Below are 57,671 nucleotides of genomic sequence, written 5' to 3'. Positions count from 1 at the left end.
CGTACAGCAGGCCCGCCGGAGCGCATCCGCGGGCCGGCCCACCAGGGCGGACGCCGACGGCTTTGCGGCCCTGCGCAGCGGCGAGCTCGTCGTGCCCCTGTGTGGCAGTGGCCTGAAGACACCGGGATCGCCCCCCGGAGCCGCGCGGTGACACCGACCTCCGGGCCTCCGGTCGAGGTCGACGTGACCTTGCCTGACGCCTCGCACACGTCGACCGTGCTCGCGCTGACGACAGGGGGCACCCTCGACAAGATCTATACCGCTCAGGGCCAGCTGGAAGTCGGCGAGCCATGCCTGCCGGCCATCCTGAGGGAGGCCCATGCCTGCGTCGACCTGCTGGCCGTGGAGGTTCTGCGCAAAGACAGTCTCGACCTAGACGCCGACGACCAGCGCATGATCCAACAGCAGGTACGCCAAGCGCCACAGCGTCACGTGCTGGTCACTCACGGGACGGACACGATGGTCGAGACCGCCCTGCTCCTGCGAGACCTGTGTCTCGACAAGACCATCGTGTTGACCGGAGCCATCCAGCCCCACAGCATGCGTTGCTCCGACGCCGCGTTCAACATCGGGTTCGCTCTCGGTGCCCTGCCGCTGTTGCCGTCCGGGGTCTACATCGCCATGAACGGGCAGGTCTTCGCCGCAGACCGCGTGTCGAAGGACCGGACCCTGGGACGTTTCGTCCCGCTCGAGTGAACCCCCGAAGCGCTGGCCCCGTACCCGCCTGACACCACAGAGCGGCCAGGACTCCCGTCAGCCGCTCTGCCCGGCAGCGTGCTCACCGTGTGCGGTCACCGAGAGAAAGCGCACCGGGAGCTCCAGCAGCTGCTGCGGGCCGTGCGCACCCTCGCCGTCCAGCTGCAAGGCGTCTCCGGGGCGCATCGTGTAACTGGCCTCGCCGTGCCCGTAGACCATCGCGCCGTCCAGCACGTACAGCAGCTCGGTGCCCGGATGCTGGAAGAGCGGGAAGACCTCACTCGCCTCGGTCAGCGTGACCACGACGGCCTCCATCCGCTGGTGCGGACCCCGCAACGGTCCGAGCAGCTCGTACCGGTGCCCGTGGCGTGACCCGCGGCGCACGATCTGCGCACCGTGGCCACTAGGGATGAAGACCGCCTCCCGCTCGACGTCGACACCGCGGAAGAGCGCCGTCACCGGCACGCCCAGACCGGCGGCCAGCCGGCTCAGCGTGGTGAGGCTGCAGGAGGTCTGGGCGTTCTCGATCTTGGACAGCATCGCCTTGGAGATCCCGACCCGGACCGCCATCTCCCCCACCGACGCCCCTGCGTCCACCCGGTAGGCGCGGACCTGCGCAGCGATCGCCCGCTCAAGGCCGCCCTCCAGGGGACCGACGGTGGCCGGGTCCACCTCGCGCTCCCCGACCCCGGCGCCCACCTGCTCCGGGGTCACGCTCACCGCCCTTCCACGCCAGCCGTCGACGCCGTGACCCGGGTGCCGGCTCGGTGGCCGCCGAGGGTGAACCGCGGCTGCGCGAGCAGCCGGGCACGTGCTGGGTCCAGCGTTCCGTCGGGGGTCGTGCTGACTCCCGAGGCGAGGTCGACGGTGAGCTCGCCGATGAGCGGGGCGAACTTCGCGCCGTGGCCCGAGCAGGGCGAACAGACCACGACGGGGCCGACCCGGTCGAGGACGAAGTCCTCGTCCGGAGTGGTCGTGTACAGGCAGGTGGCCTCGGCGAACGGCTCGGGCACCAGCCCGGGCAGCCACCGCTCCACGTACTCGACGATGCGCGTACGCGCCCGGTCGTCCACGACGCCGCTGCGGGTCGACGGGGTGACAGGGTGGCTGCTCGTGACGTCCGCCAGGTGCTCGGCGACCTTGCGCGCCCCGGCGGGACCACCGTCAGCGCCGCCGGGCAGGCTGTAGATGTCCAGCACGTCCTTCTGGATCGCGATGGGCCATTCGGGCACGCCAGCGCGACGGGCGAAGTGGAAGATCTGCTGCTGGGTCACCGCCAGCGGCGGGAGCGCGACGGACGCCGAGGCCAGGACGTCGCGCAGCAGGTCGACCACCCACGCTCCTGCGGCCACGATGACGCGGCTGGCGCGGACGTCACCGCGGTCGGTCTGCACGGTCACCTCCCCGCCACCTTCGACGCGCAGGCGCAGCAGCCGGGTGTGCGGCGCCAGCACCGCCCCGAGCTCGCGGGCCCGCGAGCTGGCCGCGGCGACCGTGGCCGCGGCGTCGACGGTGCCCGCCTGCGCGTGGAAGATCACGTCGCCGCTGAACCTCATCCCGGGCCAGCGTCGCTCCGCCTCCTCGGCCGGCAGCAGCTCGTACGGCACGCCGACCTCGGACAGGGCGGCGGCGATCTGAGGCACCGCGCGTCCGCGACCGTGGTCGAGTCCGCCGGTCAGCCGCAGCAGCGACGCACCCGTGTCGAGCTCCAGCTCGCGCCAGCTCTCGAACGCCAGACCCGTCATCCCCGCGTACAGAGGGTCCGCGTAGGCGCGGCGCACGATCCGGGCGCTGCCGTGCGAGCTGCCGTGGGCGTGCCCGATGTCGAACTGCTCGAGGAGCACCACCGACAGCCCCCGCCGCGCGGCCGCCCAGGCCGCGGACGCGCCCATCAGACCAGCACCGACGACAACGACGTCGACCTCCGCCGGTAGCACGGGCTCGGTGGGCAGCACGCGGGCGGGCTCGTCGTGGGCGGTGGTCACGCCAGACCCTGACCGGGGACCCAGTCGGTGCCCACCAACGGGATGCGGGTCATCGCGGCGGCCTCGATCGTGAGGGCCACCATGTCCTCCGGCTCCAGGTGCAGGACGTGGGACTTGCCACAGGCCCGCGCGATCGCCTGGGCCTCCATCGTCATCACCCGCAGGTAGTTGGCGAGGCGGTGCCCGGCGGCGACGGGATCCAGCCGCGCGGCGAGCTCCTCGTCCTGGGTGGTGATGCCGGCGGGGTCACGGCCGTCCTGCCAGTCGTCGTAGTAGCCGGCGGCCGAACCCAGAGCCCGGTACTCCACGTCCAGCGCCGGGTCGTTGTCCCCGAGAGCGATCAGAGCCGCCGTGCCGACGGAGACGGCGTCCGCGCCCAGCGCGAGGCACTTGGCGACGTCCCCGCCGTGGCGGATACCGCCGGAGACGACGAGCTGGACGTTCCGGTGCTCACCCATCTCCTTCAACGCCCGCACCGCCTGCGGGACGGCGGCCAGGGTGGGGATGCCGACGTGCTCGATGAACACCTCCTGGGTCGCCGCGGTCCCGCCCTGCATGCCGTCGACCACGACGACGTCGGCGCCGGCCTTCACCGCGAGCTGCACGTCGTAGTAGGTGCGCGTCGCTCCCACCTTCACGAAGATCGGCTTGGTCCAGTCCGTGATCTCCCGCAGCTCGGCGATCTTGATCGCGAGGTCGTCCGGACCGGTCCAGTCCGGGTGCCGGCACGCGCTGCGCTGGTCGATCCCGCGCGGCAGGGTGCGCATGCCGGCCACCCGCTCGGAGATCTTCTGTCCGAGCAGCATGCCTCCCCCACCGGGCTTGGCCCCCTGGCCGAGCACCACCTCGATGGCGTCGGCAGACCGCAGGTCGTCGGGGTTCATGCCGTAGCGGCTCGGCAGGTACTGGTACACCAGCTGCGTGGACTGTCCGCGCTCCTCCGGCGTCATCCCGCCGTCCCCGGTGGTCGTCGCCGTGCCCGCCTCGCTCGCCCCGCGGCCCAGTGCCTCCTTGGCCGGCCCCGACAGTGCGCCGAAGCTCATGCCGGCGATGGTGACCGGGATCGCGAGGTGCAGCGGGCGGATGGCGTGCTTGGCGCCCAGGACGACGTCGGTGCCGCAGCGCTCGCGGTAGCCCTCCAGCGGGTACCGCGACATGCTGGCCCCGAGGAAGAGCAGGTCGTCCAGGTGCGGCAGCCGCCGCTTGGAACCACCACCGCGGATGTCGTAGATGCCGGTCCGCGCCGCCCGCTGGATGGCGGCGACGGTCGCCCGGTCGAAGGTGGCGGACTCACGCAGACCTCGTGCCGCCGGGTCGTCGCTGCCCGCCGTGTCCGGAGCCGGAACGGGGTGGTCGGTGAGCGTGGTCATCGTGGCTCCTCAGTACTCGGCGGCGTGGTCGACGGAAAAGCTGTACAGCCGCCGGGCGGAGCCGAACCGGCGGAAGGTCGTCGGGTCCTCGTCCCGGCCGGCCGCGGCCAGCAGCCCCGCCAGCTCGGCCAGGTGCTCCTCGCGCACCGGCTTCTCGACGCAGTCCGCGCCGAGAGAGCGGACGCGGCCGGCGACGTAGATCCTCGCCTCGTACAGCGAGTCACCGAGCGCGTCCCCGGCGTTCCCGCAGACCACGAGGCGCCCCGCCTGACCCATGAAGGCGCTCATGTGCCCGACGCTCCCGCCGACCACGATGTCCACTCCCTTCATCGAGATGCCGCAGCGGGCGGCGGCGTCGCCGTCGATGACGAGCAGACCGCCGTGGGCGGTCGCGCCCGCGGACTGCGAGGCGCTGCCGGTCACGTGCACCGACCCGGACATCATGTTCTCGGCCACCCCGACCCCGGCGTTCCCGTGCAGCCGGACGGTGGCGCTTTGGTTCATGCCCGCGCAGTAGTAGCCGGCGTGACCCTCGATGTCGACGACGACCTCGCGGCTCAGCCCGACGGCCAGGTTGTGCCGCCCATCGGGGTGCAGGACCCGCCACCGGCTGCCGTCTGGCGCCCGCTCAGGATCGTGCAGCGCGGCGTTCAGGTCACGGACCGGGGTGCTCGTCAGGTCGACCTCCGTCGCCGCCGGCAACGCGGTCGGGGTCAACGCTGCCACAGGTGGACCTCCTCGGGCTCGGGTTCGAACAGGCGGGCGTGCTCGATGCCGGGCAGGCCCGCCAGGTACCGGTACTCCGAGGCCATCGCCACCCAGCGGTCGGTCTCGGCGATGATCGCCGGTTTGCAGGCGATGGCGTCGCGGACGACGGCGAAGCTGTCGCCGGTGGTCACCAGCAGGGTGTAGAAACCGTCGAAGCGCTCGCACAGCAGGTGCAGCGCCTTCTCCAGGTCGGCCCCCTGGGCGAGGTGGTGGGCGAGGAACCGGGCGCCGACCTCGGAGTCGTTCTCGGAGTCGAACACGACGCCCTCGGCGCGCAGCTCGCGGCGGATCGTCGCGTGGTTGGCGAACGAGCCGTTGTGCACCAGGCACTGGTCAGGTCCCACCGAGTACGGGTGGCTACCGCTGGGGGTCACCGCAGACTCGGTGGCCATCCGCGTGTGGGCCACGCCCTGCCAGCCGCCGGCGCCAGCCAGACCGAAGGACGAGGCGAGCGCATCGGGGTGACCGGTGCCCTTGAGGACGACCAGCTGCCGACCGAGGCCGCTGACGACGACGTCGGGCACCGCGCTGCGCACGGCGGCCTCCAGCTCGGTCACGCCGCAGGAGGCGGTGACGGTCGACGTGGCGCCGGCGGCACGGACGGTCACCCCGCCGCCCGCGCCCTCGTCGCCGAGGACGGCGCCGACACGGGCGGCCAGCTGGGCGGGCGTCAGGCTCGCGTCGAGGACCGAGATGGTCGTCGTACCCGGCGGGGTGAGCCGCGGGTCGCCGTACAGGCCCACGCCGGCGGCGTCGGTCCCCCGTTCCGCGGCCTGGCACAGCATGCCCCCCAGCAGCCTTCCCAGCTGCGGGTACAGCTCCTCGTCACGCAGGTGCAGCCCGGAGATCCCACACACGCTCGGCCCTCCTCTCTCTTGCCGCAGCAGCGGACTCGTGGTGGACAGTGTCTCATAGCAGGAGACATCCATGGGTGCGTCAGCCCGAGAGCTTCGGCGCGACGCCTTCAGACGCCGAGGAGGTATCGGTCGACCTCCCAGCCGCTGACCTGCGCGTGCCAGGTGTAGAACTCCTCGCGCTTGAGCTCGGCGTAGTAGTCGGCCACCCCTGCGGTCGGGTCACCACCATCGAGCACTCCCCGCAGGACCGGGTCGGCCTCCAGGGCGGCGACGGCGTCCAGCAGGGTGCGCGGCAGCGGCGACGGTCCGGCGGCGCCCGGGGAACCCGGGTCGAGCCGACGGCGGACCCCGTCGGCGCCAGCGCCCAGCGCGGCGGCGATCGCCAGATGAGAGCTGGCCGATGCGTCGCCGGAACGCAGCTCGACGCGCTGGCTGTCGGGAACCCTGACCATGTGGGTGCGGTCGTTGCCGCCGTAGCTCGCCGTCCGCGGCGCCCAGGTCGCCCCCGACGCGGTCGTGATGGCCCCGGTGCGCTTGTAGGAGTTGACGGTCGGGGCGAGCAGGGCCGAGAGGGCCGGGGCGTGATCGAGCAGCCCGCCCACGAAGGCGTACGCCACCGGGGAGAGCCCGAGACCGTGGACGTCGGGCACGGCGTCGGCCGACGCCGCGGTGGGCATCAGCGAGCGGTCACCGTCCCACAGGGACAGGTGCAGGTGCAGGCCGCTGCCGGTGCGGTCGGCGAACGGCTTGGGCATGAAGGTCGCCACCATTCCGCGCTGCTCGGCGAGCACCTGCAGCAGGTAGCGCATCGTCACCACCCGGTCGGCGGTCACCAGAGCGTCGTCGTAGGCGAAGTTCTGCTCGAACTGGCCGTTGCCGTCCTCGTGGTCGCTGGCGTACGGAGCCCACCCCAGCTCCTCCATCGCGTCGCTGACCGCGGTGAGGTGGTCATACATCCGGGTCACCCCGCGAGCGTCGTAGCAGGGCTGGTCGGCGTCATCGGCCGCGTCGGCCGTGCGCAGCGCGCCGTCTGGTCCGCGCTGGAGCAAGAAGTACTCGACCTCCGCGCCGACCTTCAGCCCCAGGCCCTGTTCCGCGGCGGCGGCCACCGCCCGCCGGAGCACCACGCGAGGGGCGAAGGGGTGGGGGCTGCCCTCGACGTGAGGGTCGCAGTGGACCATGCCCAGACCGGGGCGCACGAAGGTGAGCGGGGTATAGGTCGAGACGTCAGGCACCGCGACGATGTCGGGATCACGCGGCAGCTGCCCCATCCCACCGGCCGCGTAACCGGCGAACCCGCAGCCCTCGGCCTCGAGGGCATCGGCGGCCGACACCGGCACGAGCTTGGAGCACGGCTTGCCGGTCAGCGTGGTGAACGTCGCCAGCAGGAACCGCACCCCGTCCGCGCGGGCCTGGCTGGCCAACGACTGAGTGCTGCCCGGCGCGACCGCGAGGGAGAGCCCCGACTCCACGGTCGTGGGGACGGTAGCGACGTCCGGCGCCGCGGGCTCGGTCATCGTCATGGTCCCCTTGCGTCTACTACGAGGTGATGGTGTCTCTCTGCAGTAGATCAGTCGGTCGAGGAGCGTGGGTTTCGAACGTGTGACACTTGCGCGACCTGGTCGGGCTGAGGAGCACCTCAGCCGACCATCAGACCTGCCGCGTCGTGGGTGGCGCGGCAGGCGAGGACCGTCAGCGCCACCGGCATCTGCCGCAGCTGGTCGGGACTGGCCGACCACGGATCGACGTCGACCGCGACCAGGTCGGCGCGCGCGCCGCAGCGCACGTGGCGCTGCCCGCGGGCTGAGGCCGCGAGGGCGTCGGCGACCGAGATCGCCTGCTCGGGATGCCAGGGAGCCAGGCCGTCGCGCGCGCGGCCTACCGCTGCGGCTAAGCCCCGCCACGGGTCGAGCGGGCTGACCGGGGCGTCCGAGCCGAGGGCGAGCCGGGCCCCGGCGTCCAGCAGGGACCGCAGCGGGAACGCACGGCCCGTCCGGCCGGCCCAGTGGACGTCGGCGACCCCGCGGTCGTCCATCGCGTGCTCGGGCTGGACGCTGGCCGTGACGCCGAGCGCGGCGAAGCGCGGCAGGTCCGTGTCGGTGACCAGCTGCGCGTGCTCGATGCGTCCCCCGCTGCCCAGAGCCTCGAAGACGTCCAGCGCAGCCGTGACGGCTCGGTCCCCGATGGCGTGCACCGCCGGTACGAGCCCGCCGGCGGTGGCGCGGAGCAGCAGCGCCAGCAGCTCCTCGGGCGGCACGGTCAGCTCGGCCACCGAGCCGTCGGGGTAGGGCTCGACGCAGCAGGCCGTACGGGTGTTCAGCGACCCGTCGATCAGCACCTTCAGCGGTCCGGCGCTGATCAGCCCCTCACCGCCGGCCACCGCGTCTCCGGTACGCAGCCGATCGGCCAGCGCCCGGTCGAGGTGGCCGGGATAGATGCCGACGTCCACGCGCAGCGACCGGGTGCCGGCGCCCACCCGGCGCACCCAGGAGCTCGCGTTCCACGCCATCTCGAGGTCGACGACGCCGACGACCCCGCGAGCGGCCGCCGCCTGGGCCGCCTGGTCGACCCAGACGTCCACCAGGGCGTCCGGCACCTCGTCGAGGCGGCGGCTGACGGCAAAGGCGGCCTCCTCTCGCAACAGGCCGTCCGTGGCGACGTCGAACAGCAGGGCGGCCGAGGTGCTCAGCCAGAGGCAGTGCAGGTCGGCGGAGACCAGGACGACGGGGGCGCCCCGTCCGGCCTCGTCCAGCAGGTCCGCGGCGGGCCGGTCGGGCCACAGCCCGTCCCGGAACCCGTAGCCGACCAACGGCTGGTCCGCCGAGGACGGCTCGACGTCCACCCGGGCCCGCACGAGCGCGGCGGCCTGCCGGGCGGTGGTGGCAGCGGAGACGTCCAGGCGCTGCCGCACCAGCGCCGCCTGGGTGAAGTGCACGTGCTCGTCCCACAGACCGGGCAGCAGCCAGCGGCCACCCAGGTCGACCACCCGGACCCCCGGGCCGCCCCCGACTCCGCCACCGACGCCGGTGACGAGACCGCCGTCCAGCAAGACGTCGCAGGGCTCCCCGGCTGGGCCGAGCCGGACCGCGCGGAGCAGCAGCGGCTCACCCACGAGGGTCCTCGGCACGCACGCGCCGCATCTCGGCGGCCAGCGCCGGGGCGGCGTACGGGCCACTGCCGCCGAGCTCGGCGATGACCCGCTGCACCACCTCCGGTGGCTTGTCCTGGCTGAGCTTGGCCTTGGTCGTGACCCGGGTCGGGGTGAGCCGGAGACCTACGGTGCCCGCGCTGATCCTCCTGGCGTAGGCGGCGTCGACGGGATCGGCCAGCAGGGGCCGCGGCGAGACGACGGGGAGCTCGAGGTGGTCGACCATCGCCGCCAGCGCCACCAGGTTCTGCTCCGCGCTCAGCACCTCGGGGACGCCGGCGAGGTGGGCGACGACGAAGTTCCACGTCGGGACGGCCGGCGAGGTGCCGTACCAGCTGGGCGAGACGTAGCCGTGCGGTCCGGCGACGATCACGAGCAGCTCACCGCTCCCCAGCCCGAGGACCTCCTCGTCGGGCCGGCCGACGTGGGTGAGCAACGACAGCTCCTCCCGGGTCTCGTCGAGCATCACCGGGTAGTGGGACGCGACCAGGCCGGCGGAGGTCGCCGCCACCAGCGTCGCCCACGGGTTCTCCCGGACCAGGCGTTTGAGGTCGGCCGGGTCCATCGCGTAGTCGGGGTTGGTGCGCACCTCAGGCCTGGCCGGCGGCGGCGAGAGCAGGAGCCGTGAGCGCCGGCCGGTCCGCGCGGAACAGCGACAGGTCCTCATCGCTCACGCCCGTGGTCGCCAGGTCGGCCAGCACCCGGCCGAACGTCGGCGTGAACTTGAACGCGTGGGCCGCGCCCAGGCCCAGCAGCAGGTCCGGGTGGCCGGGGACCGCGTCGATCACGAAGTCGCGGTCGGGGGTCAGCGTGTACTGGCACGTGACGGTACGCAGCGCCGGGCCGCTGCCGGGCACGGTCGCGGCCATGAACGCCCGCAGCTGCTCCAGCCGCTCGGGGTGCGGGACGAAGGTGCGCGCGTCGGGGTCGGTGAGCACCTCGGAGACGTCACGCGCGGCCTTGATCGTCGGCTCGCCGTAGGTCGGGAAGCCGTAGAAGCAGAAGTCCCCCTGCCAGATCCAGATAGGGAACTCACCCGGCGCGAAGTCGGCCGGTGAGTCCGGGGCGAAGTAGGTGACCTGCTCCTGCATCACCCGCAGCGGCACGGTGACGCCCAGCGGGGCCAGCAGCTTCGGGGTCCAGGCGTCGGTGCACAGGACGACGGTGCTGGCGTGCACGGGACCGGCAGCCGTGCTCAGCACCACCCCGTCACCGGCGGAGTCGTCCACCGCGCTGACCGGGCAGCGCGGACGCAGCTGAGCGCCGGCGACGCGAGCGTGCAGCTGCAGGGTCGCCACGGTGCGGTTGGCGTGCACGATGCCCGAGGACGGGTCGTAGACCGCGGTCACGTCCTCGGGGACGCGGAAGGCCGGGAAGCGGCGGGCGAGCGCCGCCTGGTCCAGCTCCTCGACGTCGCAGCCGACCGCGCGGAGACTGCCGAGGTAGTCACTCGCCGGCACCGGGCCGTCGGCGGGGCAGAACGTCAGACCGCCGGTGGGAGTGAGCAGGTGTTCGCCGGTGACGGTCTGCAGGTCGGCCCAGTCGCGGTAGGCGGCGTCGGCGAGCCGCACGTACTCGGGGCGCTCGTAGGCGCGGCGCACGATCCGCGAGGTGTCGTGCGAGGCGCCACGCACGTGGCCGAGCTCGAACTGCTCAAGACCCATCACGTCGACGCCTCGTCGCGCCAGCTGGTAGGTGGTGGCGCTGCCCAGGGCTCCCAGGCCCACCACGGCGACGTCGACGTGCTCCATGCGGTGTTCTCCTCGTGCTCGGTCTCGGGTGGAACAGGTCAGGGGGCGGGAACCGGTCACAGGACCCGGGCCAGGAACGAGCGGGTGCGCTCGTGCCGCGGATCGGTGAAGACCTGGTCGGGTGGGCCCGTCTCCACGACGACGCCGCCGTCCAGGAAGGCCACCGTGTCGGCGGCCTCGCGGGCGAAGCCGATCTCGTGCGTGACCACGACCATGGTCATGCCGTCGGCGGCCAGGCCGCGCATGACGTCCAGGACCTCACCGACCAGCTCGGGGTCCAGCGCGGAGGTCGGTTCGTCGAAGAGCATCAGCTTGGGCTTCATCGCGAGCGCCCGGGCGATGGCCACCCGCTGCTGCTGGCCCCCGGACAGCTGCCGTGGGTAGGCCTTCGCCTTGTCGGCCAGCCCCACCCGCTCGAGCAGGGCCAGCGAGCGCTCGCGCACCGGCCCGCTCTGCTCGCGACGCACCCGCAGCGGTGCCTCCATCAGGTTCTCCAGCACCGACAGGTGGGGGAAGAGGTTGAACTGCTGGAAGACCATGCCGATCTCGCTGCGCCGGTGGGCGATCTCGGAGTCGCGCAGCTCGTGCAGCTTGCCGCGGTGCTCGCGGTAGCCGACCAGCTCCCCGTCCACGCTGATCCAGCCCGCGTCGATCTGCTCGAGGTGGTTGATGCAGCGCAGGAAGGTCGACTTGCCCGACCCGGAGGGCCCGAGCAGGCACAGCACCTCACCCGGTGCGACGTCGAGGTCGACGCCCTTGATCACCTCGTGCGCGCCGTAGGACTTGTGCACCCCGCGGGCGACGACCATCTGCTGAGCGTCGGTCTGCGGCCGCGACCCGGCCGGCTGCGTGCGCTCGACGCCGCTCATCCGGCCCTCCCACGGCGGGTGGCGTCCCCGCGGCCGAGGCGGCGCTCCAAGAACCCCTGCCCGATGGTCAGCACGGTGGTCAAGGCCAGGTACCACAGGCTCGCCGCGATCAGCAGCGGGATGACCTCGTAGGTGCGGGAGTAGATGATCTGGGCCGCGTACAGCAGCTCCGGCAGCGAGATGACGCTGACCAGTGACGTCGTCTTCAGCATCGAGATCGTCTCGTTCCCGGTCGGCGGGATGATCACCCGCAGCGACTGGGGCAGCACGATCCGGGAGAACACCTGACGTCCGGTCATCCCGAGCGCCTGCGCGGCCTGGGTCTGGCCCGCGTCGACCGACTGCAGGCCGGCCCGCACGATCTCGGCCATGTACGCGGCCTCGTTGAGCCCCAGGCCGAGGATCGCCGCGACGAGCGGGGTGATCAAGGTGTTGACACTGCCCGAGGCCAGCACCGGACCGAACGGGACCTTCAGCGTCAGCACCGGGTAGAGCGCCGACAGGTTGAACCAGAAGATCAGCTGGACGAGCAGCGGCGTCCCGCGGAAGAGGCCGATGTAGAGGGCGGAGGCGCCGGAGACGACCGGGTTCTTCGAGTCGCGGCCGACCGCCAGCAGCACCCCCAGCACCAGCCCCACGACCATCGCGATGACGGTCAGGATCAGCGTGTTGCCCAGCCCGTTCAGGATGGAGTCGGTGAACAGGTAGCCGAAGACCACGTCCCACTGGTAGCGCTCGTTGGTGATGAGCGTCCGGACGAGCAGGAACAGCAGCAGCACGACGACACCCACGGCCACCCAGCGGCTGGGGTGGCGCAGCCGGACGACCTGCAGCGGCAGCGCGTTCGACGGCGCCGGCGCGGCCCGGACCTCAGCCACGGGAGACGGCCGGTTCCTTGATCGCCCCCGCGCTGACGCCCCACTCCTTCAAGATGTTGGCGTACGTGCCGTCGGCGATCAGCGCCGCCAGCGCCTTCTGCACCGCGGGGGCCAGCTCGGAGCCGTGGTCCATCGCGATGCCGTACGGGGCGGGTGAGTAGTTGGCGTCGAGCACCTCGAACTTGCCGTTCGACTGCTTGGCCACGTAGGCCAGCGGGCCGAAGTCGTCCATGGTGGCGTCGGCGCGGCCGCTGCTCACCGCGAGCGCGGCGGAGGGCTGGTCGGGATAGATGGCGACCTTGATCGCCGGCTGACCCGCGTCGGTGCACTTCTGGGAGAAGGTCGGCAGGTAGTCGGTGGCGTAGATGGTGCCCTTCTGCGCCGCGATGGTGTGCCCGCACATCGTGTCGAGCGTGAGGTCGAGGGGGTTGCCGCTGCCGAACATGATGGACGTGCCGCCCTGGAAGTAGCTGACGAAGTCGACCACCTTGTTGCGGGTGGGCGTGATCCCCATCGCCGCCGCGGCGACGTCGTAGCGGCCACCCTGCATGCCCGGGATGATCGCGTCGAACTTCAGCACCTTGAGGTCGGGCTTCAGCCCGAGGGTCTCCGCCACCGCGCTGACCAGCTCGGGATCGACGCCCTGGAGGGTCTTGTTGTCGGCGGCGTAGAACTCGAACGGCGGGTAGCCCTCGCCGGTGGCCACCGTCAGCGATCCCTTGGCCTTGACGTCGGCCGGCAGCAGCGCCGCCGCCTCGGGCACGACTGCGTGAGCGGTGTGCGCGGAGGCCGCAGCCGCTCCGCCGGAGCCGGCGGGTGCGCCCGGGGTGGCGCCGCTCGTGCCGTTGACGTCACCGCAGGCTCCCAGGAGCAGTGTGGCGGCGACGAGGGAGGTGGCGAGCAGCGTGGTGCGTCGGGTCGCGGTGGGCTTCGGCTGGGGCGTCATCCGGTTCACAGGTCCTCTTCCGTGGGGCGTGGGTTGACTACCGGGAGGCGGGCTCCCGGACGATTCGGCGGTGCAGGGGCGAACGTCGCTCTGGGTTGCTGCTCGGAAACGCTTGGCGTGGGCTGTCATCTCAGGGCTTCGGGTCCTGACGGGCGGTCAGGCGGCCGCCGGGACGAGGGCGGCTCGGCTGGTCTCGTGCAGCGCGCGACCGGTGGTCTCGGGAGCCATCACCTGGGACACGACCCCGCCGACCACGCAGACCGCGGCAGCGATCAGCATGCACGGACCCGTCCCGAGCGAGGTGATGCCAAGGGGCAGCAGGAAGGTCCCCGCAGCGGCGGCCACGCGGCTGAACGCCGCCGAGACGCCCACGCCGCTGCTGCGGACCTCGGTCGGCAGGATCTCGATCGGGTAGACGGCCGTGAGGTTTCCTTGCAGCGCGTTGAAGAAGGAGAACACGCCGAAGGCCAGCACGATCAGCACCGACGGAGCGCCGCTCCACAACCCGATCAGCGCCAAGGCGACCGCCATCACCCAGAAGGACGGGATCAGCTGGACGCGGCGGCCCACGCGCTCGATCGTCAACATCCCCACCAGAGCGCCGAGGGCGGCGGTCGCGTTCAGCGCGATGGTGCCGGCCGCCGGGTTCGACAGCCGCAGCGACTCCAGGACGGTGGGAGCGAAGGTGAAGATCGCGAAGTAGGGCGCGACGTTGCAGGCCCAGAACACGCAGATGAAGATCAGCCGACGCCGGTTACTGCCCCGGAGCAGAGCCCGCAGGCCGCCGTCGGCCCGGCTCTCGGCGCCGAACTGCTCCCGCGCGTAGTAGCCGGCCCCCAGTCGGTCGTCGACGATCTGCTCGGCCAGGTCGGCACGACCGCGGCTGATCAGCCAGCGCGGCGACTCCGGCATACCGACGCGGAGGACCATCGTCACCAGGGCGGGCACCGCACTGGTGACCAGCACCCAGCGCCACGACAGGCCGGCGGCGCTGATCAGCAGGTAGGACAGCACGACCGCGGCGAGGTAGCCCACGTACCAGCTCACGAGCAGGGCCGAGAGCCGTCGACCACGACCGCGGGCCGGGGCGAACTCGGCCAGCATCGCGGCCCCGATCGCGTACTCGGCGCCGATGGTCACCCCGAGCAGGATCCGTACCGCCAACAGCTGCCAGGGCTCGGTGACGACCGCCTGCAGGGCGCCGAGGACGACGAACAGCACCAGGTCGATGCTGAACATCAGCCGTCGACCGTACCGGTCGGTCAGGAAGCCCGCGAGCGGGCTGCCGAAGAAGATGCCGATCAGGGACGACGCGCCGATCAGACCCGTCTGGACCGGGGTGGTGTGCAGCGCGGCGGCGATGAACGGCAGGGTCACGCTCACCACCCCGAGGTCGAAGCCGTCGACCCCCTCACCCCACGCACAGGCCAAGGTCATCCGCCGCAGGAAACCCGACTTGGCTCGATCAGGAGTGGTGGTGGCGCTCACGTGAGGTCCCTTCGGCTAGAGGAGGCAGTGCTCGAGGGCCAACACGGCGAGCGCGCGGGCCGTGGTGAGGACGTCGTCGATCGGGACCCGTTCGCGAGGGCCGTGAGCCAGTCCTGCGTCTCCCGGGCCGTAGTGCACCGTCGGTACCCCGCCGAGCCCGCTCATCAGTCGTAGGTCGCTGCCGTAGGGAGCGCCCCACTCCTCCTGGGGACGCGCCGACACCGACCGATGAGCTCGACGGACTGCCCCGGCGATGGTGGCGTCCACCTGGGTCTCACCCGGCGCGAACTGACCACCCCACCACTCGACCTCCACGGGGTGCTCTCGCAGCCACGGGTCGGCCGCGTTCACCTCGGCAACGGTCGCCAGGAACGCAGCCCGTGCCTCATCCATCTCCTCGCCGAGGGCGACGCCGTAACGACCCTCGGCGACCAGGACGTCGGGCACCGACGAGGACCAGTTCCCGGCCCGGACGCGTCCGACCTCCAGCGGGTAGGCGATGTCCCACCGTTGCAGCCGCGGGTCGACGTCGGCATTCCGGCGCCGCTCCAGCGTGCGCAACGCGGGCAGCACCAGCTGGAACTTCTCGACAGCGCTGACCCCGCTGGTACGTCGGGACGCGTGCGAGGCCAGGCCCGTGATGGTCAGCCGGAACGTGAGAGACCCGGCGTTCGCCGTCACCAGGTCGAGCGAGGTGGGTTCGGGGATGACGCAGGCGTCCGCGGTCCAGCCCCGGCGCAGCGTGGCGAACGTGCCCAACCCGCCGTCCTCCTCGCCCTGCACGCAGGCGACCAGCAGGTCACCTTGCAGTGGTACCCGGAGCTCCGCCAGGGCCCGGGCGGCCCACAGGGCGGCCACGAGCCCACCCTTCATGTCGCACGCACCGCGACCCCAGACGTGCCGGGCGTCGACGTGACCGCCGAACGGGTCGTGCCCGGCCCAGGTACTGGGGTGCCCCGCGGGGACCACGTCCACGTGGGCGTTCAGCATCAGCGAGGGTGCGGCGCCCGGACGTCGCCCCGGTAGCCGGCCCACCAGTCCCCACGCCTCCGAGCGCACGGTCTCCACCCCGGGGAAGGACGGCGCCGCCAGCGTCTCGGGCAGCGGCACCGACCAGTGGTCGACCTCGAGGGCGGCCCGCTCGAGGTGCCCGGCGAGGTGGGCCTGGATGTCGTTCTCCGCATCCGACCCCGACACGCTGGGGATCCGGACCAGCTCCGCGAGGAGCTGGACGACGTCAGCCGCGTGCAGGTCCAGGTGGTCCAGCACCCGGCTCCGCCACATCTCCGCGTTCGCCGAGCGCGTGTCGGGCTCGAGCCGGGCTGGCGTGGTCATGAGAAGACCGACTCACTGCTCTCGGCGCCACCGCGGTGGCGCGGGATCGTGTCGGCCCAGACGCTGACACACTGCTCGTCCCCGACGACCTCGAAGGTGTGGGGCTGCTCGCTGTCGAACCACAGCGCGTCGCCGGGCCCGAGCCGGTACGTCGACCCAGCCACGTGCACCACCAGCTCACCCTCGATCACGAGACCGCACTCCTCGCCCGCATGTCCGACCGCTTCGCGGACCACGCCCTCGCCGGGCTGGAGGTACAGCAGGAACAGGTCCATGTTGCGCGTGTTGCTCCGCGCCAGGGCCTCGTACCGGGCCCGGTCGTAGGTGACGACCGTCCGATCCTCCACCCGCGTGAGATCAACCGACTCCTTCGGCTCCGAGGCGAAGAAGTCGAAGAGCGACGCGTCGAGTGCTCGGCCGAGCTGCCACAGCGTGCCGAGCGACGGCTCGGCCCGACCCGTCTCGAACTGGCTCAACGCCGACGCGGACACCCCCACCCGTCGGCTCAGCTCCGCCAACGACAGCCCCTGTTGGCGACGCAGGTCGCGGAGCAGCTGGCCCAACGCCCGGCGTACGCCAGCATCGAGAGCAGCCACGACACCTCCGTTTTCGACCCGCCCGACGACGACCAGCCCTACTTCACAGGTAAAGTAGCACTTAACACCGCTGATCTTGGCCGCCAAAGCAGCCGGGGTGTTACGTCGGCGTAAAACCCACGCTTCAGGTGGCACGCACGCAGCCAGGACTGGTTCGCGTACCACCGTGCGCGGCCGGCGAGACGCGGCGAGATGAGCGCGGCACCGTGCCTCGCCTGCACGGGCCGACCACAGCCGTCGGCGCCCAGCCGGTAGGCACCACCGCTCGTAGGAGCTCGCTCCGACAGCGAACGACTCATCTGGCACCTGCTCGACGATGCGGTGACGTCCTCACCCAAGACCAGCCGGTGGCCGTCGCCGCGCCGCTCCTCACGTCCTGAGACGAACAATGGCGACGGGGTTCTTGACGCACCCGGGAGCCTGATGGACACGGGCAGCCGCGGGGTGCTCGGCGCTCGAGGCTAGAGAGCGCTCGACTCGTCGAGCCGGTGGTAGGCGCGGTCGAGGTAGACCAACGGATCCGATCCCTCGGCGCCGCCGGTTGCGTCCACGCGCACCGCGACCAGGTAGGACGCGCCGATCCGGACGCGTTCCACTACCGTGGCGCGTAACCAGGAGGCGGCGTCGGTGATCACCGGCTCACCGGTCGGCAGCCGGTGCCAGCCGCCTGCGGCGAAGCGGTCGATACCGCGCGTCGCGAACCGGGCCGACAGATCAGCCTGAGCGGCCGACAGCAGGCTGATCACCACGGTGTCCGCGGCGGCCAGCCCCGGCCACGACGAGGAGCTCTCCTGTACCGAGAAGGCCACGATCGGGGGCGCAGCCGACACCGAGATGACCGAGGTGGCTGAGAACCCGAACGGACGCTCGCCCACCCACCCCGCGATCACCGCCACACCAGCCGGGTGGCGTCGGAAGACCGCCGTGAACTCCGCGGGCGTGACCGACTGCTCCGCGGCACCGCAGGCCGCCAGCTCCGACCTCACGGTCGAGGTCATGCGAACGCCTCCTCCCTTTCCTCCGCCTGGTCCGCCGGGCTCGCGGACGCTTTCCTTCGCGTCGCGGTGTAGCGGTTCTCCGGGACGGTCAGACCCAGGTTGCCGCGCAGCGTGGTGGCCTCGTACGTCGTCCTGAAGACCCCCTTCGCCCGCAGCCGCGGCACCACGTGCTCGACGAACTCCTCCAGCTGCTCGGTCAGCCGGAACGACACGTTCAGACCGTCGAGGGCACCGGCGGTGAACCACTCCTCGATCGTGTCCGCGACGGTGTCGGCGGTGCCGGCAAAGGGGTTGCCGCGGTACTGGCTGAACCGCTCGACGGTCTGACGGAGCGTGAGCCGCTCCTCCCGGGCCACCCGCTTGATCTCCTTCACCCGGTCCCCTCGGCTGTTGTCGCCGGTCGTGCCGAGGTCGGGGAACGGGGCGTCGGGGTCCAGCACCGCGAAGTCGATGCCGAACGGACGGGCGAACCCTTCCAGCTTGCGCTCGAAGTCGTTGTCGGACTCCCACTGCTCCCGGTCCAGCGCCCGCGCGGCGTCGTCGGTCGCCCCGAGCACCGGGTGGCCACCGGGAAAAATCCGCAGCTGCTCCGGGTCGCGGCCCTTCTCGGCGATCCGCCGACGGATGTCGCGGCCGAACGCGACGCCCTCGGCGATCGACCCGGCGTGGGTGTAGATGCCCTCAGCCACCTCACCGGCGAAGTTGCGTCCCTGCTCGGAGACGCCGGCCTGGAAGATCACCGGCTGACCCTGAGGTGACCGGGACACGTTGAGCGGACCGGCGACCTTGAAGAACTCACCGTCATGGTCGAGGGCGTGCAGCTTGTCGGGGTCGAGGAAGCGGCCGGCCGACACGTCGGCGACGAACGCGTCGTCCTCGTAGGAGTCCCACAGCCCCTGCGCCACCCGGACGAACTCCAGGGCTCGGGCGTAGCGGGTGTCGTAGTCGTAGTGCTCGTCGAGTCCGAAGTTCCCGGCGACGCCGGGGTCGAACGAGGTGACCACGTTCCAACCGGCCCGGCCGTGGCTGATGTGGTCCAGGGAGGCGAGCCGCCGGGCGAGGTTGAACGGCGAGTTGTACGACGAGGTCGCGGTGGCGACCAGCCCGATGTTGGTGGTCGCCACCGCCAGCGCTGAGAGCAGGGTGAGCGGCTCGAGGCGGTTGAGGTAGTGCGGCGGGTAGGTGGCGTTGATGTACTGGCTGTCGACCACGAAGATCAGGTCGAACGTGCCCGCTTCGGCAATCCGCGCGTTGGCGATGTACCAGTCGATGTCGGTGCTGGCGTCCTTCGGGACGCGCGGGTCCTTCCACAGGTTGCGCTGCCCGGGTCCGCCGACGCCGTACAGGGCCAAGGCGAGGTGGAGCTTACGGTCGGTCATGAGATCAGCCGCCTTCTCGATGGGGGTGGAGTTCGGGGTGAGGTCTGAGGGGTTGGCTCGAGGTCGCCACGGGCAGCGAGGTGCCGGTTCACCGGGACCGCCAGCTCGAGGTGGTCACGCAGCGTGGCGCCGAGGTAGCCGTCGCGGACGACGCCGCGGGCCACGAGCTCAGGGACGACCTCGGCGGTGAACCGGTCGAAGTCCCCCGGGTGGTGGACGAAGACGTTGAACCCGTCGGCGGCTCCGGCGACGTACCACCCCTCGAGCTCGTCGGCGATGGTGCGTGGCGAGCCGACGAAGGTGGCCCAGTGCGGGTCGGTCAGGCTCAGCAGCAGCTCGCGCAGGGTGAGACCCCGCTCGACGGCGTCCTGCGCCACGGCGGCGGCGCCGCTGAGCGCCCCGCCCGCGGTCGACGCGTCCACCAGCGGGAACGGGGCGTCGAGGTCGTAGCGCGCGAAGTCGTGGCCGCCGAAGGTCCGGCGCAGCTGGAACAGCGGCACGGCGAGGTCGATCCCGGCTCGCCGTTCGGCGGCGATCTGCTGCGCCTGCTCGTCGGTGTCGGCGATCACGATCGAGGCCGCCGGCAGGATGATCACCTCCTCCGGGCTCCGGCCGTACGCCGCGAGTAGGCCGCGGACGTCGTCGGCGAAGTCCTTGCCCTCGGCGGCGTCGCGGCAGAAGTTGAAGATCACCTCACCGACCCGCGCGCTCAGCTCGCGTCCGGGCTCCGACGCCCCGGCCTGCACCAGCACCGGACGGCCCTGCCGGGAGGCGACCAGGTTCAGCGGGCCGCCGACGGTGTAGAACTCCCCGACGTGGTCGAGCCGGTGCTGCTTGGCCGGGTCCAGGAAGCGGGGTGCTGTCCTGTCGGTGCTGAACGCGTCCGGCTCGTAGGACTCCCACAGCCCGGTCACCACCTCGACGTTCTCCTGGGCGCGGCGGTAGCGGGTCGGGTAGTCCTCGTGCGCGGCGCGGCCGAAGTTGCCGGCGGTGCCGGGGTCGATGCTGGTGACGATGTTCCAGCCGGCGCGGCCACGGCTGATCAGGTCCAGCGAGCCGACCTTGCGGGCGATGTCCCACGGCTCCGCGTAGGTCGTGCTGACCGTGGCCACCAGCCCGATCCGGTCCGTCCGGGCCGCCAGGGCCGAGAGCAGGGTGAGCGGCTCCAGCCGGTTCAGGTGGTGGTGCGGATAGTCGGGCTCGACGTACTGGCTGTCGACCAGGAAGACGAAGTCGAAGCCCGCCGCCTCCGCCTGCCGGGCCTGCCGGGTGTACCAGTCCAGGTCCACGCTGGCGTCGGTCGGGACCGCGGGGTCGCGCCAGAGGTTGGGCACACCGCCGTCCCCGACCCCGACCAGGACGGCGCCGAGCTTCAGGCTCCGACGGGTCATCGGTCCGCCGACCCGACCCCGGCCAGCTCGCGCTGAACCGGAGCGAGGTCGTCCGCCGCAGCCGGGACGCGGCCGTAGACCAGGTCGAGCAGCGCGCCGGCCTCGCTCTCGGAGCCGGCTACGGTCCCCTCACCCCGCCACGCCACGTGCAGGTCGGGCCGGACGAGCGCGTAGTCGCGGCCGTACACGGCTCGGGCGTCCGCGTCGGCGAGGTGGATCACCTCCAGCTCGATCCCCCGCTCGCGCGCCGCCGTCAGGAAGGGCGCCACCGCCGCCTGGTCCTGGCCGAGCACCAGCAGGGCCAGGTGCGAGCCCAACCGGTCGTAGAGCGTGCCGCCGTACGGGTCGATGTAGCCGTTCGGGGCCCGGTGTCCCGGGGCGCCGGTCGGTGCGTAGGCGAACGGACTCCACGGCGGGTCTGCCTGGTGCTGCCCCGGCTCGTAGGCGACCACCGGCGAGGCGTCGTACCGCTCGTCGAAGGTGACCCCCGGGGTCGGACCCTCGCCGTCGAGCAGTCGGCCGATCTCCACCCGCCGTGCGTCGGCGGCCTCGCTGGTGTCGTCATCAGCCGGCACCCCGCCGGCGCGGATCCGCCGGACCGCCTGCTCGGCGGCCTCCGCCCGCTGCAGCGCGTGGTCGGCGACCCGCCAGTTGTGCGGGCGCCGCTCGGCGTCGTAGGAGTCGAGCAGCGCCTCGCCCGCGTCGCCGCGGAGCGTCGCCGCCAGCTTCCAGCCGAGGTTGGCGATGTCCCCGAAGCCTTCGCCGAGGTTCCCGCCCGGCGTGCGGACGTGCGCGGCGTCGCCGACCAGCAGCACACGACCGCGACGGAAAGCCTGGGCGATCCGGGTGCTCTTGAAGTACGGCGTCGCGCTGACCACGTCGAGGTCGACGTCGAACCCGAACGCCGAGCGGCCGAGCGCCCGCAGCTCCTCCTCGGTCGGCTGCTCCCCCAGCGCGTACGGTCCGGCGTACGCCCGCCAGTGGGTCTCGTCCAGCGCCGCCAGGAAGCCGGCGTACGTCTCGTTGACGATCACGTTGGTGCCACTGGGCTGGGGGCCGAGCACGGCTGAGGTGTCGGACCGGGTGCGGACCACGAACCGGAAGTGCCGCTCGGTCGCGTACGCCCCGTCCCGCTCGATCCCGGCGGCCCGACGCACGAAGCTGCGACCGCCGTCGGCGCCGACCAGGTAGCGGGAGTGGATCTTCCGGGTGCGCCCGGTCTGGGTGTGCTCCACGGTGAGGACGACCCGGTCGGCGTCCTCGGCCAGACCGGTCGCGCGCCACCCGCCGGCGACCGCGACCCCGCGCTCGGCGAGCCGCTCCAGGAAGACCTTCTGCAGCACGGTCTGGGGCCGGCGGATACCGGTCTCGGTGCCGCCACGGACGCCCCGGGGGTCGGAGGTGAACGAGCGGTGCCGCGTCCCGGCGAGCTCGTGACCGGCCAGCGAGGTGAGCACCAGGTGTCCCCGGTCCCACTCCGGCGGGATCGTCCACTCGTCACGGATGCGCTGCAGGAGCCCCCAGCGGCGGAACAGCTCGACCACGCGGGCCGAGTGCCCCATGGCCCCGGCCCGGACCAGGGAGGCCTGGGTCGCGCCGTCGACCACGGCGACGGACACGCCGTGCCGTTCCAGCTCGACGGCGGTTCCCAGTCCGGCCGGACCGGCCCCGACGACCAGCACGTCGACGATCTCGGGCGGTTCGTCGGTGGGGAACCGGACCACGTCGACGACACGGCGGCCGGTGGGCACGGCGGGTGGGTCAGAGGCGGCAGGCACGGCGATTCTCTTTCGCAGGAGGTCAGGCAGGGACGGGGACGGCGCTGGACCGGGTCCAGCCGAGCTCGGGGGCGATCTGGGTGGCGATCAGCTCGAGCGCGTGGATCGACGCGTCGAGGGTGGGGCGGCCGGGGTTGAACTGGGCGAGCAGGTCGGTGGCCACCGGGAGGACGCGCTCGGTCTGCAGCCGGGCGGTGATCTCGTCCGGGTGGCCGTAGTAGGCGTTGAAGCGGAACAGCGCGTTCTCCAGGTCGGCCGGGCCGAGGTTCCGCGTGCCGCTCATCCGCCGGACGCCGTCGAGGACCCCGTCGGCCAGGTGCCGCAGCGAGGTCGCCCGGTCCGCGGCCGGGAAGATCAGCCGGGACAGGCCGATCCGTGGGGCTCGACGCTGCCGCCAGCCGGCCAGGTAGGCCTCAGCCCACGGCCGTTGGACGACGTCGGTCGGCTCCTCGTAGCCGTACGCGGCCCGGTTCAACAGCAGGTTGCTGCCCTCGTCGGCGACGTGGGCCGCGCCGCCGGCGGAGAACACCGCGTGCCAGGAGCGCGACCGGACCAGGTCCGGTGAGGGTGCCTTGATGACCGTGCCGACGTCGTCGATCGGCTCGCCGAGCAGCGCCGCCCGGGTGCGCGCGAAGTTTTCGGTCGTCAGCTCGCGTCGCCGTTCATGGTCGCGGCCGAAGGCGCGGAACGTCGACTCGCCGAAGCCGCTGCCGACCCCGAGCTCCACCCGGCCACCGGAGAGGGTCTCGACCACGGCGACGTCTTCGGCGAGCCGGATCGGGTCCTCGATCGAGGCCAGCGTGATGCCGGTGCCGAGGTGGATGCGCGAGGTGCGCGCCGCCGCGTGAGCCAGGAACACCCACGGTGCGGCCAGCCCACCGGTCGGGTCGTCGGAGAAGTGGTGCTGCGCGACCCAGCCGGAGTCGAAGCCGAGCTCGTCGGCCGCGACGAACAGCTCCGTCGCGTTGAGGTAGCTCTCGGCGATGTCGGCGCCCCCCTCGACGTGGGTCAGGAAGCCCAGCCGCAGTCGACGCCCGGCCGCCCGCTGAGCCTGGTGACGGGCCGCGCCCGGAGCCTGGGGAAGGGTCATGACCCCGCTCCGACCGGCTCGAGCGCCTGCAGCTCCGCGCGCAGCTCGTCGCGCCGCACCCGGTCGACGGCGCCGGAGGCCAAGGTCGGAGCCGACCCGATGAGCAGCCGGGTGTAGGGGTGGCGCGGCCGGAGGACGATCTGCTCGGTCGGGCCGGCCTCCACGATCTGGCCGCGGTAGAGCACCACCACCTGGTCGGCGATGCCCGCCACCGAGCCCAGGTCGTGGGAGATGAAGATCAGGCTCGTCGACTCGCTGGCGCGCAGCCGGACGAGCAGCTCCAGCACCTGGACCCGGTTGGCGGCGTCGAGCGCGCTGACCGGCTCGTCCAGGATCAGCAGCTGGGGGCTGGTGATCAACGCTCGGGCGACCACGACGCGCTGTCGCTGTCCACCGGACAGCTCACCGGGAAGTCGGCGGAGCAGGTCCGGGTCGAGGTTGACCTGATGGGCGAGTGCCTCGACCTTGGCGGCCACCGTCCGCCGGTCGGAACCGCCGATGAGCAACGGTTCGGCGATCGAGGTGCCGACCGGCAGGTCGGGGTCGAGGCTGCGCAGCGAGTCCTGGAAGACGTACTGGGCGACGCCGCGGCGGCGCAGGTCACGCCACTGCCCGCCGTTGAACCGGGTGAGGTCCTCCCCCGCCAGCCGGATGGTGCCGGCGGCCGGGCGGACCAGGCCGAGGACCGCTCGGGCCAAGGTCGACTTGCCCGACCCGGTCTCGCCGATCACCCCGAGCGACTGGCCGGGTTGGAGGGCGAACGAGGCGCCCCGCAACGCGTGGGTCCGGCGCAGGCCGCGGCCGTAGGTCACCTCGAGCCCTTCGACGGTGAGCAAGGATCTGGGGACAACCGACTCAGACACGGTCGAGCACCTCCGTTCGTGGGGTCGCGCCGGCCCGGAACCGGTCCAGGCCGTACTGGTGGTGCTCAGAGATCAGCAACCGGGTGTAGGCGTGTTGCGGTGAGCGCAGGACCTGGTCGCAGCTGCCGTGCTCGACGACCTCGCCGTCCCGCATCACCAGCACCTCGTCACACAGCTGGGCGACCACGGTGAGGTCGTGGGCCACGACGACCAGCGCCAGGCCGATCCGCTCCTTGAGCTCGACCAGCAGGTCGAGGATCTCTGCTTGCACCGTGACGTCGAGCGCGGTCGTGGCCTCGTCGGCGATCAGGATCTCGGGCTCGAGGGCGATCGCCGCCGCGATCAACACCCGCTGCAGCATCCCGCCGGACAGCTCGTGGGGGTACTGCTGGTACACGAAGTCCGGGTCGGCCAGTCGCACCTCCCCGAACAGCTCCACAGCCCGGCGGCGCGCCTGCCGGCGGTTCAGCCCGGCCTTCACCCGCAGCACCTCGGCCACCTGGGGGCCGACCCGGATCGACGGGTTGAGGTAGGAGCCGGGGTCCTGGAACACGGCGCCGATCCGGCTGCCCCGCAGTGCCGTCCACTCCTTCGCGGTCAGCGTCGCGGCGTCGGCACCGAAGATCTCGATGCTTCCGGCGCTGACCTGGAGCCGGTCCGGCAGGATGCCCAGGGCGGCCCGGCAGGTGAGGGTCTTGCCACTGCCGGACTCCCCCACGATGCCGAGCACGGCACCCCGTCGCAGCGTGAAGCTGATCGACTGGACGAGCTCGGTGCTGTCCAGGGGGTCGGTGATCGCGACCCGGTCGAGCCGCAGCAGGACGTCGGTCGCCTCAGCCACGAGCCACCTCCTCGACTCTCGGGAGGGACGGCCGGGCCGGTCGGGCACCCGAGCTGCCGGCCACGTCGCGGATCGCGTCCGCGAGCAGGTTGAAGGCCCAGACCGTGATCATGATCAGCACGGTCGGGAACAGCGGCGCGTACGGCCGGTAGCCGAGGTAGCCCAGGTCGGAGGCGAGCACGCCGCCCCAGGTCGGCTCCGGCGGCTGCACGCCGATACCGAGGAAGGTCAGGCTGGCCACCACGACGAGGCCGACGCCCATGGTGTTGGCCAGCGCGATCGCGATCGGCGGCAGCACCTTGGCGGCGACGTGTCGCCGGACGATCCAGCCGGTCGAGGCGCCGGCCAGGACCGCCGCCTCGACGTAGGGCGACTGGGACACCGACAACGTGGCCGCCCGCGCGACCCGGTAGAAGACCGGCGCCACCAGGATCCCGACGGCGAGCATCGCCTGGCTGATGCCGTTGCCCATCAGGGCGGTCATGGCGACCGCGAAGACGAAGAACGGCAGGGCGATCAGGGTGTCGGCGAACCGGAGCGTGAACCACTCGAAGACCCGGCCCAGGTAGACCGAGACGATGCCCGGGATCGCGCCGAGTCCCAGGCCGATCAGGGCCACCTGGACGGCACTGAGCACGCTGACCGGCGCACCCCAGAGGATCCGGCTGAGCACGTCGCGGCCGAGGTAGTCAGTGCCGAGCGGGTGGGCCCAGGCCGGACCGGCCAGGGTCAGGTCGGTCTGCGCGATCGGGTCGTACGGCGCCAGGACGCGGCCGAAGACCGACAGCAGCACGATGGCACCGAGGAGCACCACCGCGAGTCGTCCGGAGCGGAGCCGGAGCACGTTGCGGATCATGGGTCACACCCCTCCGGAGGCGGTCGGGATCAGTCGGTGGAGCAGCACGTTGACGCCGACGTTGAAGGCCACGACCATGACGACCGCGACCACGAGCACGCCCTGGACCGCCGGGACGTCGCCGATCAGCGCGGACTTCGCGGCGAACATGCCGTAGCCCGAGAGCCCGAACACCTGCTCGAGGACGACCGCGCCGCCGAGCAGGTTGGCGAACTTCAGCCCGAGGACGGCCAGGGTCGGCCCGAGGCCGTTGCGCAGCGCGTGCACCCAGAAGATGCGTCGACCGCTGAGCCCGCGCACCACGGCACCGAGGACGTAGTTCTCCCGGTACGCCTGGATCAGCCCGACCCGCAGCTGTCGGGCCACCTCGGCCACGGTGTCGAGGCTGAGCGCGACGGCCGGCAGGACGAGGTGGACGATCCACTTGTCGAAGCCCCGGTCGAGCGGGACGTACCCGGCTGAGGGGAGCAGGCCGAGACCGACGGCGAACACCGCGACCAGCACGATGCCGACCACGAAGGCCGGCATCACCGAGATGGCGGTCGCGAAGGCGGTGATGCCCCGGTCGAGCAGGGTCCCCTGCTTGGCCACCGCGAGGACGCCGAGGGCCAGCCCGCCGACGATGCCGATCACGAGCCCCAGGCCGGCCACCGACAGGCTCACCGAGGCGCGCTGCAGGATCTGCTCGGCGACCGACTGGTTGTTGGCCCAGCTGCGGCCGAAGTCCCCGGTCAGCATGTGCCCGAACCAGTCGGCGTAGCGGAGCCAGAACGGCCGGTCCAGCCCCCAGTTGTGCTCGAGCTGGGCGATCGCCTCGGGCGTGGCCGACTCCCCCAGCTGCAGAGCGGCCGGGCTGAGCCCGCTCAGCTCGCCGAGCAGGAAGGTGACGAAGGTACCGAACAGGAAGACCGGCACGAACACACCCAGCGGCCGCAGGACCGCCAGGACGAGCCGCCGTCCGGCCAGGCCGCTCGACCGCCGCCGATGTCGCGGTTCGCGTACGCTCGGGCGCTCCGCCGCCGGCGCCGGCGCCCGGGGCGGTGCCGGCGCCACAGGGGTCTGGGTCGCCATGATGGTCCTCTCTGCTCCGCTACCCGACATTGGCGGGGAGCGCTGGTCGCCGACGGGTCAGTCGGCCTGGATCTTCACGCCGGTCCAGTGGATCTGACCCGGGATCGGCGGGATGGCGGCGAGCCGCGTGGTCTTGGCGAACAGCGTGGGTCCACCGATGGTGAAGACGGTCGGGGTGTCCCGGACCCCCGCCCGGGTCGCGGCCTGCAGGTTCTTCGCGTAGTCGGGGTCCTCGAGCGGGGTCTCCCGCGCGACCGCGACCCGCTGCTGGAACTCCTTGGAGGTGAACGGTCCGCTGAGGTTCAGCGGTCCCTTGGGGCCGAAGTGCGCCGTCAGGGTCTGCACCGGGGACTCCCGGCCGGTGGTCCCGTAGGTGGACAGCACCAGGTCCTTGGCGAAGAAAGGAGTCTGCCAGTTCGTGTCGACCTTGATCGTGGCCTTGATGCCGATGGCGGCCAGCTGGGCCTGGATGATCTCGTTGGCCGCCGCGGGGGCCGACACCACGAACGGAACCTCCAGCCGGGGGTCGTTCTCGGTGTAACCGGCGTCGGCGAGGATCTGCTTGGCCTTGGCCGGGTCGTAGGGCCACGGGTCGGCGGACTCGGGGTCGTAGGCGATGTGTCCGGGCGGGAACGGCTGCGAGGTCGTCCAGCCGCGGCCGAAGTTGACCTTCGTCAGCAGCTCGTCGCGGTTGATCGCGTACCGGACCGCCTCGACCACCGCCGGATCGGTGAACGGCGCCTTGTTCGCGTTGATACTGAGGTTCTGAGCCGAGTTGACCGGATGCTCGATCACGTCGAGCTTGGCCGCCTCGGCCGCCTGCACCTGGCTGGCCACCACATCGGCGAAGTCGTACACCCCGGTCTGGACCGAGGACACGACCGACGCGGCGTCGATCCCCCAGGAGAGCTCGAGACGGTCGATGAAGATGTTGGCTGCGTCGTAGTAGTCGGGGTTCTTCTCGAAGTAGGCGTGGGCGCCCGGCACGATCTCCAACGCCCGGAACGGGCCGTGACCGACCGGTTTGGTGGTGAGCCCGTCCGGGGTCTTGCCCGCCTCCTCGCTGGTGATCGCCGCGATGCGTTGGCCCAGCAGCAGCGGGATCTGGTAGTCGACCTGGGCCAGCCGGAAGGTGACGTCGGTGTCGCTCTCGGCCACCACCTCCTTGATCGAGGTCAGGTCACCGGCGATCGCGGAGTTCGCCTGCTTCTGCGCCCGGCTGATGTAGGCCTTGACGGCGCTCGCGTTGACCGGGCTGCCGTCGGTGAACGTCAGGCCCTTGCGCAGCGAGAAGGTGATCTCGTCGCCCTTGCTGTTGTACTTCCAGGTCTCGGCCAGGCCGGGTTGCGCCTCGCCCTTCTCGTTGATCGTGGTGAGCGAGGTGTAGACGAGCGCCAGCTGGTTGTACTGGAATCCGCTGCCCTGGACCACGAGGTCCCAGCTGTACGGTTCGGAGCTGCTCACCCAGCGCACGGTCGCGGTGCTGCTGCCGGCCGGGCTACCGGAGGCGCCGCAGGCGGCGAGACCGGCCAGGACGGGTACGGACAGGGAGGCGCCGAGCAGCGTCCGGCGGGAGATGGGGTTCATGGGAAATCGGCCTTGTCTTTCTCCGGTGCCCGGCAGGCACCTCGTGGGTCGGTGGTGGGTGGTGAGGAAGCGCCAGGTCAGACCGACACCAGATCGGCGGCGCGGCGGGCGCGGGTGTGACGGTTCTCGACGAAGTCCAGGCCGAGGTTCTCCCGCAGGGTCGTACCGGTGTACGCGGTGCGGGCCAGGCCGCGCTCGCGCAGGATCGGCAGCACCTGCTCGTTGAAGCGGCGGGTCTGGTCGGGGTGGCCGAGGTGGATGTTGTAGCCGTCGACGCCGCCGGCCTCGAACCAGCGGGCGAGCTCGTTGGCGACGGTCACCGGGGAGCCCGTGAACGGGCTTGGCTTGGGGCTGGACACCACCTCGACGGTCTGCCGCAGGGTGAGCCCCCGCTCCGCCGCGAGGTCGGTGATCCGCTTCGCCTGGGTGTAGAAGGACCGTTCCGCCGACTTCAGCGCCTCGACCGGGAAGGGCGCGTCCAGGTCGTAGGACCGGAAGTCGTGCCAGCCGAAGGGACGGCCGAACTCCGCCAACGCCCGCTCGAAGCTGGTGTCGGCCCGCTGCCACTCCCGCTCGAGCTCTCGTGCCTCGGCGTCGGTGTCACCGACGTAGACCGACACGCCCGGCATCACCAGCAGCTGGTCGGGGTCGCGGCCCTTCGCGGCCGCACGGCCCCGGAGGTCGGTACGGAAGGCGACCGCCTGCTCGAGGGAGGCGGCGTGGGTGAAGATGCCCTCGCCGATCTCAGCCCCCAGGTCGCGGCCGGGCTCGGAGTCGCCGGCCTGGAAGATCACCGGCTGGCCCTGCGCCGACCGGGACAGGTTGAGCGGGCCCGCGACCGAGAAGAAGCGGCCCCGGTGGTCGAGGGCATGCTGCCTGGTCGGGTCCAGGAAGGTGGCGGTGGCCCGGTCGCGCGGGAACGCGTCGTCCTCGTAGGAGTCCCACAGGCCCTGCGCGACCCGGACGAACTCCCGCGCCCGGGCGTACCGGGTCTCGTAGTCGTAGTGCTCGTCCAGGCTGAAGTTGGCCGCGGTGCCCGCGTCGCCCGTGGTGACCACGTTCCAGCCGGCCCGGCCGCCGCTGATCAGGTCCAGCGAGGCCAGCCGCCGAGCCGTGTGGAAGGGGTCGTTGTAGGAGGTCGACAGCGTGCCGACCAGCCCGATGTGCCGGGTGGTGACGGCGAGCGCGGACAGCAGGGTCAGCGGTTCCAGCCGGTTGAGGTAGTGCGGCGGCGAGTCGGGGGTGATGAACTGGCTGTCCACGATGAACACCAGGTCGTAGCCGGCCGCTTCGGCAAGCTGTGCCTGGGCGATGTACCAGCCGACGTCGATGCTCGCGTCGCCCGGGATCTCGGGGTCGAGCCAGGTGTTGACCCGGCCGGGACCGCCGACACCGGTCAGCACGGCGCCGAAAGCGATCTGACGTCGCGCTCTGGAGGAGGGTGTGGAGGGCATCAAGTTCCCCTGAGGTGATGGTGCGGACGGTGGACACGGCGTGGCCGACCAGCTGCAGTGCTGTGGCCCCTGGGGTCGCAGGCGCTCGGTCGCGACGGCCTCGGCCGGCCAGCTCGCAGTCCGGCATCAGCGGCAGCCGCCGACCCGAAGTCGCTACCTCTGGACGGGTGCGAACGCGACGGGCGGACAGCCCGGCATACACAGGCCGCTTGCCGTGCTCGCGAGATCGATCGCACGACGCACGGTCAGGGTTGCGGACATGAAGAGAACTATATTTCCTAGTATGTCCATAGGAAAACCTTGTCCGAAATGTGGACAACTGTCCGTCATGCGGACAGGGTTCGCCACTATCGAGAACGTCCCCTCGCGCCAAGCCCGACAGGAGCACTCATGCCGACCGAACACCCTCACCCGGGCTCGGACCCTGATCACGGGGACCCGGGCGATCGGGTCTACGACCGTCGGCTGCACCAGGTCGCCGGCCCCGACCTGACCGAGGACACCACCCAGACGACCGGGATGCGTCGGCGCGAAGCGATCTCGGGCAAGACGGTCGGGTCGTCGCGGATCTGGATGGGCGAGACGATCGTGCCGCCCGTCACCGGCTCGGGCAACCACCACCACGGTGAGTCCGAGACCGGGATCTACGTCGTCCAGGGCCATCCGGAGTTCGTCTTCCTCGACGGCGAGACCGAGACCCGGCTGCGGACCGAGCCCGGGGACTACGTCTACGTGCCGCCGTTCGTGCCTCACCGGGAAGAGAATCCTGACCCGGCCGAGCAGGCGGTCGTGGTGATCGCCCGCTCGACCCAGGAAGCGATCGTGGTCAACCTGGACGACCTGGTGTGGGTGGGACCCGTTGCGGTCGGGAAGGCCTCGCCGGACCAGCGCACCTGGCACGACCACGAAGTCGAGCAGCAGCCGCGCTGACGAGACCGAGGTCGAGGTCGAGCCGGTCGGGACAACCCGGTGGTCCCCGGGCTGGGCGCAACCCAGGCAGGACTGAGGCATCTGCAGGTCGACCGCTGACGCGGCCAAGGTTCCCCCGGGACCCCCCGCAACCTGACGTCATCGACGGTCTGGCGCCAACCTGACGTGTCGGCCGGTGCGTTGCTGACGGGAGTCCTTCACTGCTTGGGGACGGATCGGCCGGTGAGCGAGGTCGTACACGTGATGAGGTCGTCGAGGAGTCGCTGCTGGTCGGCCACGGGAAGACCGGAGAGCATCTGCCGCTCGACCGCGTGCACGGCGGCGCTGGCAGCGCGAAGCCGCTGCCGGCCTAGGACCGTGAGCTCGGTAGGCAGCGCCCGGCCGTGTGACGCGACGGCTGGACGGGTGACCAGCCCTCGCTCCTGAAGGCCGCGCAGTACACCGCCCATCGCCTGCCGGGTGACAAACGTCGCCCGGGCCAGCTCGGCGTTGGACAAGCCGGGTCGTTGGCCGAGCACCTCCAGGCACGAGTACTGCGGCACGGTCAGCTCGAGCGGGCGCAGCACCGTGTCCATGGCCGAGCGCAGTGCGGTCGCAGCCTGCTTGAGGCTGTAGCCCACCGATTGCTGCAGATCTCCGACCGAAGCCTCTTGAACCATGTCAACATCCTGACATAGAGTGCGGATGTCAACCTCTTGACATAAGGAGAGAACCCATGACGGTAACCGGCCCCGACTTCATCGCTCTGCAGGTCCGTGACCTCGATCGCGCGGCTGAGTTCTACCAGACCCGGCTGGGGCTGCGACGGGCGTCGGTCAGCCCGCCACACGCTGTCGTCTTCGAGACCACCCCGGCCTCGCTCGCCGTCCGGGAACCGTTGCCTGGCGTCGACCTCGACACCACTCCCCACCCCGGGACCGGCGTCGCACTCTGGCTCGCGGCTGACGGCGTCCAAGAACTGCACGACTCCCTGGCCGCCGCCGGCGTCGAGATCACGGGCGCTCCCTTTGACGGGCCTTTCGGCCGGACGTTCACCTTCAACGACCTCGACGGCTACGCCATCACCATCCACGACCTGGTCTGAGTCCTGGTGGCGACCCAGCCGCCAGTACGAGCGGCCCGCCGCCGAGCCCAGCTGGGGCCGCTGGACGATGCGCTCCTGGAGAGACGCATCGCCCAACGGTGATCTCCTCGGGTCGGTTCTCGTCGGTGGTGGTCCTCACACGGTGGCGAAATCCGTGACGGGGGCGCTGTCCCTGGTCTGGTCGAGGTTGTCTCGCAGGGCATCGACCTTGGCGGTGGCGTAGGCGTGGGCATCCGTACCGAGCAGCTGCCGCAGCGGTGCCGAGACGCTGTCGCGGACCCGGGCGATGATCTGTGCGGCGCCTTGGACCGGGTCACCCGGCTGGCTGCCCTGCAGATCCAGATGGTTCTGGGTCATCTCCCGCAGGGCCGGATAGGCCGCCACCGTCGTGGCCGGCAGCCGCAAGGAGTCGGGGGTGAGGAACGACGTACGGAAGTAGCCCGGCTCGACGATGGTGACGTCGATGCCGAGATCGGCGACCTCAGCGGCCAGGGCCTCGCTCAGACCCTCGAGAGCGAACTTCCCTGCGCAGTAGAGCCCCCACCCGGGCACGGCGGTGAGACCGAGGACGGAGGAGACGTTCACGATATGTCCGCTCCGCTGGTCCCGAAGCACGGGCAGTACTGCGCGAAGCACGTTCCAGACGCCCACCACCTGGACGTCGAGCATGGCGCGCACATCGCTCTCGCTGGTCTCCTCGACCGCGCCCAGGTAGCCGTAGCCGGCGTTGTTGACCACGGCATCCAGTGAGCCGAAGCGGTCGGCGGTCGCCTGGACGGCAGCCCTGACCGACTCCTCGTCACGCAGGTCGACCTGGATCGGCAGCAACGCGGTGGTATCCACACCACGGCCGAGCGCTTCGAGCAGACGGTCGGTCGAGCGGGTGGCGGCGGCCACGTTCTCGCCCTGGGTGAGGAGCTGGGAGACCAGCTCGAGGCCCAGGCCACGGGATGCGCCGGTGACGAACCAGGTTGCCGGTCGGTCGGTCGGGTAGCTCATGATTGTTCACCTTCGAGGTTGTCGATGCCGTCGCTCGTTGGTGGCGACTGCTCACCACTCTTGCGGTCGAGCTGCCGGTCGCGAGCGCCCGAGGAGGCCCGGTCGAACCTGGGTCCGACGGACCTAGGACTCTCCGGACCACCCACGGGCGAGGCCGCTGGCAGGCCGGCGGGCAGACTTGGACGGCATGACGCAGAACTCTGATCAGAACCGTGAGCTGGCGGACTTCCTGCGCCGGGCCCGCAGTCAATGCGACCCGACCCGTGCTGGGCTGCCCGCGGATGGCCGGGTGCGTCGCGTTCCCGGGCTGCGGCGGGAGGAGGTCGCTGTTCTCGCCGGCGTCTCGACCGACTACTACGCCCGGTTGGAGCAGGGACGTCGCATCGTGCCGTCTCCGTCCGTGGTCGAGGCCGTCGGCCGGGCGCTCGGACTGGATGCGGCTGGCCAGATGCACCTCAGCGATCTCGTCGGGCTCACCACGGGTCGCCGATCCCGGCCGCGGGCTCCAGCGGTGCAACGGCTCCGGCCGGGGTTGTACCAGCTCCTCGACTCACTCGACGGCGAGCCCGCGCTCATCCTGGGACGGCACGCCACGGTGCTCGGGCAGAACCGGATGGCCCGAGCGCTCTTCACCGACTTCGAGCGGCTGCCCGCGCCCCTGCGGAACTACGCGCGCTGGATGTTTCTCGACCCCGAAGCGCGGTCGTTGTTCGTCGACTGGGAGGTCCAGGCGCGCGCGGCCGTGGAAAGCCTGCGGTTGGAGGCCGGCAACGCCCCGGACGACCGGGCCACAGCCGAGCTGATCGCCGAGCTGGAGGAGAAGAGCCCCGAGTTCACGAGGTGGTGGTCCGAGCACCGCGTCTATCAGCGGACGCACGGTTCGAAGCGCCTGCGTCACCCGATCGTGGGTGACCTGACGGTCGACTACGAGACACTGATGGTCCCCGACGATCCGGGGACCACGATCTTCGTCTACACCACCGAGGCGAACTCGCCGTCGCGTCGGGCCATGGACATGTTGGCCAGCTGGTCACTGTCGCCGGACACCACCGGACGTGCGTGGTAGCCGGGGGTAGCCGACGGTCCGGAGCCGAGCTGGTCGTCGACCCCTGAGCCGGTGCGTCACCTCCGCGATCACCGGTGCGCCAGTGGGTGGAAACCCGCCGATGGTGAGATCCCGAGCCCTGTCACGAGTGGCGGCAACGGGTGAACGTCGGCGGCGAGTCGTTGCTGTCTGCCGCCACTTGTCGAAGAAGCTGGGCGGCGAGCCGTCCGTCGCTCACACCAGGCGCCATCCAGGTTCGGGTCGGTGCACCCCCCGGGGTCGGTAGCCGACCAGCTCGGACAGGCCCGTCAGGTCCGCCAACAGCCACAGGATGGCCAGCCACATCTCGGTCCCCTGCAGCCCGGGAGCGGTGCTCGGCAGGGCCCGGGTCCTCGGGTGCGGGGCCTGGAAACCGCAACCCTGGCCGTCGGTCCAGTGGCCGAGCAGGTCACCCAGCAGCCGGGTGGCGAGGTCCTGCACCTCGCCGGCCCGGTGGTCGCTCTGGCGACGCGCCAGCCACAGGGGGTGCGCCACGTCCAGGACATTGCACGCGGTCTGCCGCGCGGGGGCGAAGAGGGTGGCGTCGCGGGCGTGCGCCAGGACGGTGTCCACCACCCGTTCGGGGTAGGGAAGCGGCAGGCCGAACTGGGCGAACGTCCCGCGGGAGGCGCGGTAGAAGCCGTTGACCACCTGCAGCGGTCCGGCTTCCCCGGCGACCGAGCCCCACATACCCGTACGAGGGTCGGCCCGGGTGAGAAGCCACCCGAACAGGGTCTCGGCCGCCCCCCGCGAGCCCGGCACCTGCTGGGGGAGGTTCCAGCGCAGCGCCGTCCCCACCATGTCCACCCAGTGGCCGGAGGTCCAGGCCTGGTGCTCCCAGGGGAGGCCGTCGAGCCGCTCCACGAGCTCGGCGGGACTGGTCTGGGCGAGGAGGCGTACGGGCTGGTCGAAGCGGCTGCCCAGGACGTCCAGGGCGTAACCGACGCACAGGACGTGGTAGTTCGCCTCATCGTCGGACAGGTCGGTCACGGGCGGACCTGAGCGACCTGCCCCGTCAAGCGACGCGACCATACCGGTGCCGGGGTCTTGCAGCGACCGCAGGCGACGAGCCTGCTCGGCGGCCGGGAGCTGGTCCGGTGCCCGGCCCAGCAGCAGGTCGGCGATCTCGACGGCGTCACACTGCGCCCGTACGGTCGGCGGCTGACCCGGCCGGTCGACGAAGAGGCCGTCGTGCAGGTCGGCCCGCCAGGAGCGGTCCAGGATCTCCTCGGCCTGACCTCGCGCCCGGCTGACGAAGGCGCTCACGCGTTCACCCAGGTCGACCTCGCGCGGTGGGGCCGCCGCCTGCGGCGGGGCGACCCGCCAGCGCAGCAGCCGCGCCGGGTTGCCACCGACCACCGCGCCCGGCTCGACGTTCTTGGTGACCACCGCTCCGGCGGCCACCACTGCCCGGTCGCCGATCTGCACCCCGTCCAGGAGCACCACGTGCGAGCCGATCCAGACGTCGTCGCCGATGGTGATGCCGCGGGACGAGATCGGCTGCCGGAAGACCTCGACGTCGGGGTCGGACATCGTGTGGTTGAAAGCGAGGATCGAGGTGTGGGCGCCGATCCGGACGGCGTCGCCGAGCCTGACGTCACCGCGGACCACCGAAAAGGCGTTGATCGTGCAGTCGCGCCCGGTGCGTACCGAACCGGTGACGTAGGCGTGAGCCGCGATCCAGCTGTCCGGTCCCAGCTCGAGGTGCTCGGTCTGCACGGCGGCCAGGGCGCTGAGAAAGCACCGCTCCCCGAGGACGGCGTCACCGGTGCTGGTCAGCCCCCGCTGCAGGTCACGCTGACGCTGCTGCTCGGCCGGGCTGGCGCGCGACCAGAACTGCCAGGGCGAGTAGTCGTAGGCGTGCTGGTCGAACGGGGACTTTGCTGCTTCGCTCATCGTGCCTCTGGTGTCTGGTGTCGGGTGTCTTGGTGTCGGGGGGGTCCTGGGCCGGGGTGTCGTCAGGCCATCCGCGCCAGGTCCGTCGCCCGGACGGGGTGGCGCAGCGGGCGTGCGGCGGCATAGTTCTCCACCTCGTCCAGGGCGAGGGCGGTCATCCGGTGCAGCTCGTTGCCCGTCGAGCCGGCGATGTGCGGGGTGAGCTGGACGTTCGGCAGCGCGAAGAGCGGGTCGTCCGGCTCCAACGGCTCGGGGTCGCTCACGTCCAGGATCGCGCTGATCCGGCCGGTGGCCAGCTCGCGGCGCAGCGCCTGGTGGTCGACCAGCCGACCGCGCGCGGTGTTGATGAAGGTGGCCCCGTCCTTGAGTGCCGCGAGCTGGCGGGACCCGATCATGCCCACGGTCGCGGGCAGCATCGGGGCGTGGAGTGAGACGACGTCGGCGCGACCCATCAGCTCGTCCAGCCCGACCCGCTCGGCTCCGAGCTGGCGGGCCTGCGCCGCCGTGACCGTCGGGTCGGCGAGCAGCCGCTCGAGGTCGAAGACCCGGAGCCGCTCCAGCACCCCGCGACCGATCGTGGAGGCACCGATGATCCCGACCGTACGCCCGTAGTTGCCCACCGGGACCACGGCCTCAGCCGGTCGCGGCAGTCCTGCGGCGTAGCGGTGGGTCGCCCCCAGCACATCCTTGCCCGCCAGGATGATCTGCGCGAGGGTGAACTCGACCACGGGGACGGCGTTCGCCGCCGCAGCCGTCGTCACCTGGACGCCCCGCTCCCAGCAGACCGGGTCGACGTGGGCCTTCACCGAGCCCGCCGCGTGGGCCACGAGCCGCAGCGCCGGCATCAGCTCCAGGGCGGCCGCGTCGATCCGCGGGCACCCCCAACCGGTGAGCAGCACGTCGGCCGTGGCCAGGGCTTCGCGGCGGGCGGCGGTGAAGTCGGTGACCACGAGCCCCGGGTCGCAGGCGGCGATGTCGAGCAGCCGTCCGGTGAGCCGTGGCGGGAACAGGGCGTCTCGCATGGCCGGACCTTGCATGGCGAGCACCACCTGCGGACGGCTCACCGGATCTCGTCTCGAGCCGGCCAGTGACGGTCGGCCCAGCGGCGCAGGGAGTGGCACGCCTCCTCCAGCGGGGCGGCCTCGGGATGCCAGGCCCGCTCCCACTCCAGGGTCACCGTCCCGGCGTAACCGACCTCGACCAGCAGGGCCGCGAACGGGTCCGTCGGCAGCCGGCCCTGGCCGACGGGCAGGGGTGTGGCACAGTCCGGCAGGTCGGCGTCCTTGACCTGTACGCTGCCCCGCCCCCCGGTCACCCACGGGCCGAGCGCGGCCCAGGTGTCCGCCAGCGGCTCGCCGACCCGCCACGGGTGCACCAGGTCCCAGATGGCTCCGACCGGGGACTGCACCCGGCCCAGGATCTCGGCGATCAGGGCTCCGGTGGGATGGGAGTCGTGGGTCTCCAGCGCCGGCACCACCCCGCACTCGGCGGCGTACGGCGCGACGGCGTCGAGCCGGCGGGCGGCCCGGTCGGCCACCTGCGCACCCGACTCCAGCAGCACCGGCACCACGTCATCGGCCGCCGGCCGGGTGGGGGCGCCGGGGAACACCCGCACCACCGGAGCCCCGAGGTCGGCGGCCACGCTGAGCGCGGCGACCAGAGCCCCGAGCACCAGGTCGTCGGGCAGGTCGCTCGCCACCCGGACGTAGCTGGCCACCCCGGTGACGACCACCCCGGCCTCCTCGATGGTGGCCCGGACCTCCCGCCGCCGGCGCCGGGTCATGGCGGGGTCGGCGATCTCGCCGGCGCTCAGGCGCAGCTCCACGCCGCCGATACCGGTCCGGCGGAGAGCCTCCAGCACTTGGGTGAGGTCCTCACCGGGGGCTCCCAGTGTTGATGCGGACAGGACGACCACGTGCGGCCTCTTTCTTGATGTCGGTGGCTGACGAGCGCCGAGCAACGACCGCCGGACCATGAGAGTGTGCCTCATCCCAGCGCGCTTCCCCGCTGACGCATCACGGCCTGGATCTTGTCGACCGGCAGGTCGCGTACGGCGGTGTCGGTGTCGATGGACAGTGCCACGGCGACCCCGGCTGCGTGACCGTACTCGAAGCACTGGGCGGTCACCCGGGCCGAAGCGAGTGCCTCGTGGTCGGCGCTGAGGCTGCGCCCGGCCATGATCAGGTTCTCGGCGGTCTCGGGGACCAGGGTCGCGAACGGGACGTCGTAGTAGTCCTCGAGCAGCCACTCCAGCTTCGGCCGGGAGCCGGCGTGGAGCTCGATCGGCCAGGGTGAGCGGCAGATGGTGTCGGGGGACTTGCGGGCGGCGACGACGTCGGCGGCGGTGAGGGTGGCGACCCCGTACGCCGTTCTCGTCTGACGTATTCCTGCCTCGACCCCGGTGTCGACCACGAAGCTGTGCGCCAGCCCCGGAATGTGGTCGGCGAGAAAACGTGCGTAGTGGCGGACCTGGCGACGGCCGTTCAGCTCGGCCTCGGTGAAGTCGGCCGGGTCTATGACGTTCAGCATCCGGCCGTCGGTCGCGGTGAGCCGGGTGGCGTTGACGAGCAGCTCACCGGGTCTCGGGCTGGGGAAGATCCAGATCTTTCGCCGCGGGAGGTCGTAGGACCCGCTCTCGGCGGCGGTGTCGATGAGCTCGGAGACCTTGGCCGGGCAGATCGTGTCGTCGCCCCAGTAGTCGAGGAACCGGTCGCGGTCGACCTGGCCGAGGCGGAAGAACATGGTGGGGTTCTGAATCTGGCCGGTGTCCCCGAAGCGGTACCGGAAGCCGCCCCGGGCAAGGACGGCGGCATCGCCCGACGCATCCACCACCCTGCTGGCCAGGACGACCCCTCGGCCGGCGTTCGAGTCCAGGACGACGCCTCGTACGACGTTGCCCTCGACGACCACCCCGGTCAGGCTGGTGTGGAAGAGGACGCGGACCCCGGCCGCGGTCAGGAGGTCGTCGGCCGTCTCGCGCCAGACCAGTGGGTCGTGGGTGACGGTGAAGGTCTTCCCGTAGCGCTGGGGGGCGGTCAGGCCGCCGCGTCGTTCCAAGCCTTCCCGGAAGCGTTGGGCAAACCCGAAGACCACCTGCTGGGGGACGGTCGGAGTGTCGTGGGCGAGGTAGAGCCCGCAGATCGTGCCGGACATCCCGGCCACGGCCGCGCCCCCGCAGAACCCGTACTTCTCGACCAGCAGGGTGGTGTGGCCGAGCTCGGCCGACGTGGTCGCGGCGGCCACCCCGGACGCTCCCCCACCGACGACGAGGACGTCGACCGAGGCCAACAACGGCAGCTCGGGCGGGCGACGGTTCACTCTTCCGGCCAGGAGCGCCCAGCCGGGGAAGGGTTCGGGATCGGTGTTCACACGCTGCTGGGCTGCCGGCACGGGCTGGTCCTCGGTGGTCGGTGGTCGGTGGGCGGTGGTCGGATGCGGACGGAGGTCGGATCCGGCTCAGGGGGCCGGTCCGAACTGGGGTGGTCGTTTCTCGCGGAACGCCAGGACCCCTTCGATCCCGTCGGGTGAGGTGAACAGCTCCATCAGGGCCTGCCGTTCGGCCTCGAGGGAGAGCTGCCCCTGCCCGAGGTTCGTCATGGCCTTGGCGGCGGCCAGAGCGGACGCGGAGCCGGCAGACAGCCGGTGCGCCCAGTCCAGAGCCTGGGCCTGGGCCTGCCCTGCGGGGCAGACCGCGTTCACGAGCCCCAGGTCGAAGGCCGACCGGGCGTCGATCCGTTCGGCCAGCATGATCAGCTGCTTCGCCCGGCGGATGCCGACCTGCGCGGTCAGGCGCTGCGTCCCACCCCAACCCGGGATCAGACCGAGCTGGGTCTCGGGCAGCCCGAAGGAGGCGGTCTGAGCGGCGATCACCAGGTCCGCGGCGAGCGCGAGCTCGAACCCGCCACCCAGCGCGACCCCTTCGACGGCGGCCAGCACGGGCAGTGGGCTGTCGGTGAGGGCCTGCAGCAGCGCGCCCGCCCCGGAGGTGAAGGCCGCGATCTCCTCGGCCCGACCGTCCGCGTAGACGGCGATGTCGGCCCCGGCACAGAAGTGGGGTGCACCGGTGATGACGAGAGCGCGGGTCCCAGCGGGTGGGTTCTCGACCACTCGGGTGAGGGTGCTGATCATGGCGGCGGTGAGGGCGTTGCGCTTTCGGTCGTTCCCCAGCACGAGCTCGGTGACGGGGCCGTGCTGCGCCACCCTGACCAGCAAGTCGGGTGCCACCGGTGACGTCATCGGCTGGCCCGTCGGGACAGGATGCTCGACTGCAGCAGCTCGACCTGGTCGGAGTCGTAGCCGAGGGTACGCAGCACGTCCTCGTTCGCCGCCCCCAGGTCCGGCGGGATGTGACGTACCCCAGGCCGGACACCGTCGTAGGTCACGGGGTGAGCCAGGACGGTCACGGTGCCGGCCTCCGGGTGCTCGAACGTGGTGAAGCTCTTGTTGTGCCTGACCTGCGGGTCAGCGACGACGTCGCCGTAGGTGTTCACCGGGGCAAACCAGACCCGGTGCCGGGCGAAGAGCTGCTCCCAGTGGTCGGTGGGCTGCTGGGACAGGTGCTGGGCGACCCTTTCGTTGACCTCCTCGCGCCGTTCGTAGCTGCGATGCTCCCCGACCTCGGCGAACCAGGGGTCTTCCAAGACCGCCGCCATGGTCTCCAGCGAGTTCAACGACAGCGTGAGGTGACCGTCGGACGTGGCGAAGACACCGTACGGAGCCTTGTAGTAGGGCGAGGAGATCCCGCTCTCGCTGCGGATCCCGGTGAATCCGTTGACGAAGTAGTTGAGCGGCTCGATCTGCAGGTCCAGGGCCGCGTTCAGCAGGTTGCTCTCCACGAGGCTGCCGACCCCGCTGCGCTCGCGTCCGTGCAGGGCGGCCAGGATGCCGAACGCGCCGAGGACGGCCGCGTGCTGGTCGACCAGTGAGGCGCCGACCGGCGTCGGTGGGGTGCTGGCGCTGCCGGTCGCGCTGGCCAGGCCGGACATGGACTGCAGCAGCACGTCCTGACCTGGTCGGTCGCGGTAGGGCCCGTCGGACCCGTAGCCGGACAGGGAGCAGTAGATCAACCGCGGGTTGAGCTCGTGCAGCCGCGACCACCCCAGACCGAGCCGGTCCATGGCTCCCGGACGGAAGCTCTCGACCAGCACATCGGCCTCGGCCACCAGCTTGAGGACCACCTCGAGCCAGGCCGGGTCCTTCAGGTCGACCGTCAGGCTGCGTACGTTGCGGTTGCCCAAGAGGAAGAACACGCTGGTATCGCCCTCAAGGAAGGCGTCCGGCCCCGACCAGGTGCGCTCGAAGGCCCCGCTGGGCGGTTCGACCTTGATGACCTCGGCCCCGACGTCGGCCAGCAGCTGGGTGGCCGAAGGTCCCTGGAGGAAGTGGGTGAAGCTGACGACTCGTACGCCACTGAGCATGATGGTCCGATCTGGTGAAGAACACGGTTGAGGACAAGGAGGGCGGCTGCGTTCGAGGCGGTGGCCGCTGCCTGCGGCGTCAGGGGGAGAGCTCCTCGAGCACCTGCTCCTTGGTCTCGGTGGCGAAGACGGCGACGAACACGGCGATGACGAGCGAGATGGCCCCGAAGATCGCGAAGATGGTGCCCAGCCCGTAGCCGATCAGGGCCCCGATCAGCAGCGGGCCGACGATGGAGGCGATCCGTAGCCAGGCGGTGGCCGTACCCACCCCGAGCGCCCGCACCCTGGTCGGGTAGAGTTCGGGGGTGTATAGGTAGAGCCCGATGGCGGTGGAGGCGGCGAAGAACTGGGCGGCGCTCCCGAGGACCAGCACCAGGACGGCGCTGTCGGCCCGCAGGGCAGCAAGGGCGCAGAGCAGGAAGCCGGCGCCGGCGAGGGACCCGGTGAACCAGGGGCGGCGACCGACCGAGTCGATCAGGAGGGCGCAGGTCGCCGCGCCGGCCAGGGCGGCGACGTTGCCGATCAGGCCGAAGCCCAGCGCCGCCGTCAGACTCAGGTCGAACACCGTGCGGTAGAGGGTGGGCATCCACGTGCCGATGCCGTAGTAGACGAGGTAGGCCGCGAACCAGATGGTCCACACGACCAGGGTTCGGCGCGCGTACCCGGCCCGGAAGATCTCCAACCAGCCCGAGGAACGCCCGGTGGGCGGCTCGACCGCGACGGGCTCGGGGTCCGGCAGGGTGGTGCGGGCCGCGGCAGCGACGCCGGTCTCGATGCGCTGGAGCGAGGCATCCGCCTGCTCGTGCCAGCCCCTGGCGGCGAGCCAGCGTGGTGACTCCGGCACGTGGCGGCGGATGAAGTAGACGACCAGGATCGGCAGGGCACCGATGACGAACATGTACTGCCAGCCCAGCCGAGGCACGATCCAGAATCCGGCCAGACCCGCGAAGACGACGCCGACCGAGAAGACCAGCTCGTAGAGCAGGACGAACCGGCCGCGGCCGTGGGCCTTGGTGAGCTCGGAGATGTACACCGCGGCGATCGGTACCTGGGCGCCCAGGCCGATCCCCTGCAGGGTCCGGAAGACCACCAGGGACTCGAAGTTCCAGGCCAGGGCGCACAGGATGCTCATCAGCGAGTAGCCGACGATGGCCACGACCATGGCCGGGACCCGGCCGCGCCGTTCCGCCACGGCAGAGATCAGGAGGGCACCCACCAGCTGCCCGAGGTAGCCGGCGGAGATGAGGATGCCGATCTGCCCGGCGCCGATGTTCCACTGGCCGACCAGGACAGGAAGGACCTGGGCGATGGTCAGGGCATCGAAGGCGTCGAAGAAGGTCGCCGTGCCGATGAGCAGCCGGACTCGCACCTGCCAGCTCGTGGCCGGCAGCCGCTCCATCCGGTTCGCGACATCGCCGATCGTCCCCGGCGTCGTCGCCATCGCCGTGCTGGTGGGGGGACGGGCTGGTGCAGACATGGTGGTTCCTGTCGACGGTGGGAAGGGCCCGGACCTTCAGAAAGAGCCGGTACGGACGTGGAACTTGCTCGGTTTGCCGATGGTGGGTTTGCCCGACCTGGTCCACTCGGCGACCCAACGGACCATGGTGCGCACCGAGACGTACGGGTGGCCGAGCTCCGCCGACGCCTGCTCGCAGTTGACGACGAGGCACTCGCCCTCCACGCCGGTGAAGACGGGCGGCTTGCCGAAGATCTCGCCGAACTGCTCGGCGAGGTTGCGGACGCTGACCAGCTCGGGGCCGCCAATGTTGATCGGGGTGGTCGGGACCTTCGTACGGGCGAGGAGGCGCGCGAAGTGGTTGATGGCGTCGCCCTGCCACATGAGGTTGACGGTGCCGGTCTCCAGCGGGATCGGCACACCGTTCCAGACCCAGTCGGCGATCTCCTGCATGACCCCGTACCGGGTGTCGACCGCGTACACGAACCGGACGTTGCGGCCCGGAGTGCCGTGGGCCAGGGAGTGGTACTCAAAGATGCGCTCCCGGCCTACGACCGAGTTCGCGTACTCACCGGGCCGGGCGCGGGGGGAGGTGGTCTCGTCGACGCCCCCGCGGGCCGGGTCCGACCACGGGTAGACGTGGATCGTGGACAGAGCCACGATCCGGGACTGCGCGAAGGCCTCGGCGACGTACGCGGGCGCGAGGGTGTTCATCGCCCACATGAAGTTCTCGCGTCCGTCGGAGTCGAACTTCAACCCCGCCAGGTAGATGACGTTCTCCACCTTCGGCAGGGCTTCGACCCGGTCCCGGTCGAGGAGGTCGCAGGAGATGGTCTGGACCCCCCAGCCCTCCAGCTTGGCCCGGGCGTCGGGGTCGGAGAATCGGGCGACGCCGATGACGCGCCGCCCTGGCGCGGCCCGTTTCAGCAGCCGGGCCAGGGTGACCCCCATCTTGCCGGCGACCCCGAGCACGATGAAGTCGCCCGTGATCTCGGCCAGGTCGTCCACGAGCTCCTGGGTCGGTCGCGACATGAACTCCTCGAGGTCGTCCACGTCGGTGAAGTGGTCGGGAAACCCGTCGCGTCTCAGGAGATCAGGGGTAGCCGTCATCTGGGGTGCACCATTTCCGTGAGCGGGGTGGGGTTCGGGTCGCCGACCTCGCCGAGCCAGCGACTGAGGTGCTGGCGGACGAAGTCGTCGTCGGTGAGCTCGGGATAGGTGGTCACCACCCGGTCGATCGCCTCCGCCTGCCCGGGGGCCAGGACCTCGCCCGGGTCGAGGCAGCGGACGGCGTCGAGCAGACCCTGCCGGCGCAGCACCTCCAGGCAGCCGGGGATGCAGCCGGCGAAGTCGTGACCGGCGTCATAGACCGCCGAGTTCATGTCGGTCACGACGGAGTCGAGAGCCAGCAGCTCGTTGCTGACCGAAGGTTGGACGGCGGCGAGGTGGATGGTCTGGAGCAGCTCGACGGCCTGCTTGGTCCAGACACTCCAGTGCCCCAGCAGACCGCCCATGATCCGGACCCTGACGTCGACCCCGTCCCGACGGACACGGAAGGGGACGAGCAGGTCCAGCACGATGTGGTCGTCGTTGCCGGTGTAGAGGGTGACCCGGTCTTCTGCCCTGGCGTCGACGACCGCCCGGACGATGTCGACCGTCCGGTAGCGGTTGAAGGGCGCCAGCTTGATGGCGACGACCTGGTCGATCTGGGCGAACTCGCGCCAGAACTCGTAGCTGAGGTGGAACCCACCCACCTCGGGCAGCAGGGAGAACCCGATGATCGGCATGATCTCGGCGACGCTGCGGCAGTGGTCGAGAACCCGCTGTTCGGGCTGGCCGGCGAAGGCCGCGACATTGACCAGCGCCGCGTGGTAGCCCAGCCCGGCCGCGACCCGGGCCTCCTCGACGGCCTGCGTGGTTGATCCGGTCACCCCGGCGACCAGGGCGAACGGGCGTTCGGTCCAGTGGGTCGCCGCTTCCGCGACGGTCTGCAGGACCGTCGGGTAGAGGCCGTGCTCGCGAATGCCGAACTGTGTCGTGTGGACCCCGACCGCGACGCCGCCGGCGCCCGCGTCGACGTAGTACCTGGTCAGCGCTCGCTGTCGCCGCACGTCCAAGCCGAGCTGTGAGTTCAGGGCGAGCGGGTGGGCGGGGATGACGCTCCCCGCCCGGAGGAGGGCGGAGACCTCACGGTGAGTGTCGCGCACGAAGGTCACCTTCTTGGCTGGGTGAAGGACCGGCTCTGGTCTGCGTCGGCTACTGAACCACAGATCCAGGTTGTGCGCAACCGATTGTGCGCCGGTACAAAACCGATTGTGCAGCACAACTGTTAAAGTCCGGCCATGGTCAGGCTCCAGGACGTCGCAGACGCGGCCGGCGTCTCCCGCTCCCTGGCCTCCCGCGCTCTCAACGGGGTGGCCCATGCTCGGGTCAGCGAGACCACGCGGGCCCACATCGTGGAGGTGGCCGAACGGCTGGCCTACATCCCCGACCAGCGGGCGCGGGCGCTGCGGACGGCTCGCTCGGGGGCCCTGGCCCTGGTGGTCCCCGACGTGAGCAACGCGGTGTTCGCCGAGCTGCTCACCGGCGTCGCCTCCGTGGTCCGCGAGCACCAGGCGGCGGTACTGCTGAGCCAGATCGGCGACGGCCAGGACCTCACCGCGATCGTGGGGCGGGGCCGGGTGGACGGGGTCCTCCTGCAGCGGCCGGAGACGATGGACGACGAGCACCTGTACGCCGTCCTCCGGGCCGAGATACCCGTCGTGACCTTCAACTCCTGCTTGTCGGAGCGGCTGGGGTCCGTCATCCTGGCCGACACTGAAGGGGCGGCAGCCGCAACCGAGCACCTCATCGACCTCGGCCACCGCCGCATTGCCTTCCTCGGCGGGCGGGACCTGCACGACGCGTCTCGGCGCCGCCGGGAGGGGTTCCTCGGGTGCATGAGCCGCCACCGCCTCCCGGTGCAACCCGGCCACGTCGTCGAGGGCGGATGGGAAGCCGCAGATGGCCAGCAGGCCATGACCAGGCTCCTCCAGCACCCGGACCGCCCCACCGGGGTCGTCGTCGCGAGCGTGAACGCCGGCCTCGGCGCGCTGGCGGCGGCGGCGGACCTGGGACTTTCCGTTCCGTCGGACCTGTCGGTGGTGGCGATCCAGGACACCTGGTTCGCCGCCGTCGCCCGGCCCTCCCTGACCGTGGTCCAGATGCCCATGCGAGAGGCGGGGCGGGCCGCTGCGGAGATGCTCTACGGCGCGATCGTGGGAGACGCCCTGGAGAACATCGTGGTCACGAGTCGTCCGCCGACCCTGGTCCAGCGCGCCTCGACCGACGGGATCACCTAGGCGCCACCCGCGGCGTGCGCCGACCCAGGATGCTGAGCCGACGGAGCCATCTGCCTTCGGGTTCATCGGCGCCAGCGACCAGCACCGACGTCGCTGAGCATGTTGACGAACACCGTGTTGTCGCGCAGCGAGCCTGAGTCGCCCGCCAGCACCTCTGATCCCACACCGACCACCGTGCCGCGGCCGACGAGATCCGCGCGATCAACCGAGAGCCGATCCTCGAGATGCACTTTTCTGAACCTCGGGTGGCGCTCGCGTTTCTCGACCAGAAGATGTCCGTGATCGTTCTGCACTCTCCGTAGGCCACGACGAACAAGAGCATTCCGTCGGGACCTAGGGGCCGGCAAGTCTCCCGCAGCGGCCCGTCGCCGAGAGCGACGGTAGCAGCGGCTGAACGCCTCCGCTCGATCTTGCCGTGTTACCACGCCCCGGAACGATAAGGGTCACGGTTGCCGAGCCAGAGGCGATGGCGTCGGAGAACCGTGCACGTCGCTACTCGGACGCGTCGGCAGGATTGGGTATCTTGCCCAGATGCGAATCGCCGTAGCTGGAGCCACGGGCTTGGTAGGCCGCCACGTGATGCGGGTACTGACCGAACAGAGCCACGATCGGGTCGCTCTGGCACGGTCGGCGGGAACGGACCTGCTGACAGGACACGGCGTCGCGGACGCTCTCCGCGGCGTGGAGGCCGTCATCGACGTGCTGAACACCGAGGAAACGGACCCAGCGGCGGCGGAGGCGTTTTTCTCCGCGACCACCTCACACCTCCAGAGCGCCGCCATCGAGGCAGGAGTGCGCCACCTGGTGACCCTGTCGATCGTGAACGTCGACCTCGTGCGAGACAACGGGCACTACGCCGGCAAGCGTCGGCAAGAGCACCTGACCCGTAGCGGGCCCGTTCCCTGGTCGATCCTGCGGGCCACGCAGTTCTTCGACTTTGCCGAGCAGACCGTGGCCTGGACCACCCACGACGGTGTCGCAGCGGTCCCGCCCCTGCTCATGCAACCGGTCGCCGTGGCCGACGTCGCCCAGGTCCTGGTCGAGATGGCCACCGGCCCGGCGACCCGCTCGATCGTTGAGCTTGCCGGGCCGGACCCTCACGACCTCGTCGACATGAGCCGACGAGTGCTGGAGATGCGTAGCTCCACTGTCCAGCTGAGGCCCTCCTGGCACAACGGCGTGTTCGGGCTCGAGTTTGCCGGGGACGTGATGCTGCCATCGGTGTCGGTGCGCACCGGTCCCACAACCTTCGACCAATGGCTCCGGGACTCCTCAGCTGACCGCTAGCTCACCTCGGACGACGCTCACCGTCCAACCGATCGCTCGATGCGTCCAGGCAACGCCGTTGGCCCGTACGACGCGCATCACAGCTCGAGAGCGCTAGCCAGCGGCATACCAGCGCGGTAGGCAAGGTAGGAGCTCGAAGGGGCGTCGAGGACGGCAAAGTCCGCGCGCAAGCCGATGTCGATCCGGCCGATGTCGGCCCGGCGCAGGGACTTGGCGCTGCCGGCGGTAGCGGCGTAAAGAGCCTGGCCCGGCGTCAGGCCCATCTCCCGCACGGCCAGGGCGATCACGAAAGCCATCGACGACGAGTAGCACGTCCCGGGATTGCAGTCGGTAGCCAAGGCAATCGACACGCCAGCACGCAGCAACCGGGCCGCGTCGGGGTAAGGCGATCGGGTGGAGAACTCCACCCCTGGCAGCAGGGTGGCAACGGTCTGGTCGCGGGCGTCAGCCAAGGCGTCGACGTCTGCGGGCGACAGGTAGGTGCAGTGGTCGACGCTGGCGGCGCCGAGCTCGACCGCAAGCTGTACGCCGGGGCCGGGTCCGAGCTGGTTGCCGTGCATCCGGATGCCGAGTCCGGCCTCGCGGCCGGCCACCAGGACGGCTCGAGCTTCGGCCTCCGTGAAGGCATGCGGGGACCGTGGCTCGCAGAAGACGTCGATCCAACGAGCATGCGGGGCCGCTGCCGCCAGCATCGGCCCGACGACGAGGTCGAGATAGCTGGCCCGGTCGTCGACGTATTCGCCGGGCACCACGTGGGCGCCCAGGAAAGTGGTCTCGGACGTGAACTCGGCCGCGATGGTCAAGGCCCTGACCTCGTCGTCGACCGTCAGGCCGTAACCGCTCTTGATCTCGACCGTGGTGGTGCCCAGGCTCCGCATCTCGGCGACTCGCCGAGCGACCAACCCGCGTAGCTCCTCGTCCGAGGCACCCCGGGTCGCGGCGACCGAGACGCCGATGCCGCCGCCGTCGTATGGTCGACCCGCCATCCGGGCCGCGAACTCGAGGCTTCGGTCCCCCGCGAACACCAGATGGGCGTGCGAGTCGACGAACCCCGGAACGAGCGTGCGACCGCCCAGGTCGATGCGCTGGTCGGCGGCAGGGGCAGCGCTCAGAGGTCCGATCCAGGCCACGTGACTGTCTGCCACCACGAGTGCCGCACCGAAGCGGAGGCCGAGTCGATCGGGACCGGTCCCGTCGCAGGTGACGAGCTCGGCGATCCCGGTGATCAACGTCGAGGAGATGGCGGTCACCGTCGGACTTTGTCGAGGGCATCGGCGATCAACGGAGCCACGGCACCGAGGTGGTGTTTCCCGGCGGACACGACGGTGCGCCCTCCGACCACCACGCGGTCGACGTCGGCAGCTGTGGCGGCATAGATGATCTGGTCGGGCGCGCACCCGGTCGTCCGGACGCTGTCCTCCCGTACGGACACGAAGTCGGCCACGGCCCCGGCAGCGATCCGGCCGCCTCCGGCCCAGCCGAGGGCCTCGTACCCAGCGGCGCTCGCGGCATGGAGAAGTTCCTCGGGAGAGAAGCATCCACGCTGATGGGTGAGGAGCCGTTCATGCATCTCGAGACCGCGCATCTCCTCGAAGAAGTCGATGACGGCGTGCTGGTCCGTACCCAGACTGAGCGGGCTGCCCTCGTCGTGCAGCCGCCGGGCCGGGCCGATCCCGTCCGCCAGGTCACGCTCTGTGGTCGGGCACAAGCAGGTGCACGTTGCCGTCCCTCCGAGGATGGTGATGTCGGCGTCGCTGAGGTGGGTGGCGTGAACGGCAGTCGTGCGGGGACCCAGCAGACCGGTCCGACCCAGGAGCTCAGTGGGCGAGCAGCCGTAGAACGCCTGCGTGGCCAGGTTCTCGGCTGGCTGTTCGCTGAGGTGGACGTGGAGCGGCTGGGAGCCCATCACCGTCGCGAGCCGACCCAGCTCGTCCTCGGGCACCGCGCGGACCGAGTGCGCCGCGGCGCCGATACGGACCTGGTCGGACTCCTCCAGGAGGGCTACGCGTACGGCCCAGGACTCGACGTCACCGTCGCTGAACCGTTGCTGGACCCCGTTGAGGGGCAGATGTCCGTCGGCGCCCAGACCGCCCGCGACGCAGCAGGTGTCCAACAGCGTGAGCCGGATGCCCGCCTCGGTGGCGGCCTGGATCAGCGCGTGCCCCATCGCGTTCGGGTCGGCGTAGGGAACGCCACCAGGGCCGTGGTGGAGATAGTGGAACTCACCGACAGCCGTGATACCCGCCAGCACCATCTCGGCGTAGAGCGCCCGGGCCAACGCCAGGTAGAGGTCGGGGTCGAGAACGTCGGCGACGGCGTACATTCCTTCACGCCACGTCCAGAACGTCCCCCCGGAGCCGTGGGTCTGACCCCGGAGCGCGCGGTGGAAGGCGTGGCTGTGCGCGTTGGCCATGCCGGGCAGGACGACTCCGGTCAGCCGTTCGTCGGACGGCTGCGGGTCGGTGCCGACGGTGACTTCGGTGAAGTGCCCGTCGTGCACGCTGAGGCGCACGCGCGTGGCGAGCCCGGTCGGCAGCTGCGCGTGGGCGCACCAGTACGTGGTCACCCTGGGGGTCCGGCCAGGTCAGCCAGCACGGTCGTGAGGGCCTCCACGCCGGCGAGGCAGTCAGCGAGCTCTGCCCGTTCGGCCGGCGAGTGCGAGACACCGCTGGGGTTGCGGACGAAGAGCATGGCGGAGGAGACGCCCGCCGCTGCGAGCACCCCGGCGTCGTGGCCGGCGCCGGTGCTCAGCAGGGGAACGTTGCCGAGCGCTCGTTGCATTCGTCGGACCAGGGAGGTGTCGAAACGGGTGTCGTCGGTCCAGGACTCCTCGACGACGGTGGCGCCGAAGCTCCCCGCGTGCGCGGTGATGTCGAGGACCGTCCTTCTGACGGCCGTCGGGTCGCTGCCACGGACATCGAGCCAGCCCGTGACCGAGCTCGGGATCGCGTTGACCGCTCCGGGCCTGACCGACACCCTGCCGATCGTGGCGAGGCAGTCGTGCTCCTGAGCCGTGGCGCGAGCGGCCAACACCGTATCGGCGTAACCCAGCATCGCGTCGCGACGATCCCGAAGGGCGGTCGTACCCGCATGGTTGGCCTCGCCGGGGAAGTCGATCCGCCATCGGCCGTGCGGCCAGATGTCCGTACCCACCGCTACCGATGCACCGATGTGGTCGAGGGCCCGGCCCTGTTCCACGTGGAGCTCGACGAAGTGCCCGACACGTTGCACGGCCGCCGGGTCTGGGCCGAACCCGGTCAGGTCGCGGCCCGCGGCGGTCAGGGCTTCGGCCATGCTGAGCCCGTCGACGTCGCGGAGCGCAAGGGCGCGCTCAGGGGACAAGGACCCTGCGACCAACCGCGACCCCGAGCAGGCAACGCCGAAGCGAGCCCCTTCCTCGTCGGCGAAGCACACGACACCGATGGGCTTGGCTGGTTGGAACCCGACCCTGCGCAGGGCGTCGACGGCGGCGAGCGCGCTGATCACTCCCAGGGGACCGTCAAAGGGACCGCCGTCAGGAACGCTGTCCAGATGAGAGCCGGTGACGACTCCCTGGCCGGGCGCTGCGTCCGGGTCACCCCACCACGCCCACTGGTTGCCGGCCCGATCTTCGACGTAGTCGAGACCACGCTTGGCGCACTCGTCGGCAAACCACTCGCGCAACACCCGGTCCGTCGCGCTCCAGGCGAACCTGCGGTACCCGCCTGATGAGCTCCGCCCGACGGGTTCGAGCGCAGCCCAGAGCCCGGCGAAGCCTGGCGCCGAGCTCGATGTCACGACCCCTCGGTCATCGGGACACGAACCCCACGCGCGGCAGCGACCGCTTCAGCCTCGTCGTACCCGGCGTCGACATGTCGGATGACCCCCATCCCCGGGTCGTTGGTCAGCACGCGCTCCAGCTTCTGGGCGGCCAACGGCGTGCCGTCAGCCACGGACACCTGGCCGGAGTGGAGCGAGCGGCCGATACCCACGCCACCGCCGTGGTGGATCGAGACCCACGTCGCTCCGGATGCGGTGTTGATGAGAGCGTTCAGCAGCGGCCAGTCAGCAATCGCGTCGGAGCCGTCGAGCATGGACTCGGTCTCCCGGTACGGGCTGGCGACAGATCCGCAGTCGAGGTGGTCACGGCCGATCACGATGGGCGCCTGGACCACACCGCGAGCCACGAGGTCGTTGAAGGCGAGGCCTGCCCGGTCCCGCTCGCCGTAGCCAAGCCAGCAGATGCGGGCCGGTAGGCCCTGGAACCCGATCTTGTCCTTCGCCTCCCGCATCCACTTCTGCAACCGGTCGTTGTCGGGAAATAGCTTCATGACCGCCTGGTCGGTCGCCTCGATGTCTCGGGGGTCACCTGAGAGAGCAACCCAGCGGAACGGACCTCTGCCCTCGCAGAACAGTGGCCGGATGTAGGCCGGCACGAACCCCGGGAACTCGAAGGCCCGCTCGTAGCCGCCGTGGCGAGCCTCGTCGCGGATCGAGTTGCCGTAGTCGAACACTTCGGCGCCGGCGTCCTGGAACTCCACCATGGCCTGGACCTGCCGAGCCATGGAGGCACGCGAGCGATCGGTGAACTCGTCGGGCTTGTGCTCGGCGTAGTCAGACCACTCCTCCACTGCGATGTCCTGCGGCAGGTAGGACAGCGGGTCGTGAGCGGACGTCTGGTCGGTGACGATGTCGACCTCGACGCCCCGCCGGAGCAGCTCCGGGAACACGTCGGCCGCGTTCCCGACGATGCCGATGGACCGGGCCTGCCGGGCGGCCTTGAACTCCAGCGCCCTGGCGACTGCCTCGTCCAGGTCAGCGGCCACCTCGTCGAGGTAGCGATGGTCGACCCTGCGCTGCAACCGGCTGGGATCTACGTCGACGATGAGGCAGACGCCTCCGTTCATCGTCACCGCCAGCGGCTGGGCGCCACCCATGCCACCGCACCCTCCGGTGAGGGTCAGCGTGCCCGCCAGCGATCCACCGAACCGCTTGTCCGCCACGGCGGCGAACGTCTCGAACGTGCCTTGGACGATGCCCTGGGTGCCGATATAGATCCACGAGCCTGCCGTCATCTGGCCGTACATCGTCAGGCCAAGCTTCTCGAGCCGTCGAAACTCCGGCCAGGTGGCCCAGTCGCCGACCAGGTTGGAGTTGGCCAGGATCACGCGCGGCGCCCACTCGTGCGTCCGCATGACGCCGACCGGTCGACCCGACTGCACGAGCATGGTCTCGTCAGGGGCCAAGGTCGTGAGCGTGCGCACCATCGCGTCGAACGACCGCCAGTCGCGTGCGGCACGACCGGTACCTCCGTAGACGACGAGGTCGTCTGGCCGCTCGGCGTTCTCTGGATCCAGGTTGTTCATCAGCATCCGAAGCGGCGCCTCTGTCTGCCACGAACGCGCAGTCAGCGTGACACCCCGAGCGGCCCGGACTGGGCGTGCACCTTCCATGAACATCTTCCTTTGCGTTGAGGACGACCTCGCCAGCACGTCGGCGGAGCCGGTCGCAGTAGCGCTGAGAGGTATTCGACACCGTAACCACCACCCCCGTCTAGGTTCACCAGCTGAAACTACTGTTTCAACAGGCGATCATTCTTGTAACGACGAGGTATCGCCGGCGGGCGACGGTGCACCGGGCTGAGGCACCGTGATTTGCCACAGTCCAGGCTCTTGTCACCTCGGGCCATCTCTGCTTGAATCCTCACACTCTGTGTCGGCCAGTGACATCGCCCAGTCACAGTGTGGGGTCACATCACGACCCTGTTTGACCGGCTGTTCCCGGTGATCCCCGGGAGTGAGGTCAAGCTCGTTGCACCGGGTTGGCCGTCTGGACCGGCCCACACCCGTGGACTGCGGTCCGCTTCTGCTCATCCCGCTGGTGTGCCCGCGCTCGATGACGCCACGGACACACGGACGGACCTGCTAGCCGTATGCACGGTCGGGGCCGAGCACGCGCCCGGTTCGACCGTGACGCCCGCCCGCGTGCTCAGTCACGCCCACCCTCTTTTGGAGCTCCCATGACCGCACTAGCGCCCGAGCCCCCGGGCGGCGGCGCCGTCGCCGAGGACAGACTGGTCCTCGATGACGCCCCGCTGAACCGCTTTCACCTCAAGATCACCGCCCTGACCTTCTGCGCCAACTTCTCAGACGGCTTCGAGCTGGGCATCATCGGTATCGCCCTTCCCACGTTGACCAAGTCGCTTGGCATCACGACGCTGTGGCAGGCACTCCTGGGCTCAGCGGCCCTGGTCGGTCTCTTCTTCGGCAGCACGACCGTCGGCTGGCTCGCCGACAAGTTCGGTCGGCAGCGGCTCTACCTGTGGGACTTCGCGGTGATCGCGGTGGCGGCGCTGCTGCAGTTCTTCGTCGAGACACCGGGGCAGCTGCTGGTCCTGCGGCTGATCATCGGCTTTGGTATCGGTGCGGACTATGCGCTCGGCCCGACACTCGTGGCCGAGTTCGTGCCTCGGCGCTATCGCGGCATGCTGCTGGCCTCCCTCACGGTGATGTGGACGGTCGGCTACACGGCTGCCTTCTTCTTCGGCAACGCCCTAGCCCCCACCGGAGGTGAGGTGTGGCGCTATCTGCTGGCGAGCAGCGCTATCCCCGCGATCTTGGTCGTTCTCCTGCGGATCGGAACTCCGGAGTCACCACGGTGGCTGGCGATGCGGGGGAAGCTGGACGAGGCCCGGACCGTGGCACGTCGGATGACTGGCCAGGACATCGACCCCACCAGTCTCGTGAGTGCTGACGAGACGCACACCACGCGCTACCTCGATGTCTTTGCCCCCATCCACCGGCGTAACACGATCTTCGGCATCGTGTTCTACAACGCCCAGGTCATCCCGTACTTCGCGATCTTCACCTTCCTGCCACTCGTGCTGAGCAAGATGGGTCTGGGAGAGGAGAACTACACCGTCGATTCGGTCCTGAACCTGTTCTTGCTCCTCGGAGGCATCGCCGGCATCTGGTTCGTGGCCAAGTGGTCTCGCCGAGCGGTCACCATCGGCTCCTTCGTGGTCTTGATCATCGCCCTGCTGCCGCTGACTTTCGCCACCTATCTGCCGATCCCCATTCTGTTGGCCTTCTTCATCATCTTCACCTTCACGATGTCGGGGGCCACCAACCTGGATCAGGTGTATCCCGCCGAGCTCTACCCAACCGAGCTGCGTGGGTCCGGCGTGGGACTGCTGAACGGTCTGAGCCGGATCGGGTCGGCCATCGGAACCTTCCTGCTCCCCCTCGCCCTGAACTCGGTTGGCTTGTCCTGGACGATGTCAGGCCTGGTAGCCGTCTTGGTCGTGGGTCTGGTTGTCTCCATACTCATCGCTCCCGAGACGAAGGGGACCGCGCTCGACTGAACCAGACCGGGCCACCGGTTGACGACCCTGTGTCGAGCGGTGGCCCGGTCTCACTCACCTGCGATGCCCTGTCACCGCTGGCCAGAGCACCCGACCCAGAGCCGAGGAACGACGCACCGGAGGCAGGATGGTAGAAGAGTGTCCTGAGGTGACCACCGCCACCGGTGCGGGCTCAGTGGAAGGGAGCATCGAGATGGCCGAGTCGTCCACCCGTACGGTCGAGCGCGCTCTCTCTCTGTTGGCGGCGGTCTGCACCGGCGGCCGGGTCACATCGGCTGCTTGCGCTCGCGAGGTCAATCTGTCACCCAGCACCACGATGCGGCTGCTTCGCACCCTTGAGTCGACCGGCTTCGTGAGCCGCGACGACGACGGCATGTACGGCCCCGGCCCACGCCTGGTTCAGCTCGGCACGTTGGCCCTGAGCCAGGAGTCGCTCGTAGGCATCTGCAACGCCGAGATGACGTCGCTGTCGGAGGCGACAGGAGAGTCGGTATATCTGAGCGTGTTCGGGCATCGTGACACTGCCCTCTACATCGCCATCGTCGAGGGTACGCACTCCATCCGGCACACCAGCTGGGTGGGACGCACCATTCCGCTGGAGGGAACCGCGGCTGGGCAAGTGCTCACCGATAGGGTCCCGGACGACGGCTATGTGGTCATCGAGCGGGGTCTCGAGCCCGACGTCACGGCGATAGCCGCCCCTGTCCGCAGTGGGGACCGGGTGGTGGCTGCCCTGAGTCTGATTGTGCCCAGCTACCGACTCAACTCGGCCGCTGCACACGGACTGGGGCGAGAGCTCACCCGCCGAGTTGCCAAGCTCACCGCAGAGCTCGGTGGCAAAGCCAAGACTGAGGTGTCGCGCTACTCACAACCGGCCTAGGTCAGTCCGACTCGTACCACAGGCAGCAACCAGAAGGATCAGATGGAGCTAGCAGGGGCGGCTTCGGTCGGCGATATCGTGGCCATCGCCGACGGCGAACCGGTAGTCGTGGCCCCCCAAGTCCTGAGGACGCTACGGAACGTCCACCAGCAGGCTGAGGAAGTCAGCCGCTCCACCCCCGTGTACGGACGCACCACGGGAGTGGGCGCGAACAGGTCGACCACCGTCGAGCGGGATCGGGAGCATGGCCTTCGGCTGCTCCGCAGCCACGCGGTTGACGCCGGCCCCTCCGTGCCCGAACGCGAGATTCGCGCGATGCTCGGTGTGCGTCTCAACCAGCTGTGCCATCCGGGCTCAGGAATTGACCCTGACATCTTGGAGGCCTTGGCCAGGATGCTCAACGAAGACGCACTGCCGACCATCCGACGCTTTGGATCCATCGGGACCGGAGATCTCACCGCTCTCGCGAGCACCGCCTTGACCTTGATCGGGGAACGCCCAGCGACACGGCCTCTGACCCGCATGGCGCCTTGGGGAGCCGACAGCGCCCTACCGTTCCTCAGCAGCAGCGCGTTGACCCTCGGCCAGGCGTGTCTTGTCGCCTCCCAGCTCCAGCAGCTGGCGCGAGCGGCTGAGGTCATCTACGCCTTCAGCTTCACCGCCCTGGGCGGTAATCCCTCGTCGTGGTCACCAGAGGCGGCAGCGGCGGCTGGCTCGCCGTCCGCCGCTGCCGTGGCCACACGCCTCCGAGCGGCCCTGCTGCCCCTGACGACGCCTCCCCGGCGTATCCAAGACCCTTTTGGACTTCGCGTCTTCTCCCTGACCCACGGTGAGGTGATAGCGGCGATTGAGCGGCTCGACGGCCAGCTCACCTCTTTACTACAGCGGGCCCAGGAGAACCCGCTCTTCGGTGTGCAACAAGTCGTCCACCACGGAGCTTTCTACCAAGCCGGGCTCGGACTCTCCCTCGATGCGACCAACGCTGCGCTCGCCCAAGCATCGACCAACACATTCGCGCGAATCCGAATGTCTCATGAACCGAGCCAGACCGGTCAGCCCGCCTTCTTGGCCGGACCGCCGGCCGGAGCGTCAGGGACCATGATGGTCGAGTACGTAGCCGCATCGACTATTGCCGAAATCCGAAATGCTGCTGAGCCCGCGTCAACTGGCACTCTTTCTCTCTCGCGAGGAGCTGAAGAAGACGCGCCTTTCACGGCCCAAAGTCTTAAGCAGCTCCAAAGAACTGCCCGGGCACAGGAAGTGCTACTCAGTTGCGAACTTGTGGTGGCGATCAGACTCCTCCGGATTGAAGGGCTCATCCCGGCGCTCAGGCCCCAGATGTCGCTCGCCTACCGAGCGGTCGCACACCTGCCCGACGAGCTGACCGACCGCGACCTTCGAGAGGATCTCGACCTGGCCGGCGCTTCGCTGTCGCAACTCAGTTTCGAGAGCGGCCCGGCTGGTGGTCCGCGCTGCAGATGAGCCAGACGGGTGGTATTGAACGGTAGCCGTAGCGAGCAGGTACTCGTGCCCCGGCACCTAGCGCTAACGGAAAGCTCATGATGTCGTTGTCCAAGACATAGCAGTATGGTCCTCCCTGTCCTGAGTCGGCCTACGGGTAAGGGCTGGTGGTCGCATGATCGGGCCGGCGCCAAGACACGTATGCCGTCGCGCCCGGCGGGGATTGCAGCCGTAGTAACAGCAGCGCCGGCGAGATCGGCGTTATCGTCTGCGCTTGCCGCCTATCCCGAGGCGCACGAGCGTTGCGGACATTGGACCGCAGGTGCCGGGATCAGACTTCGCCAGGGTGGCGGCCTGATGTTGTTCGTCGCATACTTTGGGGCTCACACCACACCAGTCTGGCTAACAATCCTGCGGCTTGCCCTATAGGGTGACAGCACTGTGTGTGGCCGCTACGCCGCACGAGCCACCCACTGATCAGCGTGAGATCGGGAGCACC

At 70.6% G+C, this 57,671-nt stretch carries 52 protein-coding genes (1 of these 52 running past the window's edge); 10 read left to right on the top strand and 42 right to left on the bottom strand.

Translation table 11 applies throughout. The features are described 5' to 3' along the window. Both ACFE76_RS15140 and ACFE76_RS15135 read left to right on the top strand, forming a co-directional pair. Nucleotides 1–151 carry the 3' portion of a pyridoxal-phosphate dependent enzyme gene (locus ACFE76_RS15140; protein WP_375432598.1) on the top strand. It extends 1,025 nt beyond the left edge of the window, so only the last 151 of its 1,176 coding nucleotides appear in the window; its start codon lies off the left edge, out of view; the stop codon is at nt 149–151. Between the two features lie 32 nt (nt 152–183). After that, nucleotides 184–696 carry an asparaginase domain-containing protein gene (locus ACFE76_RS15135; RefSeq protein WP_375432597.1) on the top strand — a complete coding sequence of 171 codons (513 nt, stop codon included), beginning with the start codon at nt 184–186 and terminating at the stop codon, nt 694–696. A 57-nt stretch (nt 697–753) separates the two neighbouring features. Here ACFE76_RS15135 and ACFE76_RS15130 read toward each other — a convergent pair whose 3' ends face one another. The 26 genes from ACFE76_RS15130 to ACFE76_RS15005 all read right to left on the bottom strand — a co-directional run bounded on the left by ACFE76_RS15130 (nt 754) and on the right by ACFE76_RS15005 (nt 29,995). Further along, nucleotides 754–1,416, bottom strand: a complete 663-nt coding sequence (locus ACFE76_RS15130; protein ID WP_375432596.1) for a helix-turn-helix domain-containing protein — start codon at nt 1,414–1,416, stop codon at nt 754–756. Beyond that, nucleotides 1,413–2,681: an FAD-dependent oxidoreductase gene (locus tag ACFE76_RS15125; RefSeq protein WP_375432595.1), complete on the bottom strand. Its 1,269-nt coding sequence runs from the start codon at nt 2,679–2,681 to the stop codon at nt 1,413–1,415. Before ACFE76_RS15125 ends, ACFE76_RS15130 begins: the two co-directional genes overlap by 4 nt. Beyond that, nucleotides 2,678–4,051: an FMN-binding glutamate synthase family protein gene (locus tag ACFE76_RS15120; protein ID WP_375432594.1), complete on the bottom strand. Its 1,374-nt coding sequence runs from the start codon at nt 4,049–4,051 to the stop codon at nt 2,678–2,680. Before ACFE76_RS15120 ends, ACFE76_RS15125 begins: the two co-directional genes overlap by 4 nt. A gap of 9 nt (nt 4,052–4,060) precedes the next feature. Then, the gene (locus ACFE76_RS15115) at nt 4,061–4,777 is read right to left on the bottom strand and encodes a hypothetical protein (RefSeq protein WP_375432593.1); all 717 of its coding nucleotides are present in this window, start codon (nt 4,775–4,777) and stop codon (nt 4,061–4,063) included. Further along, the gene (locus ACFE76_RS15110) at nt 4,765–5,676 is read right to left on the bottom strand and encodes a hypothetical protein (protein ID WP_375432592.1); all 912 of its coding nucleotides are present in this window, start codon (nt 5,674–5,676) and stop codon (nt 4,765–4,767) included. Before ACFE76_RS15110 ends, ACFE76_RS15115 begins: the two co-directional genes overlap by 13 nt. A 107-nt stretch (nt 5,677–5,783) precedes the next feature. Further along, on the bottom strand, nt 5,784–7,193 hold the full coding sequence (glnT, locus tag ACFE76_RS15105; protein WP_375432591.1) for a type III glutamate--ammonia ligase: 1,410 nt from the start codon (nt 7,191–7,193) through the stop codon (nt 5,784–5,786). A gap of 122 nt (nt 7,194–7,315) precedes the next feature. Then, complete coding sequence (locus tag ACFE76_RS15100; protein WP_375432590.1) at nt 7,316–8,788, bottom strand: amidohydrolase; 1,473 nt, start codon at nt 8,786–8,788, stop codon at nt 7,316–7,318. Beyond that, nucleotides 8,781–9,413: an FMN-binding negative transcriptional regulator gene (locus ACFE76_RS15095; protein WP_375432589.1), complete on the bottom strand. Its 633-nt coding sequence runs from the start codon at nt 9,411–9,413 to the stop codon at nt 8,781–8,783. Before ACFE76_RS15095 ends, ACFE76_RS15100 begins: the two co-directional genes overlap by 8 nt. 1 nt (nt 9,414) lies before the next feature. Beyond that, nucleotides 9,415–10,575, bottom strand: a complete 1,161-nt coding sequence (gene solA, locus ACFE76_RS15090; protein ID WP_375432588.1) for an N-methyl-L-tryptophan oxidase — start codon at nt 10,573–10,575, stop codon at nt 9,415–9,417. 56 nt (nt 10,576–10,631) lie between these two features. Continuing rightward, entirely contained in the window at nt 10,632–11,384 is a 753-nt protein-coding gene (locus ACFE76_RS15085; protein ID WP_375432611.1) for an amino acid ABC transporter ATP-binding protein, read from the bottom strand. Between the two features lie 56 nt (nt 11,385–11,440). Further along, entirely contained in the window at nt 11,441–12,322 is an 882-nt protein-coding gene (locus ACFE76_RS15080; protein WP_375432587.1) for an amino acid ABC transporter permease, read from the bottom strand. Beyond that, on the bottom strand, nt 12,315–13,268 hold the full coding sequence (locus ACFE76_RS15075; RefSeq protein ID WP_375432586.1) for an ABC transporter substrate-binding protein: 954 nt from the start codon (nt 13,266–13,268) through the stop codon (nt 12,315–12,317). Before ACFE76_RS15075 ends, ACFE76_RS15080 begins: the two co-directional genes overlap by 8 nt. A gap of 156 nt (nt 13,269–13,424) precedes the next feature. Further along, entirely contained in the window at nt 13,425–14,756 is a 1,332-nt protein-coding gene (locus tag ACFE76_RS15070) for an MFS transporter (RefSeq protein WP_375432585.1), read from the bottom strand. A 15-nt stretch (nt 14,757–14,771) separates the two neighbouring features. After that, the gene (locus ACFE76_RS15065; protein WP_375432584.1) at nt 14,772–16,091 is read right to left on the bottom strand and encodes an ArgE/DapE family deacylase; all 1,320 of its coding nucleotides are present in this window, start codon (nt 16,089–16,091) and stop codon (nt 14,772–14,774) included. Next, nucleotides 16,088–16,687, bottom strand: a complete 600-nt coding sequence (locus ACFE76_RS15060; protein ID WP_375432583.1) for a cupin domain-containing protein — start codon at nt 16,685–16,687, stop codon at nt 16,088–16,090. The genes ACFE76_RS15065 and ACFE76_RS15060 overlap by 4 nt, the downstream gene beginning before the upstream one ends. Nucleotides 16,688–17,148: 461 nt before the next feature. Continuing rightward, complete coding sequence (locus ACFE76_RS15055; RefSeq protein WP_375432582.1) at nt 17,149–17,685, bottom strand: flavin reductase family protein; 537 nt, start codon at nt 17,683–17,685, stop codon at nt 17,149–17,151. Continuing rightward, entirely contained in the window at nt 17,682–19,064 is a 1,383-nt protein-coding gene (locus ACFE76_RS15050) for an LLM class flavin-dependent oxidoreductase (RefSeq protein ID WP_375432581.1), read from the bottom strand. The genes ACFE76_RS15055 and ACFE76_RS15050 overlap by 4 nt, the downstream gene beginning before the upstream one ends. Then, nucleotides 19,061–20,455, bottom strand: coding sequence for an NtaA/DmoA family FMN-dependent monooxygenase (locus ACFE76_RS15045; RefSeq protein WP_375432580.1), 1,395 nt, complete (start codon nt 20,453–20,455; stop codon nt 19,061–19,063). Before ACFE76_RS15045 ends, ACFE76_RS15050 begins: the two co-directional genes overlap by 4 nt. Beyond that, the gene (locus ACFE76_RS15040) at nt 20,452–22,233 is read right to left on the bottom strand and encodes an FAD-dependent monooxygenase (RefSeq protein ID WP_375432579.1); all 1,782 of its coding nucleotides are present in this window, start codon (nt 22,231–22,233) and stop codon (nt 20,452–20,454) included. Before ACFE76_RS15040 ends, ACFE76_RS15045 begins: the two co-directional genes overlap by 4 nt. Nucleotides 22,234–22,255: 22 nt before the next feature. Then, nucleotides 22,256–23,323 (bottom strand): LLM class flavin-dependent oxidoreductase, encoded by a 1,068-nt coding sequence (locus ACFE76_RS15035; protein ID WP_375432578.1) that lies wholly within the window; start codon nt 23,321–23,323, stop codon nt 22,256–22,258. Next, complete coding sequence (locus ACFE76_RS15030; RefSeq protein ID WP_375432577.1) at nt 23,320–24,186, bottom strand: ABC transporter ATP-binding protein; 867 nt, start codon at nt 24,184–24,186, stop codon at nt 23,320–23,322. Before ACFE76_RS15030 ends, ACFE76_RS15035 begins: the two co-directional genes overlap by 4 nt. Next, nucleotides 24,179–25,027, bottom strand: a complete 849-nt coding sequence (locus tag ACFE76_RS15025) for an ABC transporter ATP-binding protein (protein ID WP_375432576.1) — start codon at nt 25,025–25,027, stop codon at nt 24,179–24,181. The genes ACFE76_RS15030 and ACFE76_RS15025 overlap by 8 nt, the downstream gene beginning before the upstream one ends. Further along, a complete protein-coding gene (locus ACFE76_RS15020) occupies nt 25,020–25,883 on the bottom strand; it encodes an ABC transporter permease (protein ID WP_375432575.1) in 864 nt (287 codons plus the stop codon). Before ACFE76_RS15020 ends, ACFE76_RS15025 begins: the two co-directional genes overlap by 8 nt. A gap of 3 nt (nt 25,884–25,886) precedes the next feature. Beyond that, entirely contained in the window at nt 25,887–26,954 is a 1,068-nt protein-coding gene (locus ACFE76_RS15015) for an ABC transporter permease (RefSeq protein ID WP_375432574.1), read from the bottom strand. 57 nt (nt 26,955–27,011) lie between these two features. Then, complete coding sequence (locus ACFE76_RS15010; protein WP_375432573.1) at nt 27,012–28,541, bottom strand: ABC transporter substrate-binding protein; 1,530 nt, start codon at nt 28,539–28,541, stop codon at nt 27,012–27,014. A 77-nt stretch (nt 28,542–28,618) separates the two neighbouring features. Beyond that, complete coding sequence (locus ACFE76_RS15005; protein WP_375432572.1) at nt 28,619–29,995, bottom strand: LLM class flavin-dependent oxidoreductase; 1,377 nt, start codon at nt 29,993–29,995, stop codon at nt 28,619–28,621. Between the two features lie 390 nt (nt 29,996–30,385). On the opposite strand from ACFE76_RS15005, the gene ACFE76_RS15000 reads away from it, so the two are divergent. Continuing rightward, on the top strand, nt 30,386–30,925 hold the full coding sequence (locus ACFE76_RS15000; RefSeq protein WP_375432571.1) for a cupin domain-containing protein: 540 nt from the start codon (nt 30,386–30,388) through the stop codon (nt 30,923–30,925). 197 nt (nt 30,926–31,122) lie between these two features. Here the strand turns inward: ACFE76_RS15000 and ACFE76_RS14995 are convergent, their stop codons facing one another. After that, entirely contained in the window at nt 31,123–31,584 is a 462-nt protein-coding gene (locus tag ACFE76_RS14995) for a MarR family winged helix-turn-helix transcriptional regulator (protein WP_375432570.1), read from the bottom strand. A gap of 56 nt (nt 31,585–31,640) precedes the next feature. On the opposite strand from ACFE76_RS14995, the gene ACFE76_RS14990 reads away from it, so the two are divergent. Further along, on the top strand, nt 31,641–32,009 hold the full coding sequence (locus ACFE76_RS14990; RefSeq protein WP_375432569.1) for a VOC family protein: 369 nt from the start codon (nt 31,641–31,643) through the stop codon (nt 32,007–32,009). Between the two features lie 135 nt (nt 32,010–32,144). Here ACFE76_RS14990 and ACFE76_RS14985 read toward each other — a convergent pair whose 3' ends face one another. Then, nucleotides 32,145–33,008, bottom strand: coding sequence for an SDR family NAD(P)-dependent oxidoreductase (locus ACFE76_RS14985; RefSeq protein WP_375432568.1), 864 nt, complete (start codon nt 33,006–33,008; stop codon nt 32,145–32,147). 187 nt (nt 33,009–33,195) lie between these two features. Between ACFE76_RS14985 and ACFE76_RS14980 the strand changes: the two genes are divergently transcribed. Continuing rightward, a complete protein-coding gene (locus tag ACFE76_RS14980) occupies nt 33,196–34,074 on the top strand; it encodes a helix-turn-helix transcriptional regulator (protein WP_375432567.1) in 879 nt (292 codons plus the stop codon). A 213-nt stretch (nt 34,075–34,287) separates the two neighbouring features. Here ACFE76_RS14980 and ACFE76_RS14975 read toward each other — a convergent pair whose 3' ends face one another. From ACFE76_RS14975 to ACFE76_RS14935, 9 genes are all read right to left on the bottom strand, one after another. Then, nucleotides 34,288–35,988, bottom strand: coding sequence for an acyltransferase (locus ACFE76_RS14975; protein ID WP_375432566.1), 1,701 nt, complete (start codon nt 35,986–35,988; stop codon nt 34,288–34,290). Nucleotides 35,989–36,050: 62 nt separating this feature from the next. Then, on the bottom strand, nt 36,051–37,052 hold the full coding sequence (locus ACFE76_RS14970; RefSeq protein WP_375432565.1) for a hydroxyacid dehydrogenase: 1,002 nt from the start codon (nt 37,050–37,052) through the stop codon (nt 36,051–36,053). After that, nucleotides 37,049–37,849, bottom strand: coding sequence for a sugar phosphate isomerase/epimerase family protein (locus tag ACFE76_RS14965; protein ID WP_375432564.1), 801 nt, complete (start codon nt 37,847–37,849; stop codon nt 37,049–37,051). The genes ACFE76_RS14970 and ACFE76_RS14965 overlap by 4 nt, the downstream gene beginning before the upstream one ends. Nucleotides 37,850–37,974: 125 nt before the next feature. After that, the gene (locus ACFE76_RS14960) at nt 37,975–39,378 is read right to left on the bottom strand and encodes an FAD-dependent oxidoreductase (protein WP_375432563.1); all 1,404 of its coding nucleotides are present in this window, start codon (nt 39,376–39,378) and stop codon (nt 37,975–37,977) included. Nucleotides 39,379–39,444: 66 nt separating this feature from the next. Next, on the bottom strand, nt 39,445–40,224 hold the full coding sequence (locus ACFE76_RS14955; protein WP_375432562.1) for an enoyl-CoA hydratase/isomerase family protein: 780 nt from the start codon (nt 40,222–40,224) through the stop codon (nt 39,445–39,447). Next, nucleotides 40,221–41,405 (bottom strand): CaiB/BaiF CoA transferase family protein, encoded by a 1,185-nt coding sequence (locus ACFE76_RS14950; RefSeq protein WP_375432561.1) that lies wholly within the window; start codon nt 41,403–41,405, stop codon nt 40,221–40,223. Before ACFE76_RS14950 ends, ACFE76_RS14955 begins: the two co-directional genes overlap by 4 nt. Before the next feature lie 79 nt (nt 41,406–41,484). Then, on the bottom strand, nt 41,485–42,882 hold the full coding sequence (locus tag ACFE76_RS14945; RefSeq protein ID WP_375432560.1) for an MFS transporter: 1,398 nt from the start codon (nt 42,880–42,882) through the stop codon (nt 41,485–41,487). Nucleotides 42,883–42,918: 36 nt separating this feature from the next. Further along, entirely contained in the window at nt 42,919–43,971 is a 1,053-nt protein-coding gene (locus ACFE76_RS14940; RefSeq protein ID WP_375432559.1) for an NAD-dependent epimerase/dehydratase family protein, read from the bottom strand. Beyond that, entirely contained in the window at nt 43,968–45,068 is a 1,101-nt protein-coding gene (locus ACFE76_RS14935; protein WP_375432558.1) for a dihydrodipicolinate synthase family protein, read from the bottom strand. Before ACFE76_RS14935 ends, ACFE76_RS14940 begins: the two co-directional genes overlap by 4 nt. A 135-nt stretch (nt 45,069–45,203) precedes the next feature. On the opposite strand from ACFE76_RS14935, the gene ACFE76_RS14930 reads away from it, so the two are divergent. Further along, entirely contained in the window at nt 45,204–46,202 is a 999-nt protein-coding gene (locus ACFE76_RS14930; protein WP_375432557.1) for a LacI family DNA-binding transcriptional regulator, read from the top strand. Between the two features lie 62 nt (nt 46,203–46,264). Here ACFE76_RS14930 and ACFE76_RS14925 read toward each other — a convergent pair whose 3' ends face one another. Beyond that, nucleotides 46,265–46,495, bottom strand: a complete 231-nt coding sequence (locus ACFE76_RS14925; RefSeq protein WP_375432556.1) for a hypothetical protein — start codon at nt 46,493–46,495, stop codon at nt 46,265–46,267. Nucleotides 46,496–46,733: 238 nt separating this feature from the next. On the opposite strand from ACFE76_RS14925, the gene ACFE76_RS14920 reads away from it, so the two are divergent. Then, nucleotides 46,734–47,489: an SDR family oxidoreductase gene (locus ACFE76_RS14920; RefSeq protein WP_375432555.1), complete on the top strand. Its 756-nt coding sequence runs from the start codon at nt 46,734–46,736 to the stop codon at nt 47,487–47,489. A 77-nt stretch (nt 47,490–47,566) separates the two neighbouring features. On the opposite strand, the gene hutI is transcribed toward ACFE76_RS14920, so the two are convergent. Genes hutI through hutU form a run of 4 tightly spaced genes read right to left on the bottom strand, consistent with a single transcriptional unit; the run spans nt 47,567 to nt 52,921 of the window. Beyond that, the gene (gene hutI, locus ACFE76_RS14915) at nt 47,567–48,730 is read right to left on the bottom strand and encodes an imidazolonepropionase (protein WP_375432610.1); all 1,164 of its coding nucleotides are present in this window, start codon (nt 48,728–48,730) and stop codon (nt 47,567–47,569) included. A 5-nt stretch (nt 48,731–48,735) separates the two neighbouring features. After that, a complete protein-coding gene (locus tag ACFE76_RS14910; protein WP_375432554.1) occupies nt 48,736–50,055 on the bottom strand; it encodes a formimidoylglutamate deiminase in 1,320 nt (439 codons plus the stop codon). Next, entirely contained in the window at nt 50,052–51,266 is a 1,215-nt protein-coding gene (locus tag ACFE76_RS14905) for an allantoate amidohydrolase (protein WP_375432553.1), read from the bottom strand. The genes ACFE76_RS14910 and ACFE76_RS14905 overlap by 4 nt, the downstream gene beginning before the upstream one ends. Then, on the bottom strand, nt 51,263–52,921 hold the full coding sequence (hutU, locus tag ACFE76_RS14900; RefSeq protein WP_375432552.1) for a urocanate hydratase: 1,659 nt from the start codon (nt 52,919–52,921) through the stop codon (nt 51,263–51,265). The genes ACFE76_RS14905 and hutU overlap by 4 nt, the downstream gene beginning before the upstream one ends. Before the next feature lie 566 nt (nt 52,922–53,487). Here hutU and ACFE76_RS14895 point away from each other — a divergent pair. The 3 genes from ACFE76_RS14895 to ACFE76_RS14885 all read left to right on the top strand — a co-directional run bounded on the left by ACFE76_RS14895 (nt 53,488) and on the right by ACFE76_RS14885 (nt 57,193). After that, nucleotides 53,488–54,831 (top strand): MFS transporter, encoded by a 1,344-nt coding sequence (locus ACFE76_RS14895; RefSeq protein WP_375432551.1) that lies wholly within the window; start codon nt 53,488–53,490, stop codon nt 54,829–54,831. Nucleotides 54,832–54,979: 148 nt separating this feature from the next. After that, nucleotides 54,980–55,711: an IclR family transcriptional regulator gene (locus ACFE76_RS14890; RefSeq protein WP_375432550.1), complete on the top strand. Its 732-nt coding sequence runs from the start codon at nt 54,980–54,982 to the stop codon at nt 55,709–55,711. Between the two features lie 42 nt (nt 55,712–55,753). Continuing rightward, complete coding sequence (locus ACFE76_RS14885; protein WP_375432549.1) at nt 55,754–57,193, top strand: aromatic amino acid lyase; 1,440 nt, start codon at nt 55,754–55,756, stop codon at nt 57,191–57,193. Nucleotides 57,194–57,671 lie beyond the last annotated feature (478 nt).

This window comes from uncultured Friedmanniella sp., assembly GCF_964244005.1.
In the GTDB taxonomy this organism is placed as follows: domain Bacteria; phylum Actinomycetota; class Actinomycetes; order Propionibacteriales; family Propionibacteriaceae; genus Microlunatus.
Note: the sequence above shows the minus strand (reverse complement) of the source record. Positions and strands in the feature narration are given on the sequence as shown.

Bases quoted from the DNA above. Each gene is read 5' to 3' on its own strand.
- ACFE76_RS15120 (WP_375432594.1), bottom strand. From the start codon at position 4,051: ATGACCACGCTCACCGACCACCCCGTTCCGGCTCCGGACACGGCGGGC.
- glnT (WP_375432591.1), bottom strand. From the start codon at position 7,193: ATGACCGAGCCCGCGGCGCCGGACGTCGCTACCGTCCCCACGACCGTG.
- solA (WP_375432588.1), bottom strand. From the start codon at position 10,575: ATGGAGCACGTCGACGTCGCCGTGGTGGGCCTGGGAGCCCTGGGCAGC.
- ACFE76_RS15085 (WP_375432611.1), bottom strand. From the start codon at position 11,384: ATGGTCGTCGCCCGCGGGGTGCACAAGTCCTACGGCGCGCACGAGGTG.
- ACFE76_RS15075 (WP_375432586.1), bottom strand. From the start codon at position 13,268: ATGACGCCCCAGCCGAAGCCCACCGCGACCCGACGCACCACGCTGCTC.
- ACFE76_RS15065 (WP_375432584.1), bottom strand. From the start codon at position 16,091: ATGACCACGCCAGCCCGGCTCGAGCCCGACACGCGCTCGGCGAACGCG.
- ACFE76_RS15055 (WP_375432582.1), bottom strand. From the start codon at position 17,685: ATGACCTCGACCGTGAGGTCGGAGCTGGCGGCCTGCGGTGCCGCGGAG.
- ACFE76_RS15050 (WP_375432581.1), bottom strand. From the start codon at position 19,064: ATGACCGACCGTAAGCTCCACCTCGCCTTGGCCCTGTACGGCGTCGGC.
- ACFE76_RS15045 (WP_375432580.1), bottom strand. From the start codon at position 20,455: ATGACCCGTCGGAGCCTGAAGCTCGGCGCCGTCCTGGTCGGGGTCGGG.
- ACFE76_RS15035 (WP_375432578.1), bottom strand. From the start codon at position 23,323: ATGACCCTTCCCCAGGCTCCGGGCGCGGCCCGTCACCAGGCTCAGCGG.
- ACFE76_RS15020 (WP_375432575.1), bottom strand. From the start codon at position 25,883: ATGATCCGCAACGTGCTCCGGCTCCGCTCCGGACGACTCGCGGTGGTG.
- ACFE76_RS15015 (WP_375432574.1), bottom strand. From the start codon at position 26,954: ATGGCGACCCAGACCCCTGTGGCGCCGGCACCGCCCCGGGCGCCGGCG.
- ACFE76_RS15010 (WP_375432573.1), bottom strand. From the start codon at position 28,541: ATGAACCCCATCTCCCGCCGGACGCTGCTCGGCGCCTCCCTGTCCGTA.
- ACFE76_RS15005 (WP_375432572.1), bottom strand. From the start codon at position 29,995: ATGCCCTCCACACCCTCCTCCAGAGCGCGACGTCAGATCGCTTTCGGC.
- ACFE76_RS15000 (WP_375432571.1), top strand. From the start codon at position 30,386: ATGCCGACCGAACACCCTCACCCGGGCTCGGACCCTGATCACGGGGAC.
- ACFE76_RS14995 (WP_375432570.1), bottom strand. From the start codon at position 31,584: ATGGTTCAAGAGGCTTCGGTCGGAGATCTGCAGCAATCGGTGGGCTAC.
- ACFE76_RS14990 (WP_375432569.1), top strand. From the start codon at position 31,641: ATGACGGTAACCGGCCCCGACTTCATCGCTCTGCAGGTCCGTGACCTC.
- ACFE76_RS14985 (WP_375432568.1), bottom strand. From the start codon at position 33,008: ATGAGCTACCCGACCGACCGACCGGCAACCTGGTTCGTCACCGGCGCA.
- ACFE76_RS14980 (WP_375432567.1), top strand. From the start codon at position 33,196: ATGACGCAGAACTCTGATCAGAACCGTGAGCTGGCGGACTTCCTGCGC.
- ACFE76_RS14975 (WP_375432566.1), bottom strand. From the start codon at position 35,988: ATGAGCGAAGCAGCAAAGTCCCCGTTCGACCAGCACGCCTACGACTAC.
- ACFE76_RS14955 (WP_375432562.1), bottom strand. From the start codon at position 40,224: ATGACGTCACCGGTGGCACCCGACTTGCTGGTCAGGGTGGCGCAGCAC.
- ACFE76_RS14950 (WP_375432561.1), bottom strand. From the start codon at position 41,405: ATGCTCAGTGGCGTACGAGTCGTCAGCTTCACCCACTTCCTCCAGGGA.
- ACFE76_RS14945 (WP_375432560.1), bottom strand. From the start codon at position 42,882: ATGTCTGCACCAGCCCGTCCCCCCACCAGCACGGCGATGGCGACGACG.
- ACFE76_RS14940 (WP_375432559.1), bottom strand. From the start codon at position 43,971: ATGACGGCTACCCCTGATCTCCTGAGACGCGACGGGTTTCCCGACCAC.
- ACFE76_RS14930 (WP_375432557.1), top strand. From the start codon at position 45,204: ATGGTCAGGCTCCAGGACGTCGCAGACGCGGCCGGCGTCTCCCGCTCC.
- ACFE76_RS14920 (WP_375432555.1), top strand. From the start codon at position 46,734: ATGCGAATCGCCGTAGCTGGAGCCACGGGCTTGGTAGGCCGCCACGTG.
- hutU (WP_375432552.1), bottom strand. From the start codon at position 52,921: ATGGAAGGTGCACGCCCAGTCCGGGCCGCTCGGGGTGTCACGCTGACT.
- ACFE76_RS14895 (WP_375432551.1), top strand. From the start codon at position 53,488: ATGACCGCACTAGCGCCCGAGCCCCCGGGCGGCGGCGCCGTCGCCGAG.
- ACFE76_RS14885 (WP_375432549.1), top strand. From the start codon at position 55,754: ATGGAGCTAGCAGGGGCGGCTTCGGTCGGCGATATCGTGGCCATCGCC.